Origin of the sequence: Cribrihabitans pelagius (genome assembly GCF_048820915.1) — a bacterium.
GTDB classification, from domain to species: domain Bacteria; phylum Pseudomonadota; class Alphaproteobacteria; order Rhodobacterales; family Rhodobacteraceae; genus Cribrihabitans_A; species Cribrihabitans_A pelagius.
The window spans coordinates 1-57,325 of record NZ_JBMERR010000024.1; the positions used below are offsets into that span (position 1 = coordinate 1).

Consider the following 57,325-nt stretch of genomic DNA (forward strand, 5'->3'; position numbering starts at 1 on the left):
CGGATGATGGCCGGTCTGGCAGCCGACCACTGCGAAGAGAAGACCGTTATGATCGATGCGATATATCTGAAGGCACACCGCACCGCGACCAGCATGGGCGTCAAAAAGGGGGGCGTGGACGCCTGATCCCTTGCCCGGCAGGGCATTGCGCAGCAATGTCCCGAGAGGGGGCGAACCAAGGGCGGCATGAATACCAAGCTGCATGCCGTTACAGATGCCTCTGGCCGTCCGATCCGGTTCTTCCTGACCGCCGGTCAGGTCAGTGACGACACGGGAGCCAGGGCGCTCCTGAGGAGCTTTCCCGCCGCCGATTGGATGATTGCTGACCGGGGCTACGACGCTGACTGGTTCCGGAATGCCCTGAAAGACAAAGGGATACGTCCTTGCATCCCGGGCAGGAAGTCGCGTGACAAACCCGTTCGATACGACAAGCGCAGATACCAGCGACGCAACCGCATCGAGATCATGTTCGGCAGGCTGAAAGATTGGCGGCGTGTGGCGACCCGATACGACAGGTGCCCGAAGGTCTTCCTCTCAGCCATCGCGCTCGCCGCCGCCGTCATCTTCTGGCTCTGAAATTCAATGAGTCTGGAGCCTAGCGATCGTCCCAACTCACTCGGCTTGCGGCACAGGGCCGAAAAGTCCGGCACGGGCCAATCCGACCCTGTCAGCTGCAACAGGCCAGCCACCGTCCCGTTCTCCATCTGGCTCAACCCCATGGACGCGCAATTGCTCGTTGGCCGGGCCAATCTGTTGTGCGGTGCTGAAGCCGGGAAGCTTAGACATGCCGGCTGCCAAGCCCGCAGGGTCGCGTTGTGCAACCGCAGCGCGCCGGGTTCTGAAAACCTGCCCCGCCGTGGGTCAGCACGCCGCCCGGCCCACCAGGGCGGGAAAAGGTTGCGGCTCTGACTGAGCGGACAGGAGCCCCTGCCCCGGTCTCGGCTCTGCCCCCTGCCCCCGCCTCAGCGGAGCGGCGGTAATTCGCAGGCCCGGCGCCCAAGTTTTCAGCACCTTTTCGAAGGCGCCTCCTTACCTGGAGCCGCATCTGCCGACGCGCGAGCTTGCCCCGGCCCTTCAAGATCCGCTGCCATCAACTCTGCCAAAAGAACTTGCAAAGACCTTGCTCAGCGGCCATCGCCGCAGCCGTCCAGCAACAGCATGGCCTGGTTCGCATCGCGCAAAGCCACGAGCGAATTTCAGGCCTGCTCCTCCAGTCCGGCGCGTGCGCGAGCCAGTTGTGCACGGTCCTGACCGAACACTCCGAACCCGGCCGCAATCCGGGTCATCGAGCGCTTCTCCGCATGGCGGGCGACAATCAGCGCCCGACCATGAACGGTGAGGGGATTTTAAGAAAGGCGCTCATCCTTATAGGCTTCCGGCATCGGTTTACCGATTGCAGCATCGGCATGGATCGGACGGACTACCTGCTGGGAGTTCCTGGCCAGCGCTAGCACCCGCCTGCCGCGGTCTGGGCGGGCCATGCTGCAGCGCAGCGAAAGCTACTCAAACAGGGCGGCCGTCCCGGCGCGGTGCGCAATCCAGGCCGAACGCGCCGGTGGCAGTCGCTCCTGTAGATTCCAACCGAAGGAGGTTCGCGGGGTTGCAGCCAATATTTCTGGAGCTGCAGGACTGCAATCTGACGCCGGGCGCGGACAACTCCAAGTGGCCGGCGAAGTTGCCTTTCTGGCGGCTGGGCTGATCAGCCTCGACCTCAGCTTCCGCCGCTCCGGCGCCGGGAACACGGCTGTCCCCGCGGGGACGTAACAGGCCAACGGGCCGCAACGTAAACCTGCCGCGTGCGCCGCCGCGGCGGTTCGGCATCTTCTCGCGCAGCCGGGGCATCGACAGCGCGTGCGCGACCGAGCGGCTCACCAGGGGGTCACTCGGTTTCCTCAATTGCCTTGCCGGCGACCTCCGGCCCCTGCCCTGTCGTGTTGGTAAAGGCCGGCGGCCACACCGGCAGCAAGGGCAAGACGGCCTGGCACCTGCTGCTGCAGTAAGCAGCGCACCTTTTCAGCGCACAAGTTCTTGCGCAAATCGGCACCATCGAGGTCCGGCCGCAGGCCCTTGGTTAGAGCGAATCCGTGCCGGAGGCAGCCAATGGCACGCCGCGGAACCGGGCCCGCAACCGGCGGGTGGCTTTCCGGGTGCTGAACTGAGCCAAGCCGGAAATGGATATATGAGGCCGCTTGTCCCCGCGGGGACAGCTAAACAAGGCCCGGCGCAACCGCCGGGCCTGCGTCTAGGCCAGAGGTCAGGGCGCTGGCGTCAGTCTTCTTCCAATGCGCGGAAGAAGGCGGCGATGGCGTCCTCAAGCTTGTGCCGCTCGATCTCCGAGAAGTCCCGGTCCATCGCCATCTCGATCTTGCCGTCGCGGGCCTGGCAGCGGACCGTCCCCGCGGGGACAGTACAGCGCAACGTGGTCTTCGCAACACCGGACCGCGGCGCTGCGCCCGGTTTGGCGGCGGGCTTCGGACGGTCTTCGGCAAAGCGGCGCAGCAGCGCCAGCTCGGCATCGGCGGTGCCCGGCCGCTCGCGCTCAAGCATCGCGCGCAGAGCCTCAGCCGCCACCTCATCCTCGCCCAGGCGCTTTCGCACATCCAGACCAAGCGCCCGCGGGATCGCTTCTGGGTAGGTAAGCAGGCCCCGGACTGCCTCCAGAACGGCCGCGAAATGCCTTATATAGACCCGCTTTTGGCGCCCTGCCGAAGCATAAAGAACGTTCACCGCCGCCTCGACGTCCCCGGCGGCGGTGGCTTCATCCGCAGCGTAGTTCAGCGCCAGCTGCGCCATCTCGGCAAAAGAGATGTCGCGCCGCACCAGGTTCTCATCCACCATACGGCGGTAGAGCCCTTGCAGCGTTTCACCACGCGCAACCAGCCCGGCCGGGATCTCGGCATAGCGCGCGTCGCCGGTTTCCGCATGCAGTTCGCGGTAGGCCTGGATGCGGCGGAAGCCCTGCACCAGCTCGTAACCGGTCTGCGTCTCCTCGACCCGGATCGGGTTGGAGAGGCCGACCGCCTTGATTGACTCCTTCAGCTCTTCCAGGTCCGGGTCGCGGGTTGCGGAGCGGTCGCGGACCAGTTTCGCCATTGAGATTTTGCCAAGCGGGATGCGGTCGACCACAAGCCCCAGCTTCTTCAGCCGCACAAACTCATGCGCCAGCCGGTCATTCTCGTCGCGGATGTTCTGCTCCGCCTCGGCCCGGGCACGCAGGGCGCCTGCGTTTTCCGAAATCGCCGTGGCCATCGGCCCGCGGCGGCTTTCACCCGGTTTCTCCTCCGCTTCCGGCACGTCCGTCCCCGCGGGGACAGGGGCGGGATCGGCGGGGAAGTCGACGTCGAAGACCCTGCGTTTTCTCATGCCTCGTCCTCCAGCTGGTCCCAGGCTTCCAGGGCGTAGGCCTTGAACTCCTCGTAAGCCTGATCGAAGGAGGCCCGCGCCCGGCGCCAGGTTTCCCGCGTCATGTCGCGATAGTCGATTTCGTAGATCGAGCTGAGGAATCGGCCGGATTGTTCGACGGCGCGGGTCATCTCGATCGGGTGCTCGGTCATCCGCCCCTCGAAAACTTTCATGAAGGCCGAACGCATCGCCCGGTGCAGGTCGTTGCCGGACTCATAGCGCGTAAGCAGGAAGCGAACGTCCTGGAACACCTTGGGCAGCGCAAACGTCCCCGCAGGGACAACTCCGTTAAAGGCAGAGAGATCTTCCAGCGCTTCTGACAGCTGGCCGATGAAGGAAGTGGTGGAGTCATACTCCCAATAGCCGGGGCCAGAGGGGACATAGAGCATGTCGGCGGCAAAGACCGCATTCATCGACTGGTAGCCGATCGCGGGCGGGCAGTCGAAAATCATCAGGTCGTAGTCTTCGACCGGCAGCTGGTCCAGGTAGCGGGAGACTGCGGCGAAGAAGGACCACTCCGGGTTCAGGTGCCGGTACTGGGCGGAAGCAAACTCGACAAAGGCGGCATTGGCACAGCTTGGGATCAGGTCGATGGTGGGCCAGCACGTGGGTTTGACAAAATCGCTCACCCGCAGATCCTGAAGCCCCATGCCGGTGATCGCTTCGGGCAGCTGGCGCCGGGGCAGGGCGGTGCCGGATTCCGCGCCGCGCAGGTTTGCATTCATCCGCTCGGTCTCGCGCACCAAGTCGCGCGCCATGATCCCCCAGACGGTGTAATCCTCGGTCACGTCGCTGAGGCCCATGGAATGCGACAGCGTTGCCTGCGGGTCGAAATCGACGCAGAGCACCCGGTAGCCGTCCAGCGCCGCGGCATGGGCGAAGTGCAGCGCCACGGTGGATTTGCCGGCACCACCCTTGAAGTTGGAGATCGCCACCCTGAGCGCCCGCTTTCTGGCGGGCCGTTTCGGCAGCAGGGATTGGCGGTTGATCTTGATGCGGCGGCGCAGCTCGTTGATCTCCTCCAGCGAATACCAGCGCTGGCGGCCGTCTTCCTCCACATGGCCCTGCGGCAGCGAGGGGTCGGTCGCGAGCCGGCCACGCAGGGTGGACTGGTTGACCCGGAAGATCAGCTCGGCCACCTCCCAGGAGGAGAAACGGCGCAGCGTCTTTTCCATTTCGGGCGAGAAGGTCTGCTGGCGGATCCAGCTCTGCATCTTGAGCGATTGCGCCTGCATCTTGGACAGGTCTTCGTGGGTAAACATCACTGCTCCTCGGTCTGCACGTATATTTTATACGGTGTCTTTGTTTTTGGCGGCGCCCGCGCAGCGGACGCTAATGCGGCCTCGGAATCCATCTACGCCGAATTTGCAAAAAACGCAAAACCTAATATCGTGGGAAAGAACGTCCTGTCCCCGCGGGGACACAATTGCGCAAAGCCCCGGCAATCAAGGGGATTCGCGATTCGGCGCCGCAGAGAAGACGTAACTTGATGGCCCGCGAAAAGGACCCGGGAGACGCCAGATTTAGGGGGACACCGCGCGGACGGCTACCGCCAATTGGGGGACATTCTGATGCCAATAGGGGACATGCTGCCTGTCCCCCAATACCATTGATACCGATTTTTCATACGAAAAAGGGATTGGGTTGGAAATGAATTGAACCCAGCGCTTGACAGAATCGACATTCCGGACGCAAATCAGATGCAGAATTTGAATAGCGTTGAGTTTGATGCCAAATCGGCCAGCGCAAATCCCGGCGAACCAGAACCGGGGCGAGATGAGGCAGCATATCCCGGCCCGGCAGGGCAGGGGAGCAGAAACGGGGACGGCAATGCTTGCCAGACGGCCTGCGGGACGCAATGCGTCGGCGCTGAAATATGATATCCTCACCGCGCTGGGGGCTTATGCGCTGGCCGAAGGCAAACCGGCCGAGAAGCTGGTGCTGAGGTTTCTCACCCTGATCACCGCCCGCTACAACTGGCAGCGCGACGAGCTGGCGGTCGGCCAGCGCGAGATCGCCCGGTTGTGGCATGTCGATGAGCGCACGGTGAAGCGAGAGATGGCGAAGCTGCGCGGCCGCGGCTGGCTCATCGTCAAGCGCCAGGGCGCGCGCGGCCGGGTCACCGAATACGGCATCGGCATCGACCGCCTCCTCAGCGACACGCAACCGCGCTGGTCGGCCGTGGGCCCGGATTTCGAACACCGGATGCAAGGCGCCGAGGAACCTGCGCTGAACGTGGTGCCGCTGCGCCCCGGTGCCGCACCGCCCGCGCCGGATATCTCCGATGGCAAGGAATGGAGCTTGGCGAAGGCAGTGCTGCATGCGGAAGACCCGGCCAACTATGCCTCCTGGATCCAGGGCCTGGCGCGGGAGGGCAGGGCAGGGGGCCGGCTGACCCTGAAGGCGCCAAGCCGCTTTCACGCCAACTACGTCGCTGCGCATCTGACACAGCGGCTGCTGGCGGCCTGCCGGGACGTGGATCCGGATGTCTCTGCGGTGGTGATCGTGGCCTAGCCGGAAGCGGGCGGGTTGAAACGGGCCGCGTCAGGAATTTATGTGCCATTGCGGGGCATTGCCCGCGTGAGGATAGGAGCAGCCCGGATGAGCCGCGCACAGGAACGGATTTGCGTCATCGGCCTTGGCTATGTAGGGCTGCCGCTGGCGGCGGCCTTCGGGCAGCACCGCCCGGTTGTGGGCTTCGATATCAGCCCGGAGCGGATCGCGGGCTTGCGCGCGGGCCAGGACCGCACCCGCGAACTCAGTGCCGGAGAACTGGCGGCGGCGCAGCACTTGAGCTTCACCTCCGACCCGGCGGAGATCGCCGCTTGCAGCATCTATATCGTCACCGTGCCGACGCCCGTCGATGCCAGCCACCGCCCCGACCTGACGCCGCTGCTTTCGGCGTCGGAAATTGCCGGCAGCGTGCTGAAGCCGGGTGACCTGGTGATCTATGAATCCACCGTCTACCCCGGCGCCACCGAAGAAGACTGCGTGCCCGTGCTGGAGGCGCGCTCGGGGCTGGTGTTCAACCGCGATTTCTTTGCCGGCTACAGCCCGGAGCGGATCAACCCGGGCGACAAGACGCGGCGGCTGAAGGATATCGTTAAGATTACCTCCGGCTCCACGCCTGAGGTGGCGGACCGGGTCGATGCGCTCTACCGCGAGGTGGTCGAGGCGGGCACCCACAAGGCCGAAAGCATCCGCGTGGCCGAAGCCGCCAAGGTGATCGAGAACAGCCAGCGCGACATTAACATCGCGCTGGTCAACGAGCTCGCCAAGATCTTCAACCGCATGGGGCTGGACACCGAGGCGGTGCTGAGGGCGGCGGGCACCAAGTGGAACTTCCTGCCCTTCCGGCCCGGGCTGGTCGGCGGCCATTGCATCGGGGTCGACCCCTATTACCTCACCCACAAGGCGGAACAGATGGGCTATCACCCGGAGATTCTGCTCGCCGGGCGGCGGCTCAACGATGGCATGGGCGCCTATGCGGCGGGCGAGATGGTCAAGGCGATGCTGAAGCGCGGCCTGGCGCTGGAAGGCGCGCGGGTGCTGGTGATGGGGCTGACCTTCAAGGAGAACTGCCCGGACCTGCGCAACACCCGCGTGATCGACGTGGTGCGCGGACTGGAAGACTACGGTCTCGCTGTCGATGTCCACGACCCTCACGCCGACCCGGCCGAGGCGCAGGCGGAATACGGTCTTCCACTGGTGGCGGAGCCGGGGCAGGGGGCCTATGCCGGGGTGGTGCTCGCGGTCGGACATGACGAGTTCCGGCAGATGGGCGCGGAGGCCCTCCGCAGTTTCGGGGCGGAAGGCGCGGTACTCTACGACCTGAAATATGTGCTGGCGCCGGAAGAAGCGGACCTGCGGCTGTGAGGAAACTCCAAGGGCCGGCGCCAGTCCGCCGGGGTGGCGCTGCCGACGGGGAGGTCGCCATTTTATCACCGCAAAACCCTTCCTTGGTCCGACCGTTGCGCTAGGCTGCCGGAACCGGCAGGCGCCTATCCTGTGCCTGGCGTTTGAAATTGCGCAGGGAGAGATTGGAAATGAGCGAAGTTCTGGAAGGCCGCTGTCTTTGCGGCAGCGTGACAATCCGCGTCCAAGGCGCGCACGACCCGCGGCCGGGCGCTTGCCACTGCCGCATGTGCCAGCGCTGGAGCGGCGGGCTTTTCCTGTGTTTCGAGGCTGCCGCGGATGCGGTGACGGCGGAGGGACCGGTCACGCGCTACGCCTCCAGCGAATTTGCCGAACGCGCCTTCTGCGGCAAATGCGGCGCGCACCTGTGGATGCGGACCCTGAAGGGGGAGAACCCCGGCTATGACCTTATGCCCGGGCTGTTTGATGCGGCGCTCAGCTGGCCGATGCGCTCGGAGATCTATACCGACAGGGCGATGGCCGCAGTGCAGCTGGCGGGAGATCACAAGCGGGCGACGCGGGCCGAGTATGAAGCGAAGAACCTGCATATCGAAGGGGATGGGTGAAAAAAGCGGGTAAGGACCAGCGCCAGTCCAGCGGCCTCGCCATGTGTCCGGGCCGGGCGTTATCCACCCACCCGCGGCAGCTTCGGTCCGCTCCAATAGGCGCCGCTGTCCTGGCGCAGCGCGTCATAGGCGGCGATGCGGCGGCGGGCCTCGTCTCCGCCCGCCTCGATCAGATGGGTGAGCAGGCATTCCAGCACCGCCATCGCACCACCCACCGCGCCGAAGGGGTGCAGCGAATTGGCTGCCACCGCCAGCACGTGATCGCAGCGGATGCCGGGGGCGATCACCTCGCTGTCGGAGATCAGGATCACCTTGGCGCCGCGCTCGGAGGCCAGCCGCAGCGCCTGGATGGTGCCGGCCGAATAGGGCGCAAAGGTCAGCGCGATCAGGCAGTCCTCGGGGCCGATATCCAATAGATCGTCCAGCGCGGCGCCCATGTGGCGCGGCACCAGTTCCAGCGCGGGCAGGGCCATGCGGCCGACGTAATGGAAGTAGTAGGCCAGCGCGTAGGACGACCGGGTCGCTGTCACGAAACAGCGCCGCGCCGAGGTCAGCGCGGCAACAATGGCCTCCGTGCGCGCCGCCGTCATCAGCCGCAGCGAGCGCGAGGTGATGTTGAGCTGATTGCGCGCCGCCGCTGCCTGTAACGCCCCGGCAGGCCCTTCGCTGCCCATGCGGTCCAGCCAGTCCTGGCCAAGCTCTGCGTCGCGCTGGGTGGTCAGCGCCGCGCGGAAGGGGGCGCGGAAGGCCTCGAATGTATCGTAGCCCAGGTGCTGGGCGAGGCGCACGAAGCCGTTGGCACTGATACCGGTCTTCTGCGCCGAAGTGCGCACGGTATCGAGCCCGAAGTCGCCGGGGTTGTCGATCACGTATTTCGCCGCCGTCTTCAGCTTGGGCGGCAGCTGCTCCATCTGCTCCTTCAGGTGCTGGATCAGCCGGGCGGTCTGCTTGGGGTCGAGATGCGGGTCCATGCGGCCATCAGAGCAGATGTGTCCAAAATGACAAGAGCGGAACGGGTGTTATTCCGACAGGGCTGCCACCAGATCCTGGCGGGCGTGCAGGATGCGGAGGATGTCCGGGCGGCCTTGGTCCAGCCGGTAGATCACCAGATGCGCTCCTGTCGGGTGAATGCGGACCGCCGGAGTGAACTCGGAGCGTTCACTGGCCATTGCCGGAAATTCAGCGAGCAATTCGAACAAGGCAAACAGGCCGTCGGCGTAGGTATCGGCCTGCGCCGCGCCCCAGGTCTCCAGCCCGTAGCGCCAGATGGCGGCAAGATCGGCGCGGGCGGCGGGGCGGATGACCCAGCGCGGGTCAGCCATTGCGGCGCATGGCGGCCTTGAAATCCTCTGCCGTCAGCGCCTCGGCCGGGCCGCTGGCGAGACCTGCGTCGATGGCGGATTGCACCTCGGCGATGGCCGCGGCGCGTGTTTGGTCGCGGCGGATCAGATCCCGGACATAGTCGCTGGAATTAGCATAGGTGCCGGTGCGGGCCTGGTCCTCCACCCAATTCTTCATCTGGTCAGGCAGAGAGACGTTCATAGTGGCCATGGGCGAGCTCCTTTCACCGTACCAGGATATGGCAATCCTTGCCAAGAATGCAAGTGGCGGAGAGGATTGGGTGCTCCCCGGCTTACGGCCGACAAGCGGGTGGTTTACATAAACAAAAACACCCGCTGCCATGCGGAGCGGGTGCTTTGTTGTTCAATTCCGGGCCATGTCAGGCGGAGACCACCTTGAGGCCCTTCTCCTCCTGCGGCAGGATCTGGCCGTCCTCGCAAACGGTCACCGTCTCACCGTGGCCGAGGCTGTCGAGCCCCTTGCAGGCGACCAGCATCAGGATGTCCTTCTCCCGCGCGACGATGGCCATGTGGCTGAGCCAGCCGCCGACCTCGCTCAATACCGCGCCCGAGCGCTGAACCCAAGGCAGCCAGGCCGGGTTGATCATCCGGCAGACCAGGATGTCGCCGTCCCGGAAACCTTCGAAAGCGGCGCGGTCGATGCTGCTTTCGTCTTCCATCCAGAACACCCGGCCGGAGATGCTGCCGCTGCCCGCAACGCAGGTGCCGCCAAGGGAGCCGTCCGCATCCCGCGCCTGTGCGCCGAGCGAAAGCAGCTCGCAGTCGCGCAGGCTGAGCGAGACCTCAGACGGCGCCGAGGGCTTGCGCAGCGCCCCGGTCCGCGCGCGCTCTTCGGCAACAGCCAGGAGCGCGTCCGGCTTGGACCAATCACCCGTCATAAGCTCGGTAAAGCTGAGCTGGAACACCAGTTCGCCCAGCCCGCTGCGTGCTCCCAGAGCCAGCACCGCGCGGCGCAGTTCGGCAACCAACCGCAGCGCCTCGTGCTTGGCCTGTTCCTTGAGATCCTGGAAGGCGATGGCGATGGCGATGGTCTCGTCCAGCGCGTCGGGCAGGTTGGCGGGTGTAGGCACCGCGCCGATCGGTGCCAGTTTGTCGCCCAGCAGGGGTTCCAGTAACGCGGGCGCCTCGCGGTAGCGCGGTATGCTCAGCTCGTAGTCATAGATCCCCCGGTGCCCCATCAGACGCATCGCGCGGCTCATCGCGTCCTTGCCCTGGCAGGAGGCAAGCAGGCTGGAGGGGGCATTGGGCAGCTCTGCGTGCATAAGGTGAGCGCGCAGCGCCGTATCGCCGGCAGCGGCGGTGCTGGCCTCGCCCATGGTGAAACCGGCCAGGATGTTGATCTTCTCGGCCTCCAGGTAGATGTCGCGGACGAACATCTCCTTCAGCGTGCCAATGGCCTCCACCAGCTTGTCTTGGGGCAGGGCGGCGTAGTCCACCGCCTGCCAGATCGCCAGCTTGTCCTTCAGCGCAGGCATCACCTCGCCACGGAAGCGGGAGATCATCGGCCGGGCCTGCTTGCGCAGCTGCTTGGCCTTGGCGGGGCTCAGCTTCAGCGTCATCTGCTGTTTCAGCGCCACATCCGCATAGGTCTTGCCAAAGAGGTTGACCAGATGGCCGTCGCGCCCCTCGGGCAGGCCGTAAGGAACCCCCAGCGCGCGGCAAGCGAGGTCGACGCTGCCGCCAGGCGCCCAAAGTTCGCTCATCAGCGAGAAGCTCAGCGGGGTGGGGCGGGGCAGAACCTCGGACATTTCGTCCTGCTCCAGGATGACCTCGCTTGGATCGGCTTCGGCATAGCGGTCCAGAACCGCACGCCATTCGGCCAGCCGGATCCGCTCGGCGTCGCTGCCGAGGCTGAGCGTGGTTATGTCGCGGCTCTGCACGATCTGGAAACGGCCCTCTGCATAGGCCCACTCCACGTCCTGCGGGCAGCCGAAGATCTCCTCGATGCGCTTGCCGAGCGCAAGGAGCGGCGCCATGTCGAGCGCTTGATCCTGATCCCCGGCTGCCGGAAGGCCGGTATAGCGGCCAAAGCGCAAGGAAGCGGGCGTGACGCGGCCCGAGACCAGATCCTCGCCGCAGCCTTCGACATATTCGATCATGCGCATGCCGGGGGCCATCGGGTCCTGGGTGAACATGACGCCGGCATAGTCCGCCTGCACCATCTCCTGCACCACGATATTGGCCTGGCCAGCACCCTCGCCGCCACCGGCATAGCTGGCCGCCCGGGCGGAGGAGAAGCTGTCCACCACCTCGTCCAGCGCCGCGCGCATGGTTTCGGCAGTGACGTCGAGCACGGAGTCGAAGACACCCGCAAAGCTTTGCCCGGCGCCGTCCTCGTTACTAGCGGAGCTGCGCACGGCCACCGGCCGGCCGCCCGCGAGATCGAACACACGGATCGCAAAGGCATCCTTCTGCGCATCGCTCATCCCAGTGTAGTCGGCAATCGCATCGGCGCGCAGGATCACCCCGCCCGGCACCGGCAGGCCCGCGCTTTTCATCACCGACAGCCGCAGCGCCTTGTTGCCGGCGCTCGCCAGCTCCTCGCTGTAGCCCATCGGGATCACCCCGCGCGGCAGCCGGGCCAGCTTGCTTTTGTGAGCGCGCAGGGACAGCGCCGTGCCCAGCTTGCGGTGCAGCCCGGTCACATAAGCGCGCTGCACCAGGAGGAGCGTCAGGCTGAAGCAGAGGTAGGCGTTGGCGGCGGCCGTGAGGCTGAACACCATGGCAAACAGCGCAGGCAGGCCAAGCCCCATCCACAGCTGCTTCTGGCGCCGGGTCTTGGCCACCGCCCACAGCAGGTAGACGGCCGCAAGCGCGCAGAACAGGACCGGCATGATGAACAGCGGATCGGGCATGCCGAGGTCCGCCATCCACAGGAACGGCGTCTGCAGCGACGCACTCGCCTCCTGCGCGGCGGAGACGCCCAGCATCATCACCGGCAGGAACAAGAGCGCGGTTAGGTTCTTCATCGGCGTCAGGCCCTTGTCGGCATAAAACGCCTGCACCGCACGCGCCTTGCGCACCGGATCATGGGCCAGCTTCGCCTTCAGCGCCTTCATCTCATCGGCTGTTTCGTTGGTGATCATCTGGTCGCGTTCGGATTTCAGCGCCACCGGCAGCACCAAAAGCCGCGTCACCAGCGACAGTGCAAGGAGCCCCAGCAGAATGTGGCTGCGCTCGTGCACCCAGAGCAGGCCCGACGCCAGCGCCGAGATCGCACGGTCCCACAGGGTCGTTTGCTGTTCGGTCAGCCAGTCCTGAACATGCGGCTTCGGCGCGGGCGCAACGAAATACTCCCAAGGCAGCGTGTAGCGTCCGCGGAAGTCGATGCCCTGCTGGGTCAGCTCCAGCCCCAGAACCTGGCTCATGAAACAGCTGCGCCGGTCATAACAGGCCGCAATCGTGGGCTTGTCCGGGTCCAGCGCCGCGATCTGCTGCATTAGCGCATCGGTGGTCATCTTGCGGATCGGGATGTTGACGGCGCCCGGCAGGTGGCCGCTGGCGAAATCGCCCGGGTAACGGGTGTCAACGATCTGCAGGTCCTCGGTGTCGAGCAGCGTCTTGAAGTCATCGGTGCTCAGCAGCACGTCCTTGCCCGGATACTCCGGAATCGCGCGCAGGTCCGAGAGCGTCTGCACCTCCTTGTCGGAGAAGTCGCGCCCCTCGACGATCCACTTCTCGATGCCGCCGGCGATGAAGCTGCAATCGATGCCCATCTCCGCGAGCTTGGCGCAGGTCTCCGAGCTGCGGTTGCCGTTGTGGCAGAACAGGACCACTTTCTGGCCCGGCTGTACCGGCTGCGACTGCAGGAAGTCGGGGAAGCGCACATGGGTGGCGCCGGGCAGCGTGCCCATCTTGTTTTCTGCGGTTTCGCGGATGTCATAGAACAGCGTGCTGCCGTCACCGATCAGTCCCGCGGCCTCGTCCGTGGTGACCGAAAGCGGGTGGTCTGCCTGTTTCGAGAAACTGGTTTCCTTCAGGCTTGCATCCCTGATCGCGGCGCCGTCAAACTGCGCCGGACGGGTGAGAGTCGCCTGCAGCCGCATTTGCTCTGCGGTCTGTTGCGAGCTGTACTGCCAGTAGTTGCCTGCGGCCAGCGAGAGGGCGAGGAGAACGAGGACGGAGATCAGCTTGACCGGGTAGCGGGCCGGGGCTTTGCCCGGCTTGGGCGCAAAACCCAGCTTTGCCGCGATCACCGCACCCAGGCCGGAAACCATCGCGACGCCTACTGCCAGGACCTGGGACAGCGAGGAAACCGAGCCGATCACCAGTTCCGGCGACGGTATGGCCATGGCTGACATCGGGATAGCGGAAAAAGCAAGTGCCATTGCAGCGACTTGGCGGGAGCGAAACGAAGATTTGGGCCGCGCTGGCGGCAGGGAGGGCAATGTCACTTTTGATCCTGTTGAGTACGCTTCTGCTGTCATAGTTTTTTACGTCGAATTTTCCTTAAAGATGACAAATTTATTACGGAAGGGTTAACGTAGATTGCAAAAGATAAAAGAACCGTAAAATTTTTCCACGAATTGCAGCCGCGTTAACATTGTGTTCTCGCCACTGTGGCATGTAACGAGGACTGGCCGCAGAAGGGCCGGTAAAGGCTGCATTGGTCAGGAGGCTAGAGCCGTGAAAGGGTTGCTTTTTTTTAATGGTATCTTCGGTATGGTCACATCTGCGGCGCGTGCGGGGGTCCGCGGTGCTTTGCTTGGGGCGCTTCTGGCGGCCGCTCTGCCCGGTTCCGGCCAGGCCGGGACCGAACTGGTGTTCGGTACCTACGCGGCGGATAAACCCACAACCACGGTGCGACAGTACCAGCCGTTCCTGATGTTTCTGGCCAAACGGATGAGCGAGGAGCTGGGCGAGCCGGTCTCGATCCGCATGAAGGTGGCGAAGGAATATGGCGAGGGCATCCGCCATCTTGCCGGCGGCGAGGTGGATTTTGCCCGCTTCGGGCCTGCGTCCTATGTGCATGTGATGAAGGAAAACCCCGGCATCCGCATCATCGCGATGGAAGCCAAAAACGGTGCCAAGCGGTTCAAGGGCGTGATCGTGGTGCACCGCGACAGCCCGCTGCAATCGGTCTCCGAGCTGACCGGCCGGAGCTTTGCCTTCGGTGACGAGCTTTCGACCATAGGCCGCTACCTGGCCCAATCCTATCTGCTGGACGCCGGCATCTCAGGTGCAAATCTGCGCGACTACGCTTATCTCGGCCGCCATGACCTGGTGGGCGAAGCGGTGGGAGCAGGCAAATTTGCGGCCGGGGCATTGAAGGAAAGCACTTACAAGAAGCTGGTTGAAAAGGGCGTGCCGCTGCGGGTGCTCGCCAGTTTCGAAAACGTGACCAAACCCTGGCTTGCGGCTCCGGACATGCCGGAGCACATTCTGCAGGCTATGCGCAGCGTCATGCTCAGTTCGGAACATGAAGAGATCGTGCGCCAGATCGCGAAAAACGGATTTCTGGAAGGGTCGGACAGCGACTACGACATTATCCGCAGCGCGATGGACCGCAGCCTTGCATTCTAGCAGTGAGCCCCCGATTGCATGACACGTAGCGGCATCCTCTTCCAGATCGTTGTGTCCCTGCTGCTCGCGGCCGGGGTGGTCGGCTTTGCCGTCGGCGAGGCTGCCCGCAGCCAGGAGGAGCAGCGGCTGGAACAGCATCTGTCCGAGCAGGCGCGGCTCACCGTGTCGCTGCTCAGCGGGCTGATGCTGGAGGCGATCATCGTCGAGGATGTGCCGGTCTTGGAGACCGGGCTGATCGAGGCGGTCAGCCGCAACCCGCAAATCAGCTCGATCCAGATCCGCAACCCTGCAGGCGACCTCCTGGCCGAGGCGCAGGCGCCCACTGCGCCGCCCTCCGGCAGCTTTGTCATGTATGAACGCCCGGTCGAGCTCGAAGGCGCGGTTTTCGGCACCATGCTGGTGCAATGGTCGACCGAAGATGGCGCCGCGCTGGTCGAGGCGCGGGCCCGCCGCGCCACGGTTTGGACCATGGTGACGGTGCTGCTGCTGTCCCTTCTGGTGCTGCTGCTGGTGAATGTTCTGGCGCTGCGGCCGCTGCAGATGATCCACCGGCGGATGTCGGATGCGATCACCGGCCTGCGCAGCCCGCGTGAGCCCCTGCCGTGGTATGCCTCGCGGGAGTTCCAGGCACTGAATTTCTCGGTCGGCGTGCTGGAGGATACCTTTGCCGAACGCGACGAGCGCGAATATGCGCTGGAACACGCGCGCGAGGCCGCCGATGCCGCCAACCGCGCCAAGTCGGAATTCCTCGCCAACATGAGCCACGAGATACGCACCCCGATGAACGGGGTAATCGGCATGGCGGAGCTGCTGTTGGACAGCGGTCTCGAAGGCGACCGCAAGGAATACGCCCGCACCATCGCCAAGTCCGGCTCCGCGCTGCTGACGATCATTAACGACATTCTGAATTTCTCCAAGATCGAGGCCGGCAAGGTTGAGCTGGAGCGCGCGCCCTTCAACCTTCAGACCGCAATCGAGGATGTTGTCACCCTGCTGTCGCCGAAAGCCGCGGATAACGGCGTCGAGCTGACACTGCGCTATGATCCGGCACTGCCGGAACGGTTCTTGGGCGATGGCGGGCGGATCCGGCAGGTCATTACCAACGTGGCGGGCAATGCCGTCAAATTCACGCTGGAGGGCTATGTCTGCATTGATGTGACCGGCGGTGCGGAGGCCGGCGGCTATCAGCTGGAAATCACCGTCACCGACACCGGCATCGGCATCGCCGAAGATCAGCTCTCCCAGGTTTTCCGCGCCTTCGAACAGGCCGAAAGCTCGGCCAGCCGCAGTTTCGAGGGCACCGGGCTGGGTCTGGCAATTTCCTCGCGGCTGCTCGACCTCATGGGCGGGTCGATCCGGGTGACATCCACTCTTGGCGAAGGCTCCTCCTTCACGCTGCGGCTGCCGCTGGAACCTGCCGGGGAAGAACCGGAGGAGGAGGGCATACCGCTTGAGCGCCTGGCCGGCCTGCATGCGCTGGTCACCGACGACCTGGAAGTGAACCGGACCATCCTGACCGAAAGGCTGGCCGCCTGGGGAGCGACCTGTTCCACTGCGGCGTCGGCCGAGGCGGGGCTGGAGCTGCTATCGGACGCGGCGCTGGACGGGCGGAGATTCGATTTCGCCATTCTCGACTACCAGATGCCGCGAATAGACGGGCTGGAGATGGCCCGCAGGATCCGGCAAATGCCGGGCGGCGCCCTGCTGCCTTTGGTAATCCTGTCCTCTTCCGATCACGGCACAACCCGCGAGGGTGGCGCTGCGCTGGCGCCCTGCGAGATCGCGCTGAAACCAGTCCGCCCGGCGCAGCTGCGCAAGGTGATCAGCGCGGCCCTGTGCGCGCGCGCCGAGGCCGAGCAGGCCGCTGCTGTGGCCCCGCGCGAGGCGCCGCGTCAGATCGCTGCGTCCGTTCCGGACATGCCCCGGCCGGTGTCCCGCATGCCGGAACCTGCCGCGCGGGCGCCTGGCGGCGTTCTGAAGCTGTTGCTGGCCGAGGATAACCTGACCAACCAGCTTGTGGTCACCAAGATGCTGAAGGACGCGCCTTTGCAGATCAGCATTGCCAAGAACGGTGCGGAAGCGGTGGAGCGGTTCCGCACCGACCCGCCGGACATTGTGCTGATGGACATGATGATGCCGGTGATGGACGGCATCGAGGCGACCGCCGAGATGCGCCAGTTCGAAGCGGAGGCGGGCCGCGCCAAATGTCCGATCATCGCGCTCACCGCCAATGTGCTGGGCAGCCACAGGGAAAAATGCCTGGCGGCAGGCATGGATGACTTTCTGACCAAGCCGATCTCGCGCGCGGCGCTGGCAGAAACCATCGGCAAATGGACCGGTGACAACGGGCTGCGGCAGACTGGAAGCTGACCGCCGCCGCGCGCCGGCCGCCCGCAGCAGGCTGACTGAACCAAATTATCCGGCGCTGGCCAACGCGATTTTGCAGGACCGCTGCGGCGGTTTCGGGCGGCGCGGTGGCTTTAATGCCTGAAACAGCTGCCCCACTTTTTTGCCGGAGGGAGGAGCGCTGGAGCTGCCGCCCGCGCAGCGTCCCGATACCCTGAACGCGCAATGCGAGGGCCAGGAGGAACAGCCCCGGCACAACTCCGCGAGCGGGCGCTCAACCGCTCACTCCGAGCGGCCCTGTGCCGTCAGCGTCCGGCAGCCCGTGTCACCAGGCGCCCGGCCGAGGCAGCGGCGAACAGCGCCGCCGCCAGGCAGACGATGCTGGGACCGGCCGGAGTGTCGAAGACGAAGGCAAGCTGCAGACCTCCGGCCGCGGCCACTGCGCCAAGCAGGGCGGCGATCGCGGCCATACGCTCGGGCGTTGCGGCAAAGGGGCGGGCAGCGGCGGCCGGAATCAGCAGCATCGCCGCAATCAGCAGCACCCCCACTACCTTGATCGCCACAGCGACCACCAGCGCCAGGGCTAGGGTCAGAACCATTTGTTCGCGCCGCGGGTCGATGCCCGCCGCATACGCGAGATCAGGGCTGAGCGTCGAAGTCAGCAGCGCTTGCCAGCGCCACCACAACAGCGCCAGCACCAGCGCCGCGCCGCCCCAGATCACCGCGAGGTCGCCCCGGCTGACTGCCAGGATGTCGCCGAAGAGATAGGCCATCAGGTCGATCCGGACGCCTTGCAGGAAGGACACCGCAACCAGACCAACGGCAAGCGAGGAATGCGCCAGCACCCCCAAAAGCGTGTCCATCGCATAGCCGCGCCCGGCCAGCGCCGAGACGGTTGCCGCCATCGCCAGCGCCGTCACCAGGACACCGGTGAAGATTGAGGTCTCGAAGCTGAGCGCCAGCGCCACCCCCATGATCGAGGCATGCGCGGTGGCGTCGCCGAAATAGGCCATCCGCCGCCAGACCACAAAGCAGCCCAGGGGGGCCGCGGCCAAAGCCACGCCGATGCCGGCCAGCGCGGCGCGGATCAGGAAATCGTCGAGAAAGCTCATTCCGCGGCCTCCGGCTGGTGGTTGTGGGCGCAGTCGTGATCGTGGCTGTGGTTGTGCTCGTGCCGGTAGAGCGCCAGCGCGCCCTTGGTGCCGGTGCCGAACAGGGCGCGGTATTCGGGCGCGGAGGCGACATGCTCGGGGGCGCCCTCGCAGCAGACATGGCCGTTGAGGCAGATCACCCGGTCCGAGGCGGCCATCACCACATGCAGCTCGTGACTTACCATCAGCACTGCGCAGCCAAGTTCCTGGCGCACCTTCTCGATGCGCTGGTAGAAGGCGGCGGAGCCGGGCTGGTCGAGCCCCTGCGTGGCCTCGTCGAGGATCAGGAGCTGCGGGCGGCTGAGCAGCGCCCGCGCCAGCAGCACCCGCTGGAACTGGCCGCCGGAGAGCCCCGCCATCTGCCGCGAGGCCAGCATTCCGGCGCCAGCCTGCTCCAGCGCATCCGCCGCGCGGGAGTCGCTCACCGGCTCCGGCAAGCTGAGGAAGCGGCGCACGGTCAACGGCAGGGTCGGATCGATATGCAGTTTCTGCGGCACATAGCCGATCCGCAGACCCGGCGCCCGGATCACCCGGCCCCCGGACAGGCGCGCCGCGCCGATGATGGCGCGCAGCAGCGTCGATTTGCCCGAGCCGTTGGGGCCCACCACGGTCACGATCTCGCCTGCGGACAAGGTCAGCCCGACGGCTGACAGCACCTTCTGGCCGCCATGTGCGACACTGACTCCTTCCAGCGTGACCAGGCTCATGAGCGGCTGTCCCCGTGGCATTTCGGGCAGAGCCCCTCGGCTTCGACCACGGTGCGTTCGATCACGAACCCGGCCTCCCGCGCCGCCTCGCCCAGCTGGCCCTGGGTGGGGCCGCGCCGGGCCTCGGCCACCGCGTCGCAGGCGCGGCAGATCATGAAAGCCGGATCGTGCTGCTCACCCGGGTGGGCGCAGGCGACAAAAGCGTTGAGGCGCTCGATCTTGTGGGCAAAGCCGTTTTTCACCAGGAAATCCAGCGCCCTGTAGGCGACCGGCGGCTGCGACCCCAGCCCTTCCTCGCGCAGGCGGTCGAGGATCTCATAGGCGCCGAGCGCCCGGTGTTCTTGCAGCAGGATCTCCAGCACCCGCCGCCGCACCGGAGTCAGCTGCAGCCCGCGGGACTGGCATTGCGCATCAACCGTGGCGATGCAGCCGTCGATGCAGTTGCTGTGATCATGGGGTTCAAAGCCAATGGGCTGCATGCTGGGCACCTGTGCTGCGGTAGGCGGATTTGGGGCTTGATATGTTATCTTATGACAACTATCAACCCCGGCGAGTGTTATAAAATCACATGAGGACTCGCGATGAGGGTTGGGAATATTGCAGCGCGGCTGCCGATGGTGGCAGTTTTGGCGGTAACTGTGACCGTGGCTGGGATAGCGGGCGCGGCCCGGGCTGATGTGCCGCGGGTGGCGGCGGACATTCTGCCGGTGCACGGGCTGGTGGCGCGGGTCATGCAGGGGCTGGGGGAGCCGGATCTGGTGGTGCCGCCGGGCGCCTCACCCCATGGCTACGCGATGCGCCCGTCGGAGGCGCGCGCGCTCAACCAGGCCGGCGTCGTGTTCTGGCTCGGCGAGCCGCTGACGCCCTGGCTGACCGATGCGCTGTCGGAACTGGCGGCGGACGCGGCGCAGGTCGAGCTGATCGAGGCGCCAGGCACCCGGGTGATGGAGGCGCGCGGCGGCACCCTGTTTGCGCATCACGATGAGGGCCACGGTGAGGGCCATACCGGGGATCACGCGGACGACGAAGATCTGCACAGCGGCGATGATGGCCACGAAGATGATGAGCACAAGGACGCGCATGGCGGCGATGGCGGAGAGCCCACACATGCCCATGCCCATGCCGGGGCCGATCCGCATGCCTGGCTGCTGCCGGAAAACGCCATCGCCTGGCTGGACGTGATCGCGGCGGAGTTGGCGGCGGCCGATCCCGCCAATGCGGAAGCCTATGCCGCCAATGCCGCGGCGGGCAAGGCGGAGATCGCAGCCACCGCGGAGGAGGTCTCTGCCGCGCTGGCGCCGGTGCGGGAGCGGGCGGTGATCGTCTTTCACGATGCCTACCAGTATTTCGAGGCGGGTTTCGGGCTGCGCACTGCGGGGGCCATTGCGCTGAGCGATGCGGCAAGCCCAAGCCCTGCGCGCATTGCCGAACTGCGGGACGCGGCTGGGGATCTGGGCGTGGCCTGCGTGTTCTCTGAGCCGCAGTTCAACCCGGGCCTGGTCGCAGCCGTGGCCGAGGGCACCGGCGCGGGCACCGCGGTGCTGGACCCGATGGGCAGCCACCTGGAGCCGGGCGCGCAGTTCTACCCTGCGCTGCTGCGGGACCTCGGGCAGGCGGTGGCCGGCTGCAACTAAAGCCAAGCCGCGGAGTTTGCGGCCTCAGCGGTTGCTGACCAGATGAGTGAGCGTGGCGCCTGTCTCGTAATAGGCGCTGCGCAGGCAGGCCAGGGGGATGGCGTGGCCGCGCGCGGGCGGAACCGGCAGGCAGGAAGCATCGCCTTCCAGCAGCGCCTGCGCCATCCGGGCGCCGAACAGCGTGCCGGGACCAATGCCGCGGCCCGAGTAGCCGAAACAGGCAAGCCCGCCGTCCAGTTCCAAGATTTTGGGCAGATGCTCCGTGGTCATCGCGATACGGCCGTGCCAATGCTGATGCAGCGGCGTGCCGCGCAAGGCGGGGAACAGCGCGGCCAGCTTGCGCTGCAGCCAGTGGCGGTGCAGCGGGCTGCCGATATGGCCGAGCGAGCCCATCGCGCCGATCACCAGCCGCCCGGCCTGATCGAGCCGCCAGGAGGACATCACCAGCGCGGTATCCCAGCAGCCTTCGCGGCCCGGCAGGATCTCCGCACGCAATGTCTCCGGCAGCGGCGCGGTGGCGGCCTGAAAGTAATGCACCGGGATCACCTGCGGCGCGGCGTAGCCTGATATCTCGCGGGCATAGGCGTTGGTGGCCATGATCAGATACCGGGCGCGGATCTCTCCGCGGGGCGTTGCGACGGTCCAGACGCCGCCGTCGCGGGCAACGCCGATGGCGGGCGATTGCGTGCAGATTTGCGCACCGGCCGCAGCGGCGGCCCGGGCCAGCCCGCGCACATAGGCCAGCGGCTGGATGGTGCCCGCGCGCGGGTCGAACAGGGCGCCATGCACTGCATCCGTGCCGGTCCGCGCCACGGCCTCCTCCCGCCCGAGCAGTGCGACCGGCGCGCCTGTAGCGGCCAGCTGGGCGTGGCGGCGCGTGAGGCCGGCCATGCCCGCGGGCGCATGGGCGCAGTGCAATGTGCCGTTGCGCACCGGCTCGCAGTCGATGATGTGACCTTCAATCCGCGAAAACACCATCTCCGGCGCGCCTGCCAGCAGTGAGGTGAGGCGTTTGCCGGCCTTTGCGCCAAGGGTGGCGTTGATGTCCTCGGGCGGCAGCCACAGCCCGGCGTTCACCAGCCCCACATTGCGCCCGGAGCCGCCGCTGCCGATGTTTTCGGCCTCGGTCAGGCAGACGCTTGCCCCCATCTCAGCCGCCGTGAGCGCCGCCGAACAGCCTGTATAGCCGCCGCCGATCACCACCAGATCGGCCTCCGCCGCCCCCTCCAGCACGGGGAAGGCAGCGGTTTCGCGGCAGGTGTCGTGCCAGAGGCTGGCGGACAGCTCAGATGTCAAACTTGATCCCCTGTGCCAGCGGCAGATCGCGCGAGTAGTTTACGGTGTTGGTCTGCCTGCGCATGTAGCCCTTCCAGGCGTCCGAGCCGCTTTCCCGCCCGCCGCCGGTCTCCTTCTCGCCCCCGAAGGCGCCGCCGATCTCGCCCCCCGAAGGCCCGATATTCACATTGGCGATACCGCAATCCGACCCCGCTGCCGAGAGAAAATATTCCGTCTCCCGCACATCGGTCGAGAAGATGCAGGAGCTGAGGCCCTGCGGCACTTCGTTCTGCATCTCAATGGCTTGGTCCAGATCGCTGTACTTCACGACATAAAGGATCGGGGCGAAGGTTTCCTGATGCATGATGGCAGATTGCGCGGGCATTTCGGCTATCGTGGGCTGCACGTAGGCGGCATTGCCATATTCCTCCACCAGCACCCGGCCGCCGCCATGCACGGTGCCGCCCTCGGCCTTGGCACGCTCCAGCGCACTGGCCATCGCATCCAGCGCCGCGCGGTCGATCAGCGGGCCGACCAGCGTGCCCTCGGCCAGCGGATCGCCGATGGGCAGGCCCTCGTAGGCCTTGATCAGTCGCGGGATCAGCTGGTCATAGACGTCTTCATGCACGATCAGGCGGCGCAAGGACGTGCAGCGCTGCCCGGCGGTGCCGACGGCGGAAAAGACGATAGCACGCAGGGCCATCTCCAGATCGGCCGAAGGCGCCACGATCATCGCATTGTTGCCGCCGAGCTCCAGGATGGTGCGGCCCAGGCGCGCGGACATGGCCGCGGCCACTGCCTTGCCCATCGGCACCGACCCGGTGGCGGAGACGATGGCGACATCGCGCGAGGCGGTCAGCGCCTCGCCCAGATCGCGCTCGCCGATCAGCACTTGGATCAGGCCTTCGGGCGCATCGGCCCCAAATTCCGCCATTGCGCCTTCGCAGATTTTCTGCACGGCCAGCGCGGTGAGCGGGGTCTTCTCCGACGGTTTCCAGATCACCGGATTGCCGCAGACCAGCGCCAGCGCCGCGTTCCAGCACCAGGGCGCGACGGGGAAGTTGAAGGCGGTGATGATGCCGCAGGTGCCCATCGGGTGCCAGCTTTCGCGCATCGCGTGACCCGGCCGTTCCGACGCGATGGTGAGCCCGTAGAGCTGGCGCGACAGGCCAACTGCAAAGTCGCAGATGTCGATCATCTCCTGCACCTCGCCCAGGCCCTCCTGGTAGATCTTGCCGCATTCCAGCGTCACCAGGCGGCCCAGGGCCTCCTTCTCGCGGCGCAGCGCATCGCCGATCAGCCGCACCAGTTCGCCGCGGCGCGGTGCGGGCACCAGCCGCCAAGCGTCGAAGGCGTATTTTGCCCCCGCGATGGCGGCGTCGGCCTCGGCTTTTGTGTGGGGTTTCAGGCGGGCGATTTCGCTTCCGTCGACCGGCGTGGTAACGGCAAACGTGCCGCCGCTGAGCTGGGTTTCAGTCAATCCGGCAGCGGTGAGGATTTCGGCGTGGGACATCTCGGCTTCCTTTAGATAGGGGCGTTCGGGCATGAGGAAAACTTTAGTACGCTCTCGGCGGGTTTCCCCTCCGCGCGGCTTCACTCTAAGCAATTGCACCGGATTGGCTGGATTGCTATTGAAACTAAATCCAGGCCCCATGAGGTAAAGTCATATGATTGCCCCGCGCCGGTTTCTGCCCTCGATCCCTTCGCTGCTGGCGCTGGAGGCAGTGGACCGGCTGGGCAGCGCCTCGGCCGCGGCGGAGGATCTGGCGCTGACGCAAAGCGCCGTCAGCCGCCAGCTCAAGCAGCCGGAGGCGCAGATGGGGGTGGATCTGATTGCCCGTGGCGAGGTGCGGATGCAGCTGACGCCTGCTGGCGCCGGTTTTGCCAGGGAGGCGCGTGTCATCCTGTCGCGGCTGGCGCAGGCCTCGGTCAAACTGCGTGCCAACCCCGATGGCGGCAGCCTGAACCTGTCGATCCTGCCCTCCTTCGGGCTGCACTGGCTGGCGCCGCGGCTGAAGGATTTCGTCGCCGCGCATCCCGGCATCACGGTGAACCTGCAGACACACAACCTGCCCTTCGGCTTTGATGCGGGCACCGCGCAGGCGGCGATCCACTATGGCGGGCGCGACTGGCCGGGGGTCGAGTACCTGCCGCTCATGCCGAAACACGTGCTGCCCGTCTGCGCGCCGGGGCTTATGGCTTCGGCGGCAGAGCGGACGGAGTCGCTGCTGCAATACCCGCTCTTGCATCTGGAAACCCATCCCGACTGCTGGGAGCAATGGTTCGCGCTGCATGGCGTGCAGGCAGAAAAGCTGCGGGGGATGCTGTTTGACCAGTCCTCCGCGATGACCCAGGCGGCGGTGCACGGCCTTGGCCTCGCGCTGCTGCCGGACTTCCTGGCCGGGAACGAGATCGCGCAAGGCAGGCTGGTGCAGGCGATAGAAGGGGAGCCGGTGTCTTTGGGTGAATATTTCCTGGTCTGGCCGCCGGAGCACGCGGGGGATTACCCGCTGATCCAATTCCGCGACTGGCTGCTGGGCCAGATCGCGGCGGAGGCGGGGTGAGATGCGGCTGCCGGGGTTGATGCATCTGCGCTGTTTCGAAAGTGCGGCGCGCCACCAAAGCTTCACCGCCGCGGGCGAGGAGCTGGGACTCACGCAAAGTGCGGTCAGCAAGAAAGTGAAGGAGCTGGAGGCAGAGCTGGGCTTTGGCCTGTTCCAGCGCGCCGGGCGCGGCGTGGTGCTGACGCCGGCGGGGCAGGGGCTGGCGTCGGATCTGGCGCAGGACCTGGCCGGTTTGCGGGCCTCGCTGCAAAAGGCCGCCGCTGCCGGGGCCGGGCGCTCGGCCCTGCGGGTGGCGGTGCTGCCGGCCTTCGCCAATCTGTGGCTGATCCCGCGGCTGCCGGATTTCTTCCGCCGCCATCCGGAGGTGGAGCTGAGCTTCTCGACCCGGCTGGCGCCTTTCGACATCACCCGCGAGGGCTTCGATCTCGCCATTCACTACGGGATGGACAACTGGCCCGGCACCCAGATGACGCCGCTGTTCGGGGAGGAAGCCGTGCCGGTCTGCGCGCCGGAGTTTGCGGTCACCCATAGGTTGGAGGCGGCTGCGGATCTGGCGCGCGCGCCGCTCTTGCATTTGGACAGCCGGGGCGAGGCCTGGGCGGAGTGGTTCGCGCTTGCGGGGCTCAGTGCGGTGCCGCGTTATGACGGGCGCTACTTCGATCAGCATTCGATGGTAATCACCGCCGCCGTTGCCGGGCTGGGCGCGGCGCTGGCGCCCTACGACATGGCGGCGCGCGAAATTGCGGCGGGCGAGCTGATGCAGATTCCCGGCCCGGTGCTTGCCTCGCGCAGCCGTTATTTCCTGGTGCGCCCGCATGGCACACCCGCCGCGGCGGTGCAGAAGTTTGAAAGCTGGCTCAAGAAGCAGCTGCGCCGGCCCGCGGCCTGACGGAGCCGGCCTGGCCCCCGCCATGACGTTATGCCCCCATGACGTTACGGAATGAGTGCCGTCCCATTCCGCTGCTAGTCCGTCCGCCCCGCGCTCTGGCAGGCTGGCTCCGTGACAGCCGCCAGCAGGGAGTGCCGCCCATGTCCGAATTCCGCAAATCCGCCCGCCTGGAGGCCATCGGCGTCTCCGAAATCCTCGCCATCGGCGCCCGAGCTGCGGCGATGCGGCAGGCGGGGGAGGACGTGATCATTCTGGGCGCGGGGGAACCGGATTTCGACACACCGCAGCACATCAAGACAGCAGCCAAGGCGGCGATCGACGCGGGGCAGACGAAATACACGCCCCTCGGCGGCACCAGGGCGCTGAAGCAGGCGATCCAGGAAAAGTTCGCGCGTGACAACGGGCTGCACTACGGGTTGGACGAAATCATCGCCGCCTCCGGTGCCAAGGAGGTGCTGTTTGCGGCCTTCATGGCCAGCCTCGATCCGGGCGATGAGGTGATCGTGCCCATGCCGTGCTGGACCTCTTATGCCGACATCATCAAGGTTGCCGGCGGCGTGCCGGTCCCGGTCCCCTGGGGCGAGAGCGCGGGGTTTCGCCTGACGCCGGGCCAGCTGGAGGCCGCGATTACCCCGCGCACCCGCTGGCTCTTGCTGAATTCCCCTTCGAACCCCAGTGGCGCGGCCTGCAGCGCGCAAGACTGCCACGCGCTGGCAGAGGTGCTGCTTGCCCACCCCGGGGTCTGGGTGATGGCGGACGACATTTACGAGCACATCACCTATGGCGGGTTCGAGTTTGTCACCCCGGCGCAGGCGGAGCCGCGTCTGAAGCCGCGGACGCTGACGGTGAACGGGGTCTCCAAGGCCTATGCGATGACGGGCTGGCGGCTGGGGTATGCGGCGGGGCCGAAGCCCTTGATCGATGCGATGAAGGTGGTGCAGTCGCAATCCACGTCGCATCCCAGCTCGATCGCCCAGGCGGCGGCGGTCGCGGCCCTGAACGGCCCGCAGGAGGTGCTGGCAGAGCGCCGCGCCAGCTTTCAGGCGCGCCGGGATCTGGTGGTGGAAGCGCTCAACGGCATCAACGGCCTGCGCTGCCCGCGCCCCGATGGCGCCTTCTACACTTTCGCCAATTGTGAAGGTGTTCTGGGACAGCGCACACCGGCGGGGCAGGTGCTGGAGAGCGATGCCAATTTCTGCGCCTATCTGCTCGACAGCCACAAGGTCGCGGTGGTGCCCGGGCGGGCCTTTGGCTTGTCACCCTACTTCCGCATCTCCTATGCCGCCTCCGAAGGGGAGCTGAGCGAGGCGCTCACCCGGATTGCGGCGGCAGTCGCGGCGCTTGGCTAGACTTCCGCCGTGGCACCGATCCGGGAGTGGCGGGCGGCCCTGGCCTGCACCAGCTGGCGCTGCAGGGCGGCTGCGGCCAGCCCCAGGGCGATGCCGCCAAAGACCGCAAGCGCGTCGTTCATCGGGCCGCGGCCGTCCAGCCCGGCCAATGGCATCAGCAGCTCGGGCACGAAACGGTGCAGCAGGTAGATCGGGAAAGCCGCCTGCGCCAGCCGCATCACCGGGCGCATCACCAGCCGCGGCAGTGGCAGCCGGGGGATAAACAGCAGCCCGGCAATCAGCGCCAGAAGCCACATGTACTTGATCCAGCCGCCGTACCAGTTGCCGCCCAGATAGGCCGCGCCGGGCATGATCACGCAGGCGGCGCCCAGCACCAGAAGCCTTTGCGTGTTGTGCGTGGCGGCGGTGATGCACCAGCCAAGCGCAAAAAGGTAGAGCACCCACGGCACGGTGAACTGCGCCCGCCCGCCGATATGCCAGAGTTCCGGCGTGATCAGCCGCAGCGCAACGGCAAAGGACAGCAGCATTAGCCCCGACCGGAACGCCCCCTGCCGCACCAGCCAGCGCCGCACCGCGGGCACTGCGAAAGGTGCCGCGACCAGCAGAGTCATCTGCACATAGGCCTCCACGAACCAGTAGAGATAGGGCAGCATCAGGTGGGTCTCGGGCAGGGTGAAGGCGAAATTCCCGGTTAGAAAGACCGAGGCCCAGGGTACCTGCTGCCAAGCCAGCGCGTAGGCCGCGACGATCAGGTAATACGGCAGCAGAACAGCTGCCACCGGTTTCAGGAAGCCAGCCAAATCGCCGGATTTCAGAGCTTCCCAGCGGTAGCCCGCAACGCTCATCCCCATTAGGATGACCATCGCGGCCGCGCCGCCGTAAACCGGCCAGTGGGTCTGATGCGCGGTCACCACGGCGAGGATCGCGATCACCCGCGCCACCAGGTCAAAGGGCAGAGAAGGGGCCTTCGCGGGGGCGGCGCGCTCCAGTTCGGCCACGGTCATATCTTCCCAGCCCGCAGGCGCGCCGCCGAGGCGTTCGTCCAGCGCCAGCGACAGCTCCACATGGCGCAGCGAGTCGCCACCCAGCGCGGCGAAACTGTCATTGCGGCCAACGGTTTGCGGGGCAAAAGCGGCCTGGAACGCGGAGAGCACGTCCTTCGCGCGCCGGGCCGGAGCCGCCTGTGCCTTCAGCGCGGGGTAGTCCACCTTGCCATTGGCGCGCCGCGGCAGGGTCTTGCGAAAAATCACGGAAAAGTGCTGAGCGCCGATTCCGGTGAGCGCGGCGGCGCGGGCGGCGATGGCCTCCGGCGCTTGGTCCCGGGTGCCGGCGATTGCAATGAACAGGCCCTTGTCGTCCCCCCAGACCGCGGCCTCCAGGTTTTCGGCAGCCAGCGCGCGCTCCACTGCGTCGTGGCCGATGCGCAGGCCTGCAATCTTGGACATGCGGGAGAGCCGCCCGGTGATGTGGTAGAGCCCGCCGGCATCGCGCCGGGCGAGATCGCCGGTGGCCAGCTCCTCCAATTCGGGGCCGCGGGTCAGGTCGGCGGCGGTTTCGGCATAGCCCATCATCACGTTCGGGCCGCGGTAGACCAGTTCGCCCTCGCCCTCGGCCGCGGTAACTTCGCAGCCTGCTGCATCGCGCAGCAAAAGGCGGCCGCCGGGCACCGCGCGGCCCGCGGCACCGGCCGCGGTGATTGCCAGTTCCGGTGGCAGGTAGCTGATGCGGGCGGTGGCCTCGGTCTGCCCGTACATCACGAAGAAGCGGCCGCCGCGGTTCTGCATCCGGGCGGCCCAGGCGCGCACCTGTTCCGGCGCCATTGCGCCGCCTGCGACGGTCAGCGTGTTCAGCTGTTCCGGCAGGGCGCCGGCCAGGTCCGTGCTCTCCAGCAGCTTGAAGTGATGCGGCACTCCGGCGAAGCTGGTAGCGCCCGAAGCCTCAAGTGCCGCCGCAAAGCCCGGCTCCAGCACCGAGCCGGGGGCGAGCCACAGGCTTGCGCCGCTGGCCAGATGCGAATGCAGCACCGACAGCCCGTAGGAGTAATGCAGCGGCAGGATTAGCGCCGCCCTGTCCTCTGGAGTGAGGCCGAGGTATTGCGCGATGGCGCGGGCGTTGGCTGCGGCTGCCGCGGCAGACAGGCGCACGCCGCGGCCGTGGCCGGTGCTGCCCGAGGTTTGCAGCAGCAGTGCCAGGTCCGGGTGCAGCCTGGCTGCCTCATGCGCGTGGGCCTGCAACTGCCAGCGCCCGGCTTCGCGCTGGAAGCTGACGGCGGGGCGGAAGCGTTCGGCCAGGCGGGCGGCGGTTTCTGCATCGGCCGCGGGCAGCGGCATCACCGCATGGCCCGCCGCCAGCGCGCCGAGATAGGCGATGATCGCCTGAGGATCGGCCGCGGCCTCCACCGCGATCAGCCCGCGGTTCCGCGGCAGCTGGCGGGCGAACTGGCCCGCGGCCTCGGCCAGGCCGGCATAGGTCAGGATCTCGCCGTGGGCGGTGATCAGGCAGGGACGGGCGCCAAACGCGCGCAATGCGGCAAGGTCGAAAAACATCGGCAACTCCTTCGAGCCCGCCGCGTAAAATTGTTTACTTCTTTTGTCAATTATATTCCGGGCTTTGATCGGCGCCTCACGCCGCCGCGGCGGCAACGGTTGTGGCGAGGCAACTGACAGAAGCCTGCACCTGCCCGGTCTTGCGCCGGCCGTGGCCTCCGCACCAGCAAGTCCGGAACCCTCCAGCACAGGAAGGGCGTTGGGACAGAGAACGATATTGCAAGGAGGCTCTTATGAGTTATGCCCGTTTTGCCGCGATGATCGTGACTTCAGTCATCGTCATGTTCATCCTCATGTATTTGAACACCTACGCGTGGGAGCACCTCTTCTTCAGCGAAACCCGGGCCTATATGGCGGTGCTGATGGGTGCCGCGATGGCTTTCGTTATGCTGGGTTACATGGCGGCGATGTATTCCAGCCGCGCCATCAACATCGCCATTTTCGCAGGCAGCGCCGTGGTCTTTGCGGTTTCGCTATGGCTGGTGCGCAGTCAGGCCACAGTGGGCGGTGAAAGTTACATGCGGGCGATGATTCCGCATCATTCGATCGCCGTGATGACATCGGAACGGGCCGGAATCCGCGATGCCCGCGTGAAGAAGATGGCGGATGGCATCATCGCCGCGCAGCAAAAGGAAATCGCCGAAATGCGCGCACTGATTGCCGATCTCGAGGCCGGCAATGTAGTGACCAGCATATACGAGGACCAGGCGCCGCGTCCGGGTACCGTGGCCGACGCGCTGGCAAACACCTTGCTGGCGGATCTCGACCCTGTTCCTCTGACGGAAAGCGAGGCGCGCCAAGTGCTGCCGGACGACGCGTTCTGCACCTTCCGCCGCACCGCGGCCGCCGAGCCGATCCTCTGGGCAACCGAGAGCGGCACGACCGCAGCCGCAAAGCTCAATGGCGTGATCCTGACGCTGGAGCCTGGCGGCCAGCAGGGCGCGTTCGCCGCCGATGGGATGAGCCTGACGGTAAAGCTGCTCGAGGATCCCGACTGGCGCGCTGACAGCGAGCTGACCTTCGTGCTGGAACCCGGCCCCACCGCCAGCTACCGCGGTTTCTGGAGCTGCGACGGCTGAAACGAGGCCAGGTTAGGCGGAGGATGGTCATGTTTTTTCGGGGGAGGGGTTGAAGCCCGTTGACCTTCCAGTCACTGGAAGCCCTATATCCGACTCAGGTTCAGACAAGGGTGATGTCATGGCAGAAAATGGGTCCCTCCGGTTTCAGGTCGAGGGAATGAGCTGCGCCTCATGTGCGGGCCGCGTGGAGCGGGCGCTCAAGGCTGTGCCACAGGTGCGCGAAGCGGCGGTCAACCTGGCGGGTGAGACCGTGCAGGTAAGCCACGATGGCGCGGCTTCGGCGGCACAGCTGGCCGCTGTACTGGCAGAGGCCGGATACCCGGTGGCGGATGCCAGCGTGAAGCTGGAGATCCGCAACATGAGCTGCGCTTCATGCGTCGGCCGGGTAGAGCGCGCACTGGCGGCGGGCGCCGGGGTCCTGGAAGCTTCAGTGAACCTCGCCGATGAGAGCGCCACCGTGCGCTACGCTGCGGGCCTCACCACGCCGCAGCAGATCGCTGCGCTCGCGACCGGGGCGGGCTATCCGGCTGAGGTCAGGTCGGAAACGGCAGCCCCGGGGGCCGCGGCGGACCGCAAGGCGGAGGAGACGCGCCAGCTGGCCCGGCGCACGCTGCTTGCGGCGGTTCTGGCGCTGCCGGTCTTCGTTCTGGAAATGGGCAGCCACGTGATCCCCGGCATGCATATGTTGGTGGCGCAGACCATCGGCACGCAGACGAGCCATATCCTGCAGTTTCTGCTGACCTCGCTGGTCCTGTTCGGCCCCGGCCTGCAATTCTACACCCGCGGCTTTCCCGCGCTCCTGAAGGGCGCGCCGGACATGAACTCGCTGGTGGCGCTTGGCACCTCGGCGGCCTATGGCTTCTCGCTGGTTTCGACCTTCGCGCCGGGGGTGCTGCCGGCGGGCACTGCCAATGTCTATTTCGAGGCGGCGGCCGTGATCGTCGTGCTAATCCTGCTGGGCCGGATGCTGGAGGCCGGCGCCAAGGGCCGCACTGGTGCCGCGATCCGCAAGCTGGCTGGCTTGCGCGCCAAGACGGCCCGGGTGGAGCGTGACGGCAAGACCCAGGACCTGCCGGTGGATGAGATCGTCGCTGGCGACATCATCCACGTCCGCCCGGGCGAGAAGATCGCCACCGACGGCGTGGTGCTGAGCGGCGCCTCCTATGTCGATGAAAGCATGATCACTGGCGAGCCGGTGCCGGTGCAGAAAGGCGAAGGGGCGCCGGTGGTGGGCGCGACCGTCAATGGCACCGGCGCGCTCACCGTGCGGGCCGAAAAGGTGGGCAGCGACACCATGCTCGCGCAGATCATCCGCATGGTCGAAGAGGCGCAGGGCGCCAAGCTGCCGATTCAGTCTCTGGTCGACCGGGTGACCGCCTGGTTCGTGCCCGCGGTGATGGCGGTTGCGGCGCTGACCGTGCTGCTCTGGCTGGTGTTCGGACCGGAGCCTGCGCTGAGTCTTGCGCTGGTCGCCGGGGTGGCGGTGCTTATCATCGCCTGCCCCTGCGCGATGGGGCTGGCAACACCGACCTCGATCATGGTGGGCACTGGCCGCGCGGCGCAGATGGGCGTGCTGTTCCGCAAGGGCGACGCGCTGCAGCAGCTGCAGGAAAGCACTGTGGTCGCCTTTGACAAGACCGGCACGCTGACCGCGGGCAAGCCTGCGCTCACCGATCTGATTACCGCGCCGGACCATGCCGAGGAGAATGTGCTGCGGCTGGTGGCAGCGGTGGAAAGCCGCTCGGAGCACCCTATCGCCCGCGCCATCGTGGAGGCCGCCGCAGACCGCGGGCTTGAGCTGCCAGCTGTGGAGGATTTCGATTCAATCACCGGCTACGGGGTCCGTGCCACTGTGGAAGGCAAGACGATGCTGATCGGTGCCGACCGGTTGATGGTGCGCGAAGGCGTGGAGCTTGGCGCGCTGGCAGAGCAGGGTGCCGGCTTGGCCGAACAGGGGCTGACACCGCTCTATGCCGCGATTGATGGCGCCATTGCCGCGGTCATCGCCGTCGCCGACCCGGTCAAACCCGCGACGCCTCATGCGATCAAGGCTCTGCACGGTCTGGGGCTGAAGGTCGCGATGATCACCGGCGACAACGCCGCTACCGCCCGCGCCATCGCGGACAAGCTGGACATCGATCACGTGGTGGCCGAGGTGCTGCCCGAGGGCAAGGTCGCCGCGCTGGAGGAACTTCGTGCAGGCGGCGGCAAGCTGGCCTTTGTCGGGGACGGCATCAATGACGCGCCGGCACTGGCAGCGGCGGACGTGGGCATTGCCATTGGCACTGGCACCGATGTGGCGATCGAGACCGCCGATGTGGTGCTGATGTCGGGCGAGCTGAGCGGCGTCGTCAACGCCATCCGCGTCAGCCAGCGCAGCATGCGCAATATCCGGGAGAACCTGTTTTGGGCCTTCGGCTACAATGTGCTGCTGATCCCGGTGGCTGCTGGCGCGCTGTACCCCTTTGGCGGGCCGCTGCTGTCGCCGGTGCTGGCGGCCGGCGCGATGGCGCTGTCCAGCGTCTTCGTGCTGAGCAACGCACTGCGGCTGCGCTGGATCCGCCCCGCGCTGGCGCGCCCCGGCACCGAAGGGGCCAGCGAGGCCGCGGGCCTGCGCACGGCACCCGCGCAATAAGCGGCAGGAAAGGAGAAAGCGATGAATATCGGTGACGTGTCCAAACACTCCGGCCTGCCGGCCAAAACCATCCGCTATTACGAGGATATCGGCTTCATACAACCCCGCCGCGGCGCCAACGGCTACCGCGCCTTCGACGAGAAGGAGCTGCACCGGCTTCTCTTCATCGGCCGGGCGCGCTCGCTGGGCTTCACCATCGAAGACTGCCGACACCTGCTGGCGCTTTATGACGACAAGACGCGCGCCAGTGCGGATGTGAAGCGGGTGGCGGAGCAAACGCTGGAGGAGATCGACGCCAAGATCGCAGGGCTCAAAGAAATGCGCGCGACGCTGGCCTCCCTGGTGCAGAAATGCGCAGGCGACGAGCGGCCGGATTGCCCCATCCTGGAGAAACTGACCGTGCCGCCGCGCTCTGGCAACTGACCGGGGGGCGGGCGGCTTTCAGCCGCCCGCCTCGCCGCGCCGGAAGGCCGCCAGCCCGTGTTTTACCGCATAGTCGACGAACAACCGGATTTTCGGATCCTGCAGCTTGCGGTGCGGGTAAAGACAGCCGAAGGTCGTGGCCACCGGCGGCGTCTGCGGCAGCACCTCGGTCAGGCGGCCGTCCCTCAGATGCGCGGCAACATCGAAGCGCGGCTTGTTGACGATGCCGCGCCCGTCCAGCGCCCAGGCGGTCAGCACGTCGCTGTCGTCGGCATCGTATTTGCCTGAGACCTCGAACTTGCGCGGGCCTTCGGGGGTTTCCAGCATCCAGTAATATTCCGGCGAGCGCGGATAGCGCAGCAGCAGGCAATTGTGGCGGCCGATCAGATCCTCAGGCAACTGCGGTGTGCCGAAGCGCTCCAGATAGGAGGGCGCGGCGCAGAGGACGCGGGCGCAATCGGCGATCTTGCGCATTTTCAGGTTGGAATCATGCGGCACCCCGATGAAGAAAGCGACGTCCAGCCCGTCGGCCAGGATATCCACCTTGCGGTCGGACATGCGCATGCGGATCTCAGTCGCCGGGTAGTCCTCGACAAAGCCGGGCACCAAAGGTGCGATAATGCGGCGGCCGACGCCGAGGGGCGCGGTAACGCGGATCACCCCGCGCGGCGCTTCCGAGAAATGCGCCACCACCGATTCGGCGTCCTCAATCGATTCGAGCACCTTCTTGGCCTCGGCATAGAACAGTTTTCCCACCTCGGTTGGCGTCAGCGAGCGGGTGGTGCGGTTGAACAGCCGCACGCCAAGGTGTTTTTCCAGCTCCTTGATGCGCTTGCTGGCCACCGCCGGCGTCAGCCGCAAGTCGCGCCCGCCCGAGGTGATGCTGCCCAGTTCGACAACCCGGGTGAAGACCCTGAGCGATTCCAGATATGACATGGTTAACGGTCCTTTAGCTGCCCGGCAGAGGCGCGCCGGAGGCCCGGGCGCGAGGGATATTCAGGCGAGTCTGACCCTGGCTGGCGCCGGTTGGGCACTCTCTAGCTTATCCATTTTCAACACGGTGTTGAAAGCCTTTCGCGATTGGGCCCGTTAACCGTGGCAGTCGGACAGGGTAAAAATGACATAAGCGGGCTCAAGCGGCCCACAGACATTCGGGAGGCCAGATGGCACATCAAACCGACATCCGCTTTCTTCTGAACGGCAAGGACATCGTGCTGGGGGACGTGAAGGCAACAACCACTTTGCTGGATTTCCTGCGGCTGGAGCAACGCCTGACCGGCACCAAGGAAGGCTGTGCCGAGGGCGACTGCGGCGCCTGCACCGTGCTGGTGGGACGGCTTCAGGGCGGCCAGCTGCGCTATGAGGCGGTGAATGCCTGCATCCGTTTTCTGGCGTCGCTCAACGGCTGCCATGTGGTGACAGTTGAGCATCTGTCCGGCCCGAACGGGCGGCTGCATCCGGTGCAGCAGGCGATGGTGGAATATCACGGCAGCCAGTGCGGTTTCTGCACCCCGGGTTTCGTGATGTCGCTCTATGCGCTGTGGATGGAAAACCCGCAGCCGACAGAGACTGAAGTTGAAACCGCCGTGCAGGGCAACCTCTGCCGCTGCACCGGTTATGAACCGATCGTGCGGGCTGCGCTGGCGGTGAACCGGTACGGCACCCCGGCCAATGACTATCTGACCACCGAGCGCGAGAGCCTGACCGCCAAGCTGCAGGCGATCCGGCCGGAAACCCGCGTTGTGACCGGCCCCGAGGACGACCGCGCAATCCTGCCGCTGGACGCGGCGGATCTGGCGCAGGTCCTGGCAGAGAACCCCAAGGCGACCATCGTCGCGGGCGCCACCGATGTCGGCCTGTGGGTTACCAAATTCATGAAGCCGATCTCTCCGGTGGTGTTTGTTGCCCACCTGGAGGAGCTGAAGGCGGTTGAGCTGACCGATGAGGCGCTGACCATCGGTGCCGGCGTCACCTATACCGAAAGCGAAGAAGCGATCCGCGATGCTTTCCCGCATCTGAGCGCCTACTGGGACCGCATCGCCGGCTGGCAGGTGCGCAACATGGGCACCATCGGCGGCAATATCGCCAACGGCTCGCCCATTGGGGACACCCCGCCGGTGCTGATTTCGCTGGGCGCCGAGGTGACGCTGCAGAAGAAGGGCGGTTCGCGCATCCTGCCGCTGGAAGATTTCTTTATCGACTACGGCAAGCAGGACCGCGAGCCCGGTGACTTTGTTGCCTCGATCCGCATCCCGCTGCGCCGGGACGGGCAGATTGATGCCGCCTACAAGATTTCCAAGCGCCGGGATGAGGATATCTCCTCGGTTGCGGCCGGGGTCAGCGTGGAAGTGGCAGATGGTGTGATCACCGCGGCCCGCATCGCATTCGGCGGCATGGCGGCAACGCCCAAGCGCGCCGCCGGTGCCGAGGCCGCGCTGGTGGGCCAGCCCTGGGGCGAGGCCGCGTTTGACGCGGCAGCGGAAGCGGTGAAGCAGGACTTCACCCCCTTGAGCGACTGGCGCGCCTCTGCGGAGTACCGCGCGCTGACGGCCAGCAACCTGCTGCGCCGGTTCTATCTGGAACATGATGCGGGAACCGCCGGTGCCGTCCGGCTGGCCGTCGCCTGAGGAGGATTTGAGATGAAAGACCATCAGACCATCAGCGGCGCCGTGCACCATGACCGCCAGCACGACAGCGCCATCAAGCATGTGACGGGCCGCGCCGAATACACCGACGACATCGCCGAACCCTATGGCACGCTGCACGCCTACCTCGGTGTGTCCACCGTGGCGCATGCCAATATCAAGGGCATCGACCTTAGTGCCGTGCGTGCCGCCCCCGGCGTGGTGGATGTTCTGACTGCCGAAGATGTGCCCGGCGTCAACGACATCAGCCCCACCGGCAAGCATGACGAGCCTGTGTTCCCGACCGGGAAGGTCGAGTTCCACGGCCAGCCGATGTTTGCGGTGATTGCCGAAACCCGCGATGCCGCCCGCCGCGCCGCCGAGCTGGCGCAGGTGGAGTATGAGGTGCTGCCGCACGCGCTGGACCCGGTTCAGGCGCAGAAAGCGGGCTACCCAATGATCACGGACCCGCTGAAGCTGGAGCGCGGCGATGTGGAGGCGGGCCGCAAGGGAGTTGCCCACCGCATCCAGGCGCAGATGACCGTCGGCGGCCAGGACCACATGTATCTGGAAGGGCACATCGCCTTTGCCATTCCGGGCGAGGACGAGGACGTGACCGTGCATTGCTCCACCCAGCACCCGAGCGAGGCGCAGCATATGGTGGCGCATGTTCTGGGCGTTGCGAACAACGCCGTCACCGTCAACGTCCGCCGGATGGGCGGCGGCTTTGGCGGCAAGGAAAGCCAGATGAACCTGTTCTGCGCGGTGGCTGCAATTGCCGCGAAGAAACATAACCGCCCGGTCAAGATCCGCCCGGACCGCGATCAGGACATGACCGCCACCGGCAAGCGCCATGACTTCGTGATCGACTATGACGTGGCCTTTGACGACGCGGGCCGCATTCAGGCGGTCGAGGGCGGCTTTGCCGCGCGCTGCGGCTATTCCTCGGACCTGTCGGGGCCGGTCACCGACCGGGCGCTGTTCCATGCGGATAACGCCTATTTCTACCCGAACGTGCTGCTGAAAAGCCGTCCGATGAAGACCAACACCGTCTCCAACACCGCCTTCCGCGGCTTTGGCGGCCCGCAGGGTGTGGTCGCGGCGGAGCGGATGATCGAAGAGATCGCCTATGCCCTCGGCAAGGACCCGCTGGATGTGCGCAAGGCCAACTTCTACGGCGAAGAGGGCCGCGACCTGACGCCTTACCATCAGAAGGTGGAGGACAATATCCTCGACCGGCTGATCGGGGAGCTGGAGGAAAACGCCGAGTACCGCAAGCGCCGCGAGGAGATCATCGCCTTCAACAAGGAGTCGAAGATCATCAAGAAGGGCATTGCCCTGACGCCGGTGAAATTCGGCATCTCCTTCACCGCGACCTGGTACAATCAGGCGGGTTCGCTGATCCATGTCTATAATGACGGCTCGATCCACCTGAACCACGGCGGCACCGAGATGGGGCAGGGCCTCAACACCAAGGTGGCGCAAGTTGTGGCCGATGCCTTCCAGGTGGATTTCGAGCGCATCAAGATCACCAAGACCACCACCGAGAAGGTGCCGAACACCTCCGCCACCGCGGCGTCGTCCGGCTCGGACCTCAACGGCATGGCGGCGCTGGATGCGGCGGAGCAGATCATTGCGCGGCTGAAGAAATTTGCCGCTGAGAAGTGGGAAGTCGCTGAAGAAAATGTCGAGTTCCTGCCCAACCGCGTGCGGGTTGGCGGCGAGGTCATCCCCTTTGATACGCTGGTGAAAGCGGCCTATATGGCCCGGGTTCACCTGTCGGCGGCGGGTTTCTACAAGACGCCGGAAATCCACTGGGACCGCGCGGCCGGCAAGGGGCAGCCCTTCTTCTACTACGCTTATGGCGCGTCCTGCTCGGAAGTGTCAGTGGACACGCTCACCGGTGAATACCGGGTGGAGCGCACCGACATACTGCATGACGTGGGCCGCTCGCTGAACCCGGTCCTGGACAAGGGCCAGGTTGAGGGCGCCTTCATCCAGGGCATGGGCTGGCTGACCACCGAGGAACTGTGGTGGGATGACGAAGGCCGGCTGCGCACCCATGCGCCGTCGACCTACAAGATCCCGCTCGCGTCCGACCGGCCGCGCATCTTCAACACGCAGCTGGCTGAATGGTCGGTGAACAAGAAACGCACGATCAAACGGTCCAAGGCCGTGGGCGAGCCGCCGTTCATGCTGGGCATCTCGGTGTTTGAGGCGCTGTCGATGGCGGTTGCCAGCACCGCGGATTACAAGGTCTGCCCGCGTCTGGATGCGCCGGCCACGCCGGAGCGCGTGCTGCTGGCGATCGAGACCCTCAAAGGGCAGGGCTGAACCATGGCCCGCCGCCTCTCCCTCCAGGACTTTCTGGTCGGCCACAGCCGTGTGGTGCAGGTCCGGCTCACCCGTGTGCGGGGTTCTTCCCCGCGCGAAGCCGGCACCTGCATGTTTGTGGCGGCGGAAGGTCTGTGGGGAACCATTGGCGGCGGCCAGCTGGAATATATCGCCATCGACCACGCACGGCGGATGCTGGTGCAGGACGTGATCAGCGACACGCTGGACGTGCCGCTGGGGCCGGAGATCGGCCAGTGCTGCGGCGGCCGGGTGGAAATGACGCTGGCGCAGATGCGCCAGGCCGACCGCGACGATGCCCTGGCCCGGCAGCAGGCCGAGGACCAGGCGCTGCCGCATGTCTATGTGATGGGCGCGGGCCATGTGGGCCGGGCGCTGGCGGATCTCTTCCAGCATATGCCGGTGCGCTGCATCCTGATCGACCAGCGCGCCGAAGAGCTGGCCTTGTGCCAGGCGGACGTTGATATCCGCCAAAGCGCTATCCCCGAGATCGATATCGCCGCCGCACCTGCGGGCAGCGCTTTTGTCGTTCTCACCCATGATCATGCGCTCGACTTCCTGCTTGCTTCCGCTGCCTTGCAGCGCGGTGATGCGGGCTATGCCGGGCTGATCGGATCGGCCACCAAGCGGGAAAAATTCCGCCGCTGGTGCCGGGATCATTGCGACGGTCTGGCGACGGACCGTCTGATATGCCCCATCGGGGCTAGCGGCAGCCGCGACAAGCGGCCCAGCGTCATCGCGGCCTTCGTGGCTGCGGAAGTGATGGCTGAATTGACCTCTGAAACTGCCGCAACCGCCTCCCAAGGAGGCAACGACCTGCCCGGCGAGGGCAATCAACCGGATGCGGAGGGAGAGCTGGCGGAGCAATCCGGCCGGTAAGACCGCATCCTCACAGAGGAGGAGGCCGCCATGACTTCGGGGCGGAGCTACACTTACAAGCTGTTCTCACGCAATGACTTCAGTGCGTTCTGGGCGCTTTTCACGGACAACCTGATCAATCTGATCGTGCTGGCGGGGATCTGCCAGTTTGTCTTCAACATGCCGGCGGAGGTCGTCTTTGGCCGCATCCTGCCGGGGGCGGCAGTGGCCATTCTGGCGGGCATCGCGGTCTATACCTGGCTTGCCAAACGTACCGCTGAACGCGAAGGCCGCGATGTGACCGCGCTGCCCTACGGCATCTCGACGCCGGTGATGTTCGTCTATCTGTTCGGCGTCATTGGCCCGATTTACTGGGCCACCAACGACCCGATGCTGGCCTGGCAGGTGGGGATCGGCGCGGGCTTCATGGGCGGCATTGTCGCCGGGATGGGCGCCATTGTCGGCCCGTGGCTTAAGCGCGTGACCCCGCGCGCGGGCATGCTCGGCACGCTCTGCGGCATCGCGCTGGTGTTCATCGGCACCGTGCCGCTGGCCACCATCTTCGAAGAGCCCTTCATCGGCTTTGCCTCGATGATCATCATCCTCTGGGGCCTGGTCGGCCGCCACCGGCTGCCGTTCAACATCCCCGCTGGCCTTTTGGCGCTGATCGTCGGCACCGTGGTAGCGCTGGCGATGGGCAAGGCGTCGGTCTCCTTCGAGGGCGTGGGCGTCTACCTGCCGGTCCCCTACTTCGGTGACTTGATTGCCGGCATCCAGCATCTGTTTGCCAACCCGGAGCTGTTCCTGGTTCTGGTGCCGGTGCAGATTTACAACTTCATCGAAACCATGAACAACGTCGAAAGCGCCGAAGCGGCGGGCGACCATTACCCGGTGGCCCTGTGCCAGGTGACCGATGGTGCCGGCACGATGGTCGGCGCGCTGTTCGGCTCGCCCTTCCCGACCACCGCCTATATCGGCCACCCGGCCTATAAACGCATGGGCGCGCGCTCGGGTTATATCATCGGCGTCGGTCTGGTGATCCCCTTTGCCGCCTTCTTCGGCCTCCTGGCGTTCCTCAACAACCTGATCCCCGTGGCCGCGGCCGCGCCGGTGCTGGTGTTCGTGGCGCTCAGCCTGGTGACCAATACCGCGCATTCGGTGAAGACCGACCACATCGCCGCGGTGACCATCGCGATGATGCCGCATGTTTCGGCCTTCCTGATGGTGAAATGGGGCGCGCTGGCCGGCGCGCTGGGAGCCACCGGGGCCACCGCAATGCTGGCCTTGGGCGATCCCGAGCTGACCGCCGCGCTGCTGCAGCAGGGCGCGCATTTCACCGGCCACCAGGCGCTGAGCCAGGGCGCGATCCTGACCGGCCTTATCTGGGGCGCCATCGTGGCCAGCGTGATCGACGGCAACTTCCGCAACGCGGCCGGCTTTGCGCTGGCAGCGACGGGCATGTCACTGGTCGGCGTAATCCACTCCGCCAGCCTGCACATGCCGGATTTCAGCGGTGTGGCCATGGGATACCTGATCGCGGCGGCTTTCCTCTATATCTATCCGATCTTCCACAAGGCCGAAGAGCCGGAAGCACCGGAGGACGAGGCCACCCCCCGGGTGCCGCATCTGCCGGCAGGCGAATAACTACCCTGAAAGCCTGGTCAGGGGGCGGACGGCCGCCCCTTGACCGCAATCCAAGGACATCACGACAATGACATCGAAACAGAAGCTGCTGCGCGGCCGGGTGCTTTCCTTCACTGCCGAGCCGCAGGGTGCCGACGATACCGCCGCCTATGAGTTCATCGAGGACGGCGCGCTGCTGGTGGCGGACGGCCTGATCCTCGCCAAGGGCAGCTACGGCGATATCGCCGCCCGGGCGCCGGGCGCCGAATTGGTGGACCACCGCCCCAACATCCTGATGGCGGGGTTCATCGATACTCATTTGCATTTTCCGCAGGTGCAGGTGGTCGCCAGCTGGGGATCGCAGCTGCTGGACTGGCTCAACAGCTATACCTTCCCGGAAGAGACCCGCTTTGCCGATCCCGGCCACAGTGCCGAGATGGCGAGCCATTTCTTCGACCTCTTGACCAGCCACGGCACCACCACGGCGGTTGCTTATTGCTCGGTCCATAAAACCTCGGCTGAGGCCTATTTCGACGAGGCCGCGCGCCGCAACATGCGGATGATCGGCGGCAAGGTTCTGATGGACCGCAACGCGCCCGAAGGCCTCACCGACACGCCGCAAAGCGGCTATGACGACACCAAGGCGCTGATCGAAAAATACCACGGCAAGGGGCGTGGCATTTATGCGGTGACTCCCCGCTTTGCGATCACCTCCACCGCCGAACAGCTGGAGATGGCAGGCACGCTGGTGCGCGAACACCCCGATTGCTACGTGCAGACGCATCTGTCGGAAAACCACGACGAGATCGCCTTCACCGCCGAGCTGTACCCGGAGGCGCGGGATTATCTGGACGTCTACCAGTCTTACGGCCTGCTGACTGAAAAGATGCTGCTCGGCCACTCGATCCACCTGCAGCCGCGCGAGATCGATGCGCTTGCCGAAACCGGCGCCAAGCCGGTGTTCTGCCCGACCTCCAACCTGTTTCTGGGCAGCGGGCTGTTTGATGACGCGGGCCTGCGCGCACGCGGCATCACCAATGCAATTGCCACCGACATCGGGGCCGGCACCAGCTATTCCATGCTGCAGACCCTGAACGAGGGCTACAAGGTCCTGCAGCTGCAGAACCAGAAATTGCATCCCTTGCGTGCCTTCCACTGGATCACCCGCGGCAATGCGGTGGCGCTGGGGCTGGAAGACAAGATCGGCACGCTGGAAGCCGGGACCGAGGCTGATATTGTGGTGCTCGATTCCCGCGCGACCCCGGCGATGGAGCTCAGGATGCGGCGGGCAGAGACGCTGTCGGAGGAGCTCTTCGTGCTGCAGACCCTCGGCGACGACCGGTCCATCGCCCAAGTGTATGCCGCGGGCGAGGCAATGAAGCCGACCTGCTAAACCCGCATCCGGCCCGGGCTATCCCGGGCCGCACCTGTCTCACTGTCCTGCCGCTGCAGCAGGACGCTGTGCTGCCAGGTGCAGCAGGGACCTGACTGCGCGCCCGGCTGGCATCCCGATGCCTGGGGTGCGGCCAGGCCGAGCCACCGCGGCAGTCGCCGCAGGCTCCCCTTCGCCCCTATCCTGCGTGCGTTCTGGGAAGAGTAACACGCGCAACGTTTCACCATTATAGCAAGCTTGCCGGTGGCGTCCTGTTTGGTGCAGGAGGGGTCGTTTGCGGGACGGTGTGAAATCCTACGTTAGCGGCCAAGGACCCGTTTTCCGCAGTACACAGGTTTCCGCTAGGAACGGCATACCGATAGAGCGGGACGGGCTTTACGCCTGGTTCCTTGCAGAGCGCAGAAACCGATGTGTCTCTGTCTGCCATGGTGGCCTGAGCCATTCGAACCTGGGCCTTGGTCAACGCGAATTTCCTTGCGCCTTTGCGTGCACGGGCCCGCGCGGCCTGCGGCCCGGCCATGGTGCGTTCGCGGTTCAACTCACTTTCAAACCCGGCCAACGCGGCAAATATCCCGAACGACAGGCGAACAGCTGCGGTTGTTGTATCGATCTGCGCTCCCTGGCCAGTGAGCACTTTCAGGCCGACATGACCTTGTTGCTGTAACCATCCACGCCCGCAACGACGTGCCAAGGCGGGATCGTAACAATCCATATTGGGAGGCAGTCATGTCGGAGATTATCACGAAGAGCGCGGCCAGTCGCGGACACCGGAATCCCCGCCGAAATAATTACATAAGCCTGATTATCAAGCGCCGAAGTCTCCACCGGGCGGGTTCGCATCCGAAGTGCAAATGCTGCAGCAGAACAGGAGCTTGCGCGGCGGCTGACGAAAGGGACATTGCGACCCTCGCCTGAGTTTGGGGGAACGCAGGAGGATTGCCAAATAGTGTGACGCCGCGCCATCCATCAAAATATGATCGTCCGCCCGCAGCTCAAGGCCGCCACCGTAGACCGTCTCAAGGCTGGTTGGCCACCCGAGCAGATCGCCGGCAGACCGCGTTTGAAAGGGCGTCCGGTCCGCGTGAGCCACAAGACGATCTGCCGCTTCGCCCATTCCAGCGATGGCCGGGCCGGAGCTTTCTGCCGGCACCTTCCCGAACACCGCAAACCCCGCAGGCCGCGCGGGTGCAGGCGGCACCATCGCACGCAGGTCTTCGATAGCCAAAGCTTGTCACGCAGGCCAAGCGTGTCAGCCGGTAAGCCGTCGTGATGCCCAATGAAGACTGCAATGCGAATCCGATCATGGAGGCGCTGGTTGACGGGTTGGCTCCCCGGCCAGCGGATGCACGGCAGTCGAATACCTTTGACCGCGGCACCGAGTTCTCAGCTTGGCGCCGTCTCAAGGACGGGATCGGTGCGGACAGCTGGTTCTGCGATCTGCAAATATCCTGGCAGAAAGGCAGCGTGGAAAACACCCGCAACAGGCTGCGAAATTACCCGCCCCGCTCGACCGAGCCGACGGCGCTGACAAACCGATATTCGAGGTCGATGTGTCAACGCATCAATTCCATCCCGCCCAAGTGCCTCGGCTGCAGGACACCCGCCGGGATTTTCGAAAGCAAGCCCATGAAGATCCGGAACCGCTTTCTGTAAAAGAACAAATCGGAAAATGCGCTTCAGCGTGAGCTCACACTGGAAAGCAAAGTCCTGCCGGCCACGGGGGCCGGCAGGTTTGACTTGGCAGAGTTTAGCGCTGCTTTCCGCGCGGGCTCAGTTCGACGCCAGGGCGAAAGGCAGGTCTTGCGATGCGCTGCCGTACCAGCGGCGGATCAGGGTGCGTTCCTCGTCCTCCATGTGGGAGACATTCGCAGGCGGCATCGCGTGAGTGGCGCCGGCCTGGAGGTAGATCTCCTTGGCGTATTTCGCCACATCCGCCGGCGTTTCCAGGAGCACGTTCTTGGGGGCGCGGCGGATGCCGTCATAATAGGGCTCGCGCGCGTGGCACATGGCGCAGCGGCCGGGGACCACGTTCATCACCTCCTCGAAGTGCTGATTGCTGGCAAAGACCTGCTCGCTCTTGGTCAGTTCGCGCGCTTCGCTTTCCTCGTAAGTGTCCTGCTGCAGCGGTGCCTGGCTCAGGATCATGATGCCGATGAACAGGATCGCAGTCACCGGCCAGGTCCAGGTCGGGTTGCTGGTGCCTGCGTGGTTGCTGTTGAAGTAATGGCGAATGGTCACCCCCATCAGGAACACCAGCGCCGCGATCAGCCAGTTGTACTCGGTGGCAAAGGCCAGCGGGTAGTGGTTCGACAGCATCAGGAACACAACCGGCAGCGTCAGGTAGTTGTTATGGGTCGAGCGCAGCTTGGCGATCTTGCCATACTTGGCGTCGGGCGTGCGGCCTTCCTGCAGGTCCTTCACCACGATGCGCTGGTTCGGCATGATGATGAAAAAGACGTTGGCCGTCATGATGGTAGCGGTGAAGGCGCCCAGGTGCAGCATCACGGCACGGCCGGTGAAAATCTGGTTGTAGCCCCAGCCCATCGCGACCAGCAGCACGAACAGCAGCACCATCAGGAAGGTCGGCTTTTCCCCCAGCGGCGACTTGCACAGGAAGTCGTAGACCAGCCAGCCAATGCTCAGCGACGCGCCGGAAATCAGGATGCCCTGCCACAGCGCCAGGTCGGCCTTGGTCGAGTCGATCAGGTACAGCTCGCCGCCCGCCCAGTAGACGATCATCAAGAGGCCCGCCCCTGACAGCCAGGTTGCGTAGCTTTCCCATTTGAACCAGATCAGATGGTCCGGCATGTTTTCCGGCGCCACCAGGTATTTCTGGATGTGGTAGAAACCGCCGCCATGGACCTGCCACTCCTCGCCATGCGCGCCGACCGGCAGATGCGGAACCTTCCGCAAGCCGAGGTCCAGCGCGACGAAGTAGAAGGACGATCCGATCCAGGCAATGGCGGTGATGACATGAAGCCAGCGGACCGCGAAGCCCAGCCAGTCCCACATGATCACGAGCTCTTCCATTGTTCTCTCCTCATTAGCTTTGCCAGCGACGCTAGTGCATGTGTCTATTTTCGTGTATTGGGGAAAAAGTCCAAGCTGCTTCAAAATAACTAAAAGAATACCCTGATGGCCTATCTCGACAATATCCGTACATTCGTCCGGGTCTACGAACTTGGCAACATGTCAGCTGCGGCCCGCGACATGCGGATTTCGGCGGCGGTGGCGTCCTCGCGCATCTCGCAGCTGGAGGAGCATCTGAACGTGCGCCTGTTCCAGCGCACCACGCGGCTGCTCAATCCGACCGAACAGGGCAACCTGTTCTACCGCGGCGCGGTCAAGATCCTGGAGGCGGTGGACGAGGCCGAGGCCGATATCAGCAATGTAACTCAGACGCCGCGCGGCACGCTGTATGTAGCGGCGCCGCTGGGGGTTGGGCAGCGACTGATTGCGCCCGCGGTGCCAAAATTCAAGGAAGCCTACCCGCTGATCTCGATCCGGCTGCGGCTGTCGGACCGCAAGCTGGACCTGGCGGCGGAAGGTCTGGATGCGGCCTTCTTCCTTGGCGTGCCGGAGGATTCCAACCTGCGCATCCGCAAGATCGCCGATTGCCCGCGGGTTTTGTGCGCTGCGCCGGAGTACATCGCGAGCCGCGGCATGCCGGTCAGCAGCGAGGAGCTGAAAACCGGCGCCCATGACTGCCTGAATCTGCGTTACCCCGGCGCGCCCGAGTTCCAGTGGCCCCTGCGCAGCGGTGAGGGGGTGAAGCGGGTGACGGTTTCGGGGCCGTTCGAATCCGACCACGGAGACGTGCTCACCAGCTGGGCGCTGGACGGGCACGGGATTATCCTCAAGCCGGTGTTCGAGATCTCCGAGCATCTCGCCTCGGGCCGGCTGGTTCCGGTGCTGGAGCAGGAGCCGCCGGTGCCGATCCAGATGGCCTGTCTTTACGTCCACCGCCGCCACCAGGACCCGAAGGCACGGCTGTTCATGGATTTCATGGTGGATCACATCCAGGCCTCGCTGCCCGCAGACTAAAGAAGCCATGCCCGGCGGCGTTTGGCCTTGTTCCGCGCGGGCGCCGGACTGCAAAGTGCCTGCCTCAAACCTTTGAGGCAGGCACTACCGGAAAGTGTCCAGCCGGGGCGAGGTAAGTGTGCGGCTCAGCTGCCGCGGTAGGTCGAGTATCCGAAGGGCGACAGAAGCAGAGGCACATGGTAGTGGCTGTCCGCCTCGCTGATGCCGAAGCGGAGCGGCACCTCGTCCAGGAACAGGGGATCGGCCCCCGCCTGCCCCGTCGCGCGCAGGTAACCGCCCGCGTGGAACACCAGCTCGTAAGTGCCGGTGGCAAATTCGCCCGCCGGCAGGATTTGCTCGTCGGTGCGGCCGTCATCGTTGGTGGTCAGGCTGCGCAGATGGCTGCGCTCACCGCCCTCGATGCGGTAGAGATCGATCTTCAGCCCTTCGGCCGGGCAGCCGCGGGCGGTGTCCAGCACATGGGTGGTCAGAAATCCGGCCATGTCATGCCTCCTTGGTCCGATTGCCTAGGTATGAGGCTTTGCCGGGCGTACATACACAAGCAAGAGTCAAAAAGTTCTTTCAAAAATTTACTGAAAGCTGCCGTAATTGTTTTGGCCTATAAGTAACAAAACGACAGGAGATCCAACGTGACGCGCTACACCCGCGATATGCGTGGCTACGGTGCCCGGGCACCGCACCCGCAATGGCCCGGCAACGCCAAGGCCGCCGTGCAATTTGTGCTCAACTACGAAGAAGGCGGCGAGAACTGCATCCTGCATGGCGATGCCGCGTCCGAAGCCTTCCTTTCAGATATTCCGGGCGCCGCGCAATGGCCGGGCCAGCGACACTGGAACATGGAATCGATCTATGAATATGGCGCGCGGGCCGGCTTCTGGCGGCTGCACCGGCTGTTCACCGGCGCGGGCATTCCGCTGACCATCTATGGCGTCGCCACCGCGCTTGCCCGTAATCCCGAACAGGTGCAGGCGATGAAGGACGCCGAGTGGGAGATCGCCAGCCACGGCCTGAAGTGGGTCGAGCACAAGGACATGCCCGAGGAAGAGGAGCGCGCCGCCATCGCCGAAGCGGTGCGGCTTCACACCGAGGTCGTGGGCGAACGCCCGCGCGGCTGGTACACCGGCCGCTGCAGCGCCAACACCGTGCGGCTGGTCGCCGAAGAGGGCGGCTTCGACTACATCTCCGACACCTACGACGACGACCTGCCCTACTGGCTGGAAGCCGGGGAGCGCGATCAGCTGATCATCCCCTACACGCTCGAAGCCAACGACATGCGCTTTGCCACGGCGCCCGGCTACATCACCGGCGAGCAGTTCTTCCAGTACCTGAAGGACGCCTTCGACGTGCTTTATGCTGAAGGCGAAGCGGACGCGCCCAAGATGATGACCATCGGGCTGCACTGCCGCCTGATCGGCCGCCCGGGCAAGATCGCGGGGCTGAAGCGCTTCATCGAGTATATCCAGGGGTTCGAGGGCGTCTGGTGCCCGCGCCGGATCGACATCGCCGGGCATTGGGCCGAAACCCACCCGCCCCAGACGCGCGAGCGCCCCAGCCGGATGGACCGGGAGACCTTCGTGGCCAAATATGGCTCGATCTTCGAGCATTCGCCCTGGATCGCCGACCGCGCCTTTGACCTGGAGCTGGGCCCTGCCCATGACTGCGCCGCGGGTGTGCATAACGCGCTGTGCCGGATCTTCCGCACCGCTTCCGAGGAAGAGCGCCTGGGCGTGCTGACCGCGCACCCGGACCTGGCGGGTAAGCTGGCCGCGGCGGGACGCCTCACCGCCGAGAGCACCTCGGAACAGTCCAGCGCCGGCCTTAATATGCTGACCGACGAGGAGCGCGAGACTTTCCAGCGGCTCAACACCGAATATGTGGAGAAGCACGGCTTCCCCTTCATCATCGCGGTGCGCGATCACGACAAGGCGTCGATCATGGCGGCCTTCCAGCGCCGCATCGGCAATGACCGCACCACCGAGTTCGCAGAGGCCTGCCGCCAGGTGGAGCGCATCGCCCAGTTCCGCCTGCAGGACATCCTGCCATGAGCCGGCTGCTGACGGCACAGCCCCTGACCGCCGAAGGGTTTGCCCCCTTCGGCGAGGTGATCGAGGTGTCGGGCAAGCCGGACAAGATCATCAACCAGGGCATGTGCGGCCGCCACCATGACCTGGCGCGGCTGGACTTCGGCCCCGGCGGGCGCGCGGGCATCAGCCTGTTCGACGCCCAGGCCAGGCACCTGCCGCACACGCTCGACATGGTGGAACGCCACCCCGAGGGCAGCCAGGCCTTCGTGCCGGTGAGCGGCGTACCGATGCTGGTGGTGGTGGCCGAGGATGGCGAAGGCACACCAGTGAACGTCCAGGCTTTCATCAGCGCACCGCATCAGTCCATCAACCTGCACCGCGGCGTCTGGCACGGGGTGCTTTGCCCCTTGGGCGCGCCCGGCCAATATGTGGTGATCGACCGGATCGGCGAGACCCCGAACCTGCAGGAACACTGGTTCGCCGACCCTTACTCCATCATCGCGGGCTGATCCCGCGGACGGAACAAAGACACCAACCAACCCGAAGCCGCCATCCCAAGAAAAAGAAGCGGCAAGATCCCCATGACCGACAGGAGAAGACATGGCTGATACTTCCATTGGGACGCCAGAACAGCTGCGCGACCCGAATTACACCCCTCCCCTGCACAAGGCGGTGCCGCTGGGCATCCAGCATGTGCTGGCGATGTTCGTCTCGAACGTGACACCTGCCATCATCGTCGCGGGCGCGGCCGGCTTCGGCTTCGGCTCTAACTCGCCGGATTTCCCCGAACTGCTGTATCTGATCCAGATGTCGATGCTGTTTGCGGGCATCGCGACGCTGCTGCAGACCATCACCCTCGGCCCCGTCGGCTCGGCGCTTCCGATCGTGCAGGGCACCTCTTTTGCCTTCCTGCCGATCATGATCCCGCTGGTTGCGGGCAAAGGCGTTGATGGGCTGGCGGCGCTGTTCACCGGCGTCATCGTGGGCGGTATCTTCCACGGAATGCTCGGCACGGTGATTGGCAAGATCCGCTTCGCCCTGCCGCCGCTTGTCACTGGCCTTGTGGTCACCATGATCGGTCTGGCGCTGGTCAAGGTCGGCATCCAGTATGCCGCAGGCGGTGTGCCTGCGATCGGCACACCGGAATATGGCTCAGCCCTGAACTGGTCTGCAGCGCTGGTGGTGATCGTGGTCACCCTCGGGCTCAAGTTCTTCACCAAGGGCATGCTGTCGGTTTCCGCTGTGCTGCTCGGGCTGATCGTGGGCTATATCTACGCCCTGATGACCGGCATGCTGACCTTCGAGGCGGTTTCCGGCTCCTGGTCCGGGGCCGCAGCCTTTGCTCTGCCGCAGCCCTTCAAATACGGTTTCGAGTTTTCCGCCGCCGCCATCATCGGCTTCTGCCTGATGAGCTTTGTCTCGGCGGTGGAAACCGTGGGCGATGTCTCCGGCGTGACCAAGGGCGGCGCGGGCCGTGAGGCGACCGAGGAGGAGATTGCAGGCGCGACCTTTGCCGATGGTACCGGCACTGCCCTTGCGGGATTCTTCGGCGCCTTCCCCAACACTTCCTTCAGCCAGAACGTCGGCCTGATTGCGATGACCGGGGTGATGAGCCGCCACGTGGTGACTTGCGGGGCGATCTTCCTGATTGTCTGCGGGCTGGTGCCCAAGGTGGGTGCGGTGATCCGCACGGTTCCGATCGAGGTGCTGGGCGGCGGTGTGATCGTCATGTTCGGCATGGTGGTTGCGGCTGGCGTGTCGATGCTGTCGGACGTGGACTGGAACCGGCGCAACATGGTGATCTTCGCGATTGCGCTGTCGATCGGCCTCGGCTTGCAGCTGGAGCCGGGCGCGCTGCAGCATATGCCGGATACCGCGCGCATCCTGCTGACCAGCGGCCTCTTGCCCGCGGCGCTGATCGCCATCGTGCTGAACCTCGCCCTGCCCGAGGAACTGGCCGATGAATCAACCGAAGAGGTCTCCGGCGGGTTGAGCGGTCACGGCCGCGGCTCGCTGCCGAAGGAACACCACGGCTGAGCAAGGGAACCTCCGGAAAAAGAAAAAGCCGGCCCTCGGGGCGGCTTTTGCCGTGGTAGCTCAGACCAGGATTCCGTGAAGCACCAGAAGCCCCGGCAACCAGCCGGTGAACAGGCCGCAGAGCAGTGTGGCGGCAGCGGTCATGCGGGGGCGCCCGGTCTTCAGGGCAAGCTCGAGGAAATAAAGAAACCACAGACCCGCCCAGGCCGCCCAGCAGAAGGCGAGCCAGTAATCCAGCGGCGCTTCGGCCCCTGCCAGCCCGCGCCAGGCCATCGGCGCCGCCGTCAGCGCAACAAAGCCGCTGAACCACCCCAGCCCCTCGCCTCCGGCGCCAGTCAGGCGGTTGTAGCCGACCCACAGGTAGGTGGTGCCGAAGAGCAGCGTCATGGCGCTTCCCAACATGTCTGCCGCAGCAACGGCGCTTGCTGCATCGCGCAGCGCAATGACAAAGAACACCAGCGCCGCGACCGCGTTTATCAGAATAATCTCCCGGTCCTGTATCCGGCCCAGGAGCCAGACCCCGTTCAGACACAACACGACTCCCACCACGAGGAGGCTCAAGCCAAGAAACATCGGCGTTTTCCATTTTCAGAAGGATTGCAGAAGATAAGGAGAGGCGGGCCGAAGCCCCCTCTCCAAATCAGGCCGCTTAAGGCGGCAGTATTGGCCCGGCGCGGGCCGCCGGGTTCAGCCGTAGCTCGACACCGCGGACCCCGCCAGCGCTGCGGTATTCAGCAGACCCCGCACGGTGACCGAGGGCGTCACGATATGCACCCGGTTGCCCATGCCCATCAGGACCGGGCCAACCTCCAGTCCGCCGCCGATGGACTTCAGCAGGTGGCGCGCGGTGCCGGCGGCCTCGGCATTGGCATAAACCAGCACGTTGGCCTTGCCGGTAAGCCGCCCTTCCGGGAACAGACGTTCGCGCAGCTCCGGGTCGAGCGCAGCATCGGTGTGCATCTCGCCCTCGTATTCGAAATCGAGAGGCATACCGTCGAGGATCTCCAGCGCGCCGCGCATCACCCGGCCCGAGACGCTGTCGAGGTTGCCGAACTGCGAGCCGCCGCACAGCGCGATCTTCGGCTCGACCCCAAAGCGGCGCACATGGCGGGCAGCACCGATCACCACCTCGGCCAGCTGTCCAGCGGTGGGTTCCACATGCACATGGGTGTCGGCGACAAACAGCGGCCCCTGATCGAGGATCTGCAAAGACAGGGCGCCGATGGGATGCAGCTCACCGGTAGAGAGAACCTGCGCGGCATAGTTCAGATGCCAGCGGTATTCGCCGAAGGTGCCGCAGATCATGCTGTCAGCCTCGCCGCGCTGCACCATCACGGCGGCGATGGCGGTACTGTTGGTGCGCAGGATCGCGCGGGCCAGATCGGGCGTCACGCCTTTGCGGCGCATAATCCGGTGGTAGCTCTCCCAGTAGTCGCGGTAGCGCGGATCGTTTTCCGGGTTCACCAGCTCGAACTCGGCGCCGGGCCGAATGCTGAGGCCCTCGCGCTCCAGCCGCGCCTCCACCACTTCGGGGCGGCCGATCAGCACCGGACGGTCGCTGCCCTCCTCCACCATGGCCTGGGCCGCGCGCAGCACGCGCTCGTCCTCGCCGTCGGCAAAGACGATGCGGCGCGCGGCACTGCGCGAAGCATCGAACACCCGCCGCATGATAGCATAGGAGCGGAAGGCCTCGCCCTGCAGCCGGTTGCGGTATTCCTCTAAATCCAGCTTGCGCGTCGCGGAGCCGGACTCGATGGCGGCGCGGGCCACGGCGGTGGCGATGGTGGGCAGCAGGCGCGGGTCAAAGGGCTTGGGGATCAGGTAGTCCGGCCCAAAAGCCAGCCGCTCGCCGCGGTAAGCCTCGCCCACTTCGGCCGAGGTCGTGGCGCGGGCAAGCCCCGCGATGGCTTCGACACACGCCAGCTTCATCGCGTCGTTGATCTCGGTTGCGCCCGCATCCAGCGCGCCGCGGAAGATGAACGGGAAGCAGAGGACGTTGTTCACCTGGTTCGGATAATCGCTGCGCCCGGTGGCGATCAGCGCGCCGGGTGCCGCGGCGCGGGCTTCCTCCGGCATGATCTCGGGCGTGGGGTTGGCGAGCGCAAAGATGATCGGATCCTTTGCCATCCTTTCCACCATCGCCTTGGTCAGCAATCCGGGGCCGGAGACGCCGAGGAAGACATCGGCCCCCGCCAGGGCCTCCTCGGTGGTGCGCAGATCCGTCTCACGCGCGAACTCCTGCTTTTGCGGGTTCAGATCGCTGCGCCCGGAATGCACCACGCCCTTGCTGTCGAGCATGGTGATATGGTGTTTCGGCACCCCCATTACCATCAGCATCTTGAGGCAGGCAATTCCGGCGGCCCCGGCGCCAAGGGCCACGACCCTGATGTCCTCGACCTTCTTTTCAGCCACGATCAGGGCATTCTTCAGGGCCGCGGCGGCGACAATTGCGGTGCCGTGCTGGTCATCATGGAAAACCGGAATGTTCATCCGCTCGCGGCACAGACGTTCCACCTCGAAACAGTCGGGCGCCTTGATGTCTTCCAGGTTGACAGCGCCGAAGGTCGGCTCCAGCCGGGCGACGAGATCGGCGAGCTTTTCCGGGTCGGTCTCGTTCACTTCGATGTCGAAACAATCGATGCCCGCGAATTTCTTGAACAGGACCGCCTTTCCCTCCATCACCGGCTTGGACGCCTGCGCACCGATATTGCCCAGCCCCAGCACCGCGGTGCCGTTGGAGATTACCGCGACCAGGTTGCCCTTGGCGGTATAACGCGCAGCGTCGGCCGGGTTGCCGACGATTTCCATGCAGGCATCGGCAACGCCGGGGGAATAGGCGTTCGACAGATCGCGCCCTGTCGCCATCGGCTTGGTCGCGCGGATTTCAAGTTTCCCGGGCCTGGGGAAGGCGTGATAGTCCAGCGCCTCCTGGCGCTTGCTGGCAGATTTGTCGTCCAGAGCCATATGCTGTTTCTCCTCCTTGGCAGCAAAAAGGCCCCGCGCAGCAGTGCGCAAGGCCTCGCCCGGCGCCGCGAGGGCGCCGGGATTTGATCAGTGCAGAGTGATCCGCAGGCCTTGCGGGCTCAGAAATCCACGTCGATGGCGACGCCCGCCTCGATGGCGCGCTCAACCACGGCGCCTGCCACGGCAAGGTCCTGCAATCCAACGCCGGTGCCGTCGAACAGGGTGATCTCATCCGCGCCGGTGCGGCCCGGGTGGTCGCCGTTGATCACCGCGCCGATCTCGTTGATCTGGCTGTTCTGGATCAGCCCCTGCGCAATCGCGTGCTGGCATTCGCCGATGCTGACCGATTGCGCGATCTCGTCAGTGAAGACGGTGGCGCGCGCGACCAGCGCCGCGTCGACCTCCTGTTTGCCCTTGGTGTCGGTGCCCATGCAGGCGATGTGGGTCGGCCCGTTCACATGCGCATCCAGCAGGATCGGATCGAAGCTGGAGGTGATCGAGACGATCACATCGGCCTCGGCCCCCAAACGATCCAGCTCGACCTGCTCGAACGGCAGCCCGGCCTCCTTGGCCACATCTTCAAGGCGGGAGAGCATTTCGGGGTGCAGGTTCCAGCCGATGACCTTCTCGAAGTTGCGCTGCTCCAAAGCGGCGCGCAGCTGGAACGCCGACTGGTGGCCCGCGCCGATCATGCCGATCACCTTGGCACTCTTGGGCGCCAGATGCGCAATCGACACGGCCGAGGCCGCCGCGGTGCGCAGCGCGGTCAAGAGGTTGCCGCCCACCACCGCGCGGCATTTGCCGGTGTCCGCGTCGAACAGGAACACGGTGGACTGGTGGTTGGTCAGCCCCTTGGCCTCGTTCCCCGGCCAGTAGCCGCCGGATTTCAGCCCGAGGTTCAGCGCGTCGCGGTCAAAGCCGGATTTGAAGCCGTAGAGCGCATCGGCATGGCCAATCGCCTCGCGGATCACCGGGAAGTTGTAGGCCGAGCGCTTGGACATGGAGGCAAAGACCTGCTCGACCGCGTCGAATGCGTCCTTGCGGCTGACCAGATCCGCGATGGCCTTTTCGGGCACAATATACATTGTTGCTTCTCCTCAAGAAAAAAGCCGGCGGAGGGCGGCACGCGCACCTCCGCCAGTTCGGGGATCGTCCTCAGTAAGCCTTGCCGCGGGCCGAGACCGGCCAAACGGTTTCAACCTTGCCGCCGCGCACGCCGACGTACCAGTCGTGCACATTGGCGGTGGGGTCGCAGTGGCCCGGCACCAGCTTCAGCTTCTCGCCAACCTTCAGCACGCCTTCGGGGTCGGCGATCACGCCATGCTCGTCCGAGCACTTGACGTATTCCACATCGTCGCGGCCAAAGATGAAGGGCAGGCCGCTGTCCACGGACTGCGCCTTCAGCCCGGCATCGCAGATCGCCTTGTCGGATTTGGCGTGGCTCATCACCTGGGTGAGTATGAAGAAGGCGTTCTCCCACTCGCCCTGGTCGATACGGTTGCCGTCCTTGTCGAGGATACGGCCATAGTCGGCATCCATGAAGGCGTAGGAGCCGCACTGCAGCTCGTTGTAAACGCCCGAGTTCGACTCGAAGTAGTAGGAGCCGGTGCCGCCGCCAGAGACCAGCTCGCACTCGATGCCTTCAGCCTTCAGCCCCTCGACGGCGTCTTTCACCTGGGCGATGGCGACGTCCAGTTTGGCCTTGCGGTCCTCGTAGCTGTCCATGTGCTGCATCGCGCCCTGGTAGGCCTGGATGCCGCTGAACTTGAGGTTCTCGGCCGCCTGCACCGCTTTGGCTATCTCCACAACGGCCTCGGTGGTGGTCACACCGCAACGGCCTGCGCCGCAGTCGATTTCAACAAAGACTTCCAGCTCGGTGCCGTGCTTCTGCGCCGCCGCCGACAGATCGCTGACGTTGCCGATGTCATCGACGCAGACGATGGTGCGCGCGCCGAGCTTGGGCAGCTGCGCCAGCCGGTCGATCTTCAAGGGATCGCGCACCTGGTTCGACACCAGAATGTCCTTGATGCCGCCGCGGGCAAAGACCTCGGCTTCCGAGACCTTCTGGCAGCAGACGCCCACTGCGCCGCCCAGTTCCTCCTGCAGCTTGGCCACATCCACCGATTTGTGCATCTTGCCGTGCACCCGGTGGCGCATGCCGTGCGCCTTGGCGTAATCGCCCATCTTCTTGATATTGCGCTCCAGCGCGTCCAGATCCAGCACCAGACAGGGGGTCTGGATGTCGGCCTCGTCCATGCCGGGCACCGCCGGGACGTCATAGCCCACGGTGAGTTCGTCGAAATTGGTCTGTGCGTTCATGGTCATGTTCCCCAAAGTCAGCTGTTCATCCAGGGCAGCTTGTCGAGATCGACATTGCCGCCGGTAATGATCACGCCCACGCGTTTCCCCGCGAAGGCTTCCTTGTTTTTCAGAATTATGGCCAGCGGCACCGCGGACGATGGCTCCATCACCACCCGCAGGTGCTTCCAGATCAGCTTCATCGCGTCGATGATTTCGGCGTCCGATGCGGTGTAGATTTCGCTCACGTGGTTAGAGACGAAATGCCAGGTTAGATCCTTCAGCGGCACCAAGAGACCGTCGGCGATGGTCTTGGGCGCGTCATCGGCGATAATGTGCCCTGCCTTGAAGCTGCGGTAGGCATCATCGGCCTGTTCGGGTTCGGCCGCGATCACCTGGGTTTCCGGCGCCAGGGTCGCCAGGGTCAGGCAGGTGCCCGAGATCATGCCGCCGCCGCCGATGGGGGCCACTACCATGTCCAGCCCGCCGGTCTGCTCCACCAGTTCCTTGGCGCAGGTCCCCTGCCCCGCGATCACGCGGGGGTCGTTGTAGGGGTGCACAAAATCGCCGCCGGTTTCTGCCTGCACCTCGGCAAAGGTTTCTTCGCGCGATGAGGTCGAGGGCTCGCATTCGGTGATTTTGCCGCCATAACGGCGCACTGTGTCTTTCTTCGCTTGCGGCGCGGTGCGCGGCATCACCACGTTGCACGGGATACCCCGCAGCATCGCCGCATAAGACAGGCAGGATGCATGGTTGCCCGAAGAATGTGTCGCCACGCCCTTCTTTGCCTGTTCCTCATCCAGCCCGAACACCGCGTTGGTGGCGCCGCGCACCTTGAAGGCGCCCGGCTCCTGGAAGTTTTCGCATTTGAAGAACAGCTGACAGCCCGCCAGCTCGTTGAGGTAGTCCGAGGTGCGGACCGGGGTTTTGCGGATATGCGGTTTGATCCGCTCATGCGCGGCCAGCATGTCCTCGTAAGTTGGGATCTGCATAGCGGTATCCTTCATCACGCAGCGGCCTTGGCGCTGGCGCCATGGCTGCCCCGGTAATAGTCCTGCGCCGCGGCCACACCCGAGCCCAGTTTGATATCAAGGCCAAGGTCGGCCATCACCATCTCGGCGGTGGCAATGCCCGACAGGGTCATCACGTCGGTGAGGCTGCCAAGGTGGCCGATGCGGAACACCTTGCCCGCGACCTCCCCCAGACCGGTGCCGAAGGCGACGCCGTATTTCTCGGCCGCCAGGCTCACCACCTTGTTGGCGTCAAAACCGTCCGGCGTGCGGATGGCGCTGACGCTGTCGGAGTAGACATCCGGGCTGTCTGCGCACAGCTCCAGCCCCCAGGCCTTGACCGCGGCGCGCACGCCTTCGGCAATCCGGTGGTGGCGGGCAAAGACGTTCTCAAGGCCCTCCTCCAGCAGCATATCACAGCTGAGCTTCAGACCGTTCAGCAATCCAACCGCCGGCGTGTAGGGGTAGGCGCTGTTCTCGTAGGATTTTCCCATGTCGCGGATATCGAAGAAGGTGCGCGGCAGGGTGGCGCCGGCCACTGCCTGCTTCGACTTGGGCGAAAACGCGGTGATGGCGAGGCCCGGCGGCAGCATGAAGCCCTTCTGCGAGCCGGCCACGGCGATATCGACGCCCCATTCGTCCATCCGGAAATCCATCGAGGCAATCGAGGAGACGCCATCGACAAACAACAGCGCCGGGTGGCCGGCCGCATCCAGCGCGCGGCGCACGGCGG

General features: G+C 65.4%; 43 protein-coding genes and 2 pseudogenes (1 of these 45 cut by a window edge). 23 read left to right on the plus strand and 22 right to left on the minus strand.

The features are described 5' to 3' along the window. A pseudogene (locus tag ACOHX0_RS18390) lies at positions 1-576 on the plus strand (IS5 family transposase); the annotation flags it as partial. A 1,692-nt stretch (positions 577-2,268) separates the two neighbouring features. Here ACOHX0_RS18390 and ACOHX0_RS18395 read toward each other — a convergent pair. Both ACOHX0_RS18395 and ACOHX0_RS18400 read right to left on the minus strand, forming a co-directional pair. After that, positions 2,269-3,363, minus strand: coding sequence for a ParB/RepB/Spo0J family partition protein (locus tag ACOHX0_RS18395; protein ID WP_420678618.1), 1,095 nt, complete (start codon positions 3,361-3,363; stop codon positions 2,269-2,271). Beyond that, entirely contained in the window at positions 3,360-4,664 is a 1,305-nt protein-coding gene (locus ACOHX0_RS18400) for an AAA family ATPase (RefSeq protein WP_420678619.1), read from the minus strand. The genes ACOHX0_RS18395 and ACOHX0_RS18400 overlap by 4 nt, the downstream gene beginning before the upstream one ends. Before the next feature lie 568 nt (positions 4,665-5,232). Between ACOHX0_RS18400 and ACOHX0_RS18405 the strand changes: the two genes are divergently transcribed. The 3 genes from ACOHX0_RS18405 to ACOHX0_RS18415 all read left to right on the plus strand — a co-directional run bounded on the left by ACOHX0_RS18405 (position 5,233) and on the right by ACOHX0_RS18415 (position 7,883). Further along, positions 5,233-5,916, plus strand: coding sequence for a DnaA N-terminal domain-containing protein (locus ACOHX0_RS18405; protein ID WP_420678620.1), 684 nt, complete (start codon positions 5,233-5,235; stop codon positions 5,914-5,916). Positions 5,917-6,003: 87 nt separating this feature from the next. Beyond that, on the plus strand, positions 6,004-7,278 hold the full coding sequence (gene tviB / locus ACOHX0_RS18410; RefSeq protein WP_420678621.1) for a Vi polysaccharide biosynthesis UDP-N-acetylglucosamine C-6 dehydrogenase TviB: 1,275 nt from the start codon (positions 6,004-6,006) through the stop codon (positions 7,276-7,278). 170 nt (positions 7,279-7,448) lie between these two features. Beyond that, the gene (locus ACOHX0_RS18415; protein ID WP_420678622.1) at positions 7,449-7,883 is read left to right on the plus strand and encodes a GFA family protein; all 435 of its coding nucleotides are present in this window, start codon (positions 7,449-7,451) and stop codon (positions 7,881-7,883) included. Between the two features lie 59 nt (positions 7,884-7,942). On the opposite strand, the gene ACOHX0_RS18420 is transcribed toward ACOHX0_RS18415, so the two are convergent. The 4 genes from ACOHX0_RS18420 to ACOHX0_RS18435 all read right to left on the minus strand — a co-directional run bounded on the left by ACOHX0_RS18420 (position 7,943) and on the right by ACOHX0_RS18435 (position 13,545). Beyond that, positions 7,943-8,854, minus strand: coding sequence for a MurR/RpiR family transcriptional regulator (locus tag ACOHX0_RS18420; protein ID WP_420678624.1), 912 nt, complete (start codon positions 8,852-8,854; stop codon positions 7,943-7,945). A gap of 48 nt (positions 8,855-8,902) precedes the next feature. Then, a complete protein-coding gene (locus tag ACOHX0_RS18425; protein WP_420678625.1) occupies positions 8,903-9,205 on the minus strand; it encodes a type II toxin-antitoxin system RelE/ParE family toxin in 303 nt (100 codons plus the stop codon). Beyond that, positions 9,198-9,434: a type II toxin-antitoxin system ParD family antitoxin gene (locus tag ACOHX0_RS18430; protein WP_420678626.1), complete on the minus strand. Its 237-nt coding sequence runs from the start codon at positions 9,432-9,434 to the stop codon at positions 9,198-9,200. The genes ACOHX0_RS18425 and ACOHX0_RS18430 overlap by 8 nt, the downstream gene beginning before the upstream one ends. Before the next feature lie 169 nt (positions 9,435-9,603). Continuing rightward, on the minus strand, positions 9,604-13,545 hold the full coding sequence (locus tag ACOHX0_RS18435) for a PEP/pyruvate-binding domain-containing protein (RefSeq protein ID WP_420678680.1): 3,942 nt from the start codon (positions 13,543-13,545) through the stop codon (positions 9,604-9,606). A 361-nt stretch (positions 13,546-13,906) separates the two neighbouring features. Between ACOHX0_RS18435 and ACOHX0_RS18440 the strand changes: the two genes are divergently transcribed. Then, positions 13,907-14,767, plus strand: coding sequence for a PhnD/SsuA/transferrin family substrate-binding protein (locus tag ACOHX0_RS18440; protein WP_420678681.1), 861 nt, complete (start codon positions 13,907-13,909; stop codon positions 14,765-14,767). An 18-nt stretch (positions 14,768-14,785) separates the two neighbouring features. Beyond that, positions 14,786-17,137: a response regulator gene (locus tag ACOHX0_RS18445; RefSeq protein WP_420678627.1), complete on the plus strand. Its 2,352-nt coding sequence runs from the start codon at positions 14,786-14,788 to the stop codon at positions 17,135-17,137. A gap of 281 nt (positions 17,138-17,418) precedes the next feature. Here the strand turns inward: ACOHX0_RS18445 and ACOHX0_RS18450 are convergent, their stop codons facing one another. The 3 genes from ACOHX0_RS18450 to ACOHX0_RS18460 are packed head-to-tail and all read right to left on the minus strand — an operon-like array spanning position 17,419 to position 19,450. After that, entirely contained in the window at positions 17,419-18,225 is an 807-nt protein-coding gene (locus ACOHX0_RS18450) for a metal ABC transporter permease (RefSeq protein WP_420678629.1), read from the minus strand. Further along, entirely contained in the window at positions 18,222-18,971 is a 750-nt protein-coding gene (locus ACOHX0_RS18455) for an ATP-binding cassette domain-containing protein (RefSeq protein ID WP_420678630.1), read from the minus strand. Before ACOHX0_RS18455 ends, ACOHX0_RS18450 begins: the two co-directional genes overlap by 4 nt. Next, positions 18,968-19,450 carry a transcriptional repressor gene (locus ACOHX0_RS18460; RefSeq protein ID WP_420678631.1) on the minus strand — a complete coding sequence of 161 codons (483 nt, stop codon included), beginning with the start codon at positions 19,448-19,450 and terminating at the stop codon, positions 18,968-18,970. The genes ACOHX0_RS18455 and ACOHX0_RS18460 overlap by 4 nt, the downstream gene beginning before the upstream one ends. Before the next feature lie 102 nt (positions 19,451-19,552). Between ACOHX0_RS18460 and ACOHX0_RS18465 the strand changes: the two genes are divergently transcribed. Further along, positions 19,553-20,605: a zinc ABC transporter substrate-binding protein gene (locus ACOHX0_RS18465; RefSeq protein WP_420678632.1), complete on the plus strand. Its 1,053-nt coding sequence runs from the start codon at positions 19,553-19,555 to the stop codon at positions 20,603-20,605. Positions 20,606-20,629: 24 nt separating this feature from the next. Here the strand turns inward: ACOHX0_RS18465 and ACOHX0_RS18470 are convergent, their stop codons facing one another. Beyond that, positions 20,630-21,901 carry an NAD(P)/FAD-dependent oxidoreductase gene (locus ACOHX0_RS18470; protein WP_420678633.1) on the minus strand — a complete coding sequence of 424 codons (1,272 nt, stop codon included), beginning with the start codon at positions 21,899-21,901 and terminating at the stop codon, positions 20,630-20,632. Next, the gene (amaB, locus tag ACOHX0_RS18475; RefSeq protein ID WP_420678634.1) at positions 21,891-23,393 is read right to left on the minus strand and encodes an L-piperidine-6-carboxylate dehydrogenase; all 1,503 of its coding nucleotides are present in this window, start codon (positions 23,391-23,393) and stop codon (positions 21,891-21,893) included. The genes ACOHX0_RS18470 and amaB overlap by 11 nt, the downstream gene beginning before the upstream one ends. Positions 23,394-23,547: 154 nt before the next feature. Between amaB and ACOHX0_RS18480 the strand changes: the two genes are divergently transcribed. From ACOHX0_RS18480 to ACOHX0_RS18490, 3 genes are all read left to right on the plus strand, one after another. Beyond that, positions 23,548-24,444: a LysR substrate-binding domain-containing protein gene (locus tag ACOHX0_RS18480; protein ID WP_420678635.1), complete on the plus strand. Its 897-nt coding sequence runs from the start codon at positions 23,548-23,550 to the stop codon at positions 24,442-24,444. A gap of 1 nt (position 24,445) precedes the next feature. Then, positions 24,446-25,333 (plus strand): LysR substrate-binding domain-containing protein, encoded by an 888-nt coding sequence (locus ACOHX0_RS18485; protein ID WP_420678636.1) that lies wholly within the window; start codon positions 24,446-24,448, stop codon positions 25,331-25,333. Between the two features lie 140 nt (positions 25,334-25,473). Beyond that, positions 25,474-26,682: a pyridoxal phosphate-dependent aminotransferase gene (locus ACOHX0_RS18490; RefSeq protein WP_420678638.1), complete on the plus strand. Its 1,209-nt coding sequence runs from the start codon at positions 25,474-25,476 to the stop codon at positions 26,680-26,682. Here the strand turns inward: ACOHX0_RS18490 and ACOHX0_RS18495 are convergent. Then, the gene (locus tag ACOHX0_RS18495; RefSeq protein WP_420678639.1) at positions 26,679-29,228 is read right to left on the minus strand and encodes an AMP-binding protein; all 2,550 of its coding nucleotides are present in this window, start codon (positions 29,226-29,228) and stop codon (positions 26,679-26,681) included. The two genes, ACOHX0_RS18490 and ACOHX0_RS18495, sit on opposite strands and share 4 nt — an antisense overlap. Before the next feature lie 233 nt (positions 29,229-29,461). Between ACOHX0_RS18495 and ACOHX0_RS18500 the strand changes: the two genes are divergently transcribed. The 3 genes from ACOHX0_RS18500 (at position 29,462) to cueR (ending at position 33,365) form a co-directional block, all read left to right on the plus strand. Then, positions 29,462-30,307, plus strand: coding sequence for a DUF305 domain-containing protein (locus ACOHX0_RS18500; RefSeq protein WP_420678640.1), 846 nt, complete (start codon positions 29,462-29,464; stop codon positions 30,305-30,307). A 118-nt stretch (positions 30,308-30,425) separates the two neighbouring features. Continuing rightward, positions 30,426-32,942 carry a heavy metal translocating P-type ATPase gene (locus ACOHX0_RS18505; protein ID WP_420678641.1) on the plus strand — a complete coding sequence of 839 codons (2,517 nt, stop codon included), beginning with the start codon at positions 30,426-30,428 and terminating at the stop codon, positions 32,940-32,942. 21 nt (positions 32,943-32,963) lie between these two features. Further along, complete coding sequence (cueR, locus tag ACOHX0_RS18510; protein WP_420678642.1) at positions 32,964-33,365, plus strand: Cu(I)-responsive transcriptional regulator; 402 nt, start codon at positions 32,964-32,966, stop codon at positions 33,363-33,365. 18 nt (positions 33,366-33,383) lie between these two features. Here the strand turns inward: cueR and ACOHX0_RS18515 are convergent, their stop codons facing one another. Next, entirely contained in the window at positions 33,384-34,301 is a 918-nt protein-coding gene (locus tag ACOHX0_RS18515) for a LysR family transcriptional regulator (RefSeq protein ID WP_420678643.1), read from the minus strand. A gap of 227 nt (positions 34,302-34,528) precedes the next feature. On the opposite strand from ACOHX0_RS18515, the gene xdhA reads away from it, so the two are divergent. The 5 genes from xdhA (at position 34,529) to guaD (ending at position 42,215) form a co-directional block, all read left to right on the plus strand. Then, complete coding sequence (xdhA, locus tag ACOHX0_RS18520; RefSeq protein ID WP_420678645.1) at positions 34,529-35,992, plus strand: xanthine dehydrogenase small subunit; 1,464 nt, start codon at positions 34,529-34,531, stop codon at positions 35,990-35,992. A 12-nt stretch (positions 35,993-36,004) separates the two neighbouring features. Next, positions 36,005-38,323 (plus strand): xanthine dehydrogenase molybdopterin binding subunit, encoded by a 2,319-nt coding sequence (gene xdhB / locus ACOHX0_RS18525; RefSeq protein ID WP_420678646.1) that lies wholly within the window; start codon positions 36,005-36,007, stop codon positions 38,321-38,323. Between the two features lie 3 nt (positions 38,324-38,326). Further along, positions 38,327-39,220 carry a xanthine dehydrogenase accessory protein XdhC gene (gene xdhC, locus ACOHX0_RS18530; RefSeq protein WP_420678647.1) on the plus strand — a complete coding sequence of 298 codons (894 nt, stop codon included), beginning with the start codon at positions 38,327-38,329 and terminating at the stop codon, positions 39,218-39,220. A 30-nt stretch (positions 39,221-39,250) separates the two neighbouring features. After that, positions 39,251-40,843, plus strand: coding sequence for a xanthine/uracil/vitamin C permease (locus ACOHX0_RS18535; protein WP_420678648.1), 1,593 nt, complete (start codon positions 39,251-39,253; stop codon positions 40,841-40,843). Positions 40,844-40,910: 67 nt separating this feature from the next. Beyond that, the gene (gene guaD / locus ACOHX0_RS18540) at positions 40,911-42,215 is read left to right on the plus strand and encodes a guanine deaminase (protein WP_420678649.1); all 1,305 of its coding nucleotides are present in this window, start codon (positions 40,911-40,913) and stop codon (positions 42,213-42,215) included. 226 nt (positions 42,216-42,441) lie between these two features. Here guaD and ACOHX0_RS18545 read toward each other — a convergent pair whose 3' ends face one another. After that, entirely contained in the window at positions 42,442-42,927 is a 486-nt protein-coding gene (locus ACOHX0_RS18545; RefSeq protein ID WP_475683029.1) for a recombinase family protein, read from the minus strand. A gap of 240 nt (positions 42,928-43,167) precedes the next feature. Between ACOHX0_RS18545 and ACOHX0_RS18550 the strand changes: the two are divergent. Next, a pseudogene (locus ACOHX0_RS18550) lies at positions 43,168-43,868 on the plus strand (IS30 family transposase); the annotation flags it as partial. 117 nt (positions 43,869-43,985) lie between these two features. On the opposite strand, the gene ACOHX0_RS18555 reads toward ACOHX0_RS18550, so the two are convergent. Further along, entirely contained in the window at positions 43,986-45,245 is a 1,260-nt protein-coding gene (locus ACOHX0_RS18555) for a urate hydroxylase PuuD (protein WP_420678650.1), read from the minus strand. Positions 45,246-45,350: 105 nt separating this feature from the next. Here ACOHX0_RS18555 and ACOHX0_RS18560 point away from each other — a divergent pair, with 105 nt between their 5' ends. Continuing rightward, complete coding sequence (locus ACOHX0_RS18560; protein ID WP_420678651.1) at positions 45,351-46,259, plus strand: LysR family transcriptional regulator; 909 nt, start codon at positions 45,351-45,353, stop codon at positions 46,257-46,259. Positions 46,260-46,384: 125 nt separating this feature from the next. Here the strand turns inward: ACOHX0_RS18560 and uraH are convergent, their stop codons facing one another. Then, a complete protein-coding gene (uraH, locus tag ACOHX0_RS18565; protein ID WP_420678652.1) occupies positions 46,385-46,741 on the minus strand; it encodes a hydroxyisourate hydrolase in 357 nt (118 codons plus the stop codon). 147 nt (positions 46,742-46,888) lie between these two features. Between uraH and puuE the strand changes: the two genes are divergently transcribed. The 3 genes from puuE (at position 46,889) to ACOHX0_RS18580 (ending at position 50,320) form a co-directional block, all read left to right on the plus strand. Beyond that, positions 46,889-48,304 carry an allantoinase PuuE gene (gene puuE, locus ACOHX0_RS18570; RefSeq protein WP_420678653.1) on the plus strand — a complete coding sequence of 472 codons (1,416 nt, stop codon included), beginning with the start codon at positions 46,889-46,891 and terminating at the stop codon, positions 48,302-48,304. Continuing rightward, the gene (locus ACOHX0_RS18575; protein WP_420678654.1) at positions 48,301-48,792 is read left to right on the plus strand and encodes an ureidoglycolate lyase; all 492 of its coding nucleotides are present in this window, start codon (positions 48,301-48,303) and stop codon (positions 48,790-48,792) included. The genes puuE and ACOHX0_RS18575 overlap by 4 nt, the downstream gene beginning before the upstream one ends. A 91-nt stretch (positions 48,793-48,883) precedes the next feature. After that, entirely contained in the window at positions 48,884-50,320 is a 1,437-nt protein-coding gene (locus tag ACOHX0_RS18580) for a uracil-xanthine permease family protein (RefSeq protein WP_420678655.1), read from the plus strand. A 60-nt stretch (positions 50,321-50,380) separates the two neighbouring features. On the opposite strand, the gene ACOHX0_RS18585 is transcribed toward ACOHX0_RS18580, so the two are convergent. The 6 genes from ACOHX0_RS18585 to bhcA all read right to left on the minus strand — a co-directional run. Further along, entirely contained in the window at positions 50,381-50,893 is a 513-nt protein-coding gene (locus ACOHX0_RS18585) for an AmiS/UreI family transporter (RefSeq protein WP_420678656.1), read from the minus strand. Positions 50,894-51,007: 114 nt separating this feature from the next. Continuing rightward, positions 51,008-53,284: an NADP-dependent malic enzyme gene (locus tag ACOHX0_RS18590; protein ID WP_420678657.1), complete on the minus strand. Its 2,277-nt coding sequence runs from the start codon at positions 53,282-53,284 to the stop codon at positions 51,008-51,010. A gap of 119 nt (positions 53,285-53,403) precedes the next feature. After that, on the minus strand, positions 53,404-54,369 hold the full coding sequence (bhcD, locus tag ACOHX0_RS18595) for an iminosuccinate reductase BhcD (RefSeq protein WP_420678658.1): 966 nt from the start codon (positions 54,367-54,369) through the stop codon (positions 53,404-53,406). Between the two features lie 70 nt (positions 54,370-54,439). After that, entirely contained in the window at positions 54,440-55,603 is a 1,164-nt protein-coding gene (gene bhcC, locus ACOHX0_RS18600) for a 3-hydroxy-D-aspartate aldolase BhcC (protein WP_420678659.1), read from the minus strand. 17 nt (positions 55,604-55,620) lie between these two features. After that, positions 55,621-56,589: a beta-hydroxyaspartate dehydratase BhcB gene (bhcB, locus tag ACOHX0_RS18605; protein ID WP_420678660.1), complete on the minus strand. Its 969-nt coding sequence runs from the start codon at positions 56,587-56,589 to the stop codon at positions 55,621-55,623. Continuing rightward, a protein-coding gene (gene bhcA / locus ACOHX0_RS18610) for an L-aspartate--glyoxylate aminotransferase BhcA (protein WP_420678661.1) crosses the window boundary here: on the minus strand, positions 56,589-57,325 show its 3' portion. 454 nt of this gene lie beyond the right edge of the window; 737 of the gene's 1,191 nt are visible here — the last part of the coding sequence; the start codon falls outside the window, past its right edge; it ends in the stop codon at positions 56,589-56,591. Before bhcA ends, bhcB begins: the two co-directional genes overlap by 1 nt.

Excerpts from the sequence above, each read along its gene's own strand:
- ACOHX0_RS18575 (WP_420678654.1), top strand. The coding sequence starts at position 48,301 with ATGAGCCGGCTGCTGACGGCACAGCCCCTGACCGCCGAAGGGTTTGCC.
- ACOHX0_RS18480 (WP_420678635.1), top strand. The coding sequence starts at position 23,548 with ATGATTGCCCCGCGCCGGTTTCTGCCCTCGATCCCTTCGCTGCTGGCG.
- tviB (WP_420678621.1), top strand. The coding sequence starts at position 6,004 with ATGAGCCGCGCACAGGAACGGATTTGCGTCATCGGCCTTGGCTATGTA.
- guaD (WP_420678649.1), top strand. The coding sequence starts at position 40,911 with ATGACATCGAAACAGAAGCTGCTGCGCGGCCGGGTGCTTTCCTTCACT.
- ACOHX0_RS18555 (WP_420678650.1), bottom strand. The coding sequence starts at position 45,245 with ATGGAAGAGCTCGTGATCATGTGGGACTGGCTGGGCTTCGCGGTCCGC.
- bhcD (WP_420678658.1), bottom strand. The coding sequence starts at position 54,369 with ATGTATATTGTGCCCGAAAAGGCCATCGCGGATCTGGTCAGCCGCAAG.
- ACOHX0_RS18445 (WP_420678627.1), top strand. The coding sequence starts at position 14,786 with ATGACACGTAGCGGCATCCTCTTCCAGATCGTTGTGTCCCTGCTGCTC.
- ACOHX0_RS18395 (WP_420678618.1), bottom strand. The coding sequence starts at position 3,363 with ATGAGAAAACGCAGGGTCTTCGACGTCGACTTCCCCGCCGATCCCGCC.
- xdhC (WP_420678647.1), top strand. The coding sequence starts at position 38,327 with ATGGCCCGCCGCCTCTCCCTCCAGGACTTTCTGGTCGGCCACAGCCGT.
- ACOHX0_RS18440 (WP_420678681.1), top strand. The coding sequence starts at position 13,907 with ATGGTCACATCTGCGGCGCGTGCGGGGGTCCGCGGTGCTTTGCTTGGG.
- ACOHX0_RS18420 (WP_420678624.1), bottom strand. The coding sequence starts at position 8,854 with ATGGACCCGCATCTCGACCCCAAGCAGACCGCCCGGCTGATCCAGCAC.
- ACOHX0_RS18460 (WP_420678631.1), bottom strand. The coding sequence starts at position 19,450 with ATGCAGCCCATTGGCTTTGAACCCCATGATCACAGCAACTGCATCGAC.
- amaB (WP_420678634.1), bottom strand. The coding sequence starts at position 23,393 with ATGTCCCACGCCGAAATCCTCACCGCTGCCGGATTGACTGAAACCCAG.
- ACOHX0_RS18515 (WP_420678643.1), bottom strand. The coding sequence starts at position 34,301 with ATGTCATATCTGGAATCGCTCAGGGTCTTCACCCGGGTTGTCGAACTG.
- ACOHX0_RS18490 (WP_420678638.1), top strand. The coding sequence starts at position 25,474 with ATGTCCGAATTCCGCAAATCCGCCCGCCTGGAGGCCATCGGCGTCTCC.
- ACOHX0_RS18580 (WP_420678655.1), top strand. The coding sequence starts at position 48,884 with ATGGCTGATACTTCCATTGGGACGCCAGAACAGCTGCGCGACCCGAAT.
- ACOHX0_RS18455 (WP_420678630.1), bottom strand. The coding sequence starts at position 18,971 with ATGAGCCTGGTCACGCTGGAAGGAGTCAGTGTCGCACATGGCGGCCAG.
- uraH (WP_420678652.1), bottom strand. The coding sequence starts at position 46,741 with ATGGCCGGATTTCTGACCACCCATGTGCTGGACACCGCCCGCGGCTGC.
- ACOHX0_RS18430 (WP_420678626.1), bottom strand. The coding sequence starts at position 9,434 with ATGGCCACTATGAACGTCTCTCTGCCTGACCAGATGAAGAATTGGGTG.
- ACOHX0_RS18400 (WP_420678619.1), bottom strand. The coding sequence starts at position 4,664 with ATGTTTACCCACGAAGACCTGTCCAAGATGCAGGCGCAATCGCTCAAG.
- ACOHX0_RS18495 (WP_420678639.1), bottom strand. The coding sequence starts at position 29,228 with ATGTTTTTCGACCTTGCCGCATTGCGCGCGTTTGGCGCCCGTCCCTGC.
- bhcC (WP_420678659.1), bottom strand. The coding sequence starts at position 55,603 with ATGAACGCACAGACCAATTTCGACGAACTCACCGTGGGCTATGACGTC.
- ACOHX0_RS18435 (WP_420678680.1), bottom strand. The coding sequence starts at position 13,545 with ATGTCAGCCATGGCCATACCGTCGCCGGAACTGGTGATCGGCTCGGTT.
- xdhB (WP_420678646.1), top strand. The coding sequence starts at position 36,005 with ATGAAAGACCATCAGACCATCAGCGGCGCCGTGCACCATGACCGCCAG.
- ACOHX0_RS18585 (WP_420678656.1), bottom strand. The coding sequence starts at position 50,893 with ATGTTTCTTGGCTTGAGCCTCCTCGTGGTGGGAGTCGTGTTGTGTCTG.
- ACOHX0_RS18485 (WP_420678636.1), top strand. The coding sequence starts at position 24,446 with ATGCGGCTGCCGGGGTTGATGCATCTGCGCTGTTTCGAAAGTGCGGCG.
- ACOHX0_RS18545 (WP_475683029.1), bottom strand. The coding sequence starts at position 42,927 with ATGGATTGTTACGATCCCGCCTTGGCACGTCGTTGCGGGCGTGGATGG.
- ACOHX0_RS18465 (WP_420678632.1), top strand. The coding sequence starts at position 19,553 with ATGAGGGTTGGGAATATTGCAGCGCGGCTGCCGATGGTGGCAGTTTTG.
- ACOHX0_RS18590 (WP_420678657.1), bottom strand. The coding sequence starts at position 53,284 with ATGGCTCTGGACGACAAATCTGCCAGCAAGCGCCAGGAGGCGCTGGAC.
- ACOHX0_RS18415 (WP_420678622.1), top strand. The coding sequence starts at position 7,449 with ATGAGCGAAGTTCTGGAAGGCCGCTGTCTTTGCGGCAGCGTGACAATC.
- cueR (WP_420678642.1), top strand. The coding sequence starts at position 32,964 with ATGAATATCGGTGACGTGTCCAAACACTCCGGCCTGCCGGCCAAAACC.
- ACOHX0_RS18505 (WP_420678641.1), top strand. The coding sequence starts at position 30,426 with ATGGCAGAAAATGGGTCCCTCCGGTTTCAGGTCGAGGGAATGAGCTGC.
- ACOHX0_RS18535 (WP_420678648.1), top strand. The coding sequence starts at position 39,251 with ATGACTTCGGGGCGGAGCTACACTTACAAGCTGTTCTCACGCAATGAC.
- ACOHX0_RS18560 (WP_420678651.1), top strand. The coding sequence starts at position 45,351 with ATGGCCTATCTCGACAATATCCGTACATTCGTCCGGGTCTACGAACTT.
- ACOHX0_RS18425 (WP_420678625.1), bottom strand. The coding sequence starts at position 9,205 with ATGGCTGACCCGCGCTGGGTCATCCGCCCCGCCGCCCGCGCCGATCTT.
- ACOHX0_RS18405 (WP_420678620.1), top strand. The coding sequence starts at position 5,233 with ATGCTTGCCAGACGGCCTGCGGGACGCAATGCGTCGGCGCTGAAATAT.
- ACOHX0_RS18450 (WP_420678629.1), bottom strand. The coding sequence starts at position 18,225 with ATGAGCTTTCTCGACGATTTCCTGATCCGCGCCGCGCTGGCCGGCATC.
- bhcB (WP_420678660.1), bottom strand. The coding sequence starts at position 56,589 with ATGAAGGATACCGCTATGCAGATCCCAACTTACGAGGACATGCTGGCC.
- ACOHX0_RS18500 (WP_420678640.1), top strand. The coding sequence starts at position 29,462 with ATGAGTTATGCCCGTTTTGCCGCGATGATCGTGACTTCAGTCATCGTC.
- xdhA (WP_420678645.1), top strand. The coding sequence starts at position 34,529 with ATGGCACATCAAACCGACATCCGCTTTCTTCTGAACGGCAAGGACATC.